The 57,671-nt window shown below is 27.0% G+C and carries 42 protein-coding genes, 1 tRNA gene and 1 pseudogene (1 of these 44 running past the window's edge); 8 read left to right on the top strand and 36 right to left on the bottom strand.

Going from position 1 to position 57,671, the window contains the following annotated elements:
- Both MBCUT_RS09595 and MBCUT_RS09590 read left to right on the top strand, forming a co-directional pair.
- On the top strand, window positions 1-739 hold the 3' portion of the coding sequence (locus MBCUT_RS09595; RefSeq protein WP_067260456.1) for an ABC transporter permease. It extends 371 nt beyond the left edge of the window; the window shows 739 of its 1,110 coding nt (coding positions 372-1,110); its start codon lies off the left edge, out of view; the stop codon is at window positions 737-739.
- A 39-nt stretch (window positions 740-778) separates the two neighbouring features.
- A complete protein-coding gene (locus MBCUT_RS09590) occupies window positions 779-1,441 on the top strand; it encodes an ABC transporter ATP-binding protein (RefSeq protein ID WP_067260455.1) in 663 nt (220 codons plus the stop codon).
- A gap of 565 nt (window positions 1,442-2,006) precedes the next feature.
- On the opposite strand, the gene nrdD is transcribed toward MBCUT_RS09590, so the two are convergent.
- From nrdD to polC, 11 genes are all read right to left on the bottom strand, one after another.
- Complete coding sequence (nrdD, locus tag MBCUT_RS09585; RefSeq protein WP_067260454.1) at window positions 2,007-4,322, bottom strand: anaerobic ribonucleoside-triphosphate reductase; 2,316 nt, start codon at window positions 4,320-4,322, stop codon at window positions 2,007-2,009.
- Window positions 4,323-5,176: 854 nt separating this feature from the next.
- A complete protein-coding gene (locus MBCUT_RS09580; RefSeq protein WP_067260453.1) occupies window positions 5,177-5,428 on the bottom strand; it encodes a hypothetical protein in 252 nt (83 codons plus the stop codon).
- Window positions 5,429-5,577: 149 nt separating this feature from the next.
- On the bottom strand, window positions 5,578-6,408 hold the full coding sequence (locus MBCUT_RS09575; RefSeq protein ID WP_067260452.1) for an ABC transporter permease: 831 nt from the start codon (window positions 6,406-6,408) through the stop codon (window positions 5,578-5,580).
- A 467-nt stretch (window positions 6,409-6,875) separates the two neighbouring features.
- Window positions 6,876-7,934, bottom strand: coding sequence for an ABC transporter substrate-binding protein (locus MBCUT_RS09570; RefSeq protein ID WP_067260451.1), 1,059 nt, complete (start codon window positions 7,932-7,934; stop codon window positions 6,876-6,878).
- 287 nt (window positions 7,935-8,221) lie between these two features.
- On the bottom strand, window positions 8,222-8,989 hold the full coding sequence (locus tag MBCUT_RS09565; protein ID WP_211263804.1) for an ABC transporter permease: 768 nt from the start codon (window positions 8,987-8,989) through the stop codon (window positions 8,222-8,224).
- A 24-nt stretch (window positions 8,990-9,013) separates the two neighbouring features.
- The gene (locus MBCUT_RS09560; RefSeq protein ID WP_211263805.1) at window positions 9,014-9,832 is read right to left on the bottom strand and encodes an ABC transporter ATP-binding protein; all 819 of its coding nucleotides are present in this window, start codon (window positions 9,830-9,832) and stop codon (window positions 9,014-9,016) included.
- Between the two features lie 235 nt (window positions 9,833-10,067).
- Entirely contained in the window at window positions 10,068-11,414 is a 1,347-nt protein-coding gene (locus MBCUT_RS09555) for a nitrogenase component 1 (RefSeq protein WP_067260448.1), read from the bottom strand.
- Between the two features lie 229 nt (window positions 11,415-11,643).
- Window positions 11,644-13,185 carry a nitrogenase component 1 gene (locus MBCUT_RS09550; RefSeq protein WP_067260447.1) on the bottom strand — a complete coding sequence of 514 codons (1,542 nt, stop codon included), beginning with the start codon at window positions 13,183-13,185 and terminating at the stop codon, window positions 11,644-11,646.
- Between the two features lie 149 nt (window positions 13,186-13,334).
- On the bottom strand, window positions 13,335-14,204 hold the full coding sequence (locus MBCUT_RS09545) for a nucleotide-binding protein (protein ID WP_067260446.1): 870 nt from the start codon (window positions 14,202-14,204) through the stop codon (window positions 13,335-13,337).
- A gap of 311 nt (window positions 14,205-14,515) precedes the next feature.
- Entirely contained in the window at window positions 14,516-14,668 is a 153-nt protein-coding gene (locus MBCUT_RS11025) for a hypothetical protein (protein ID WP_157082569.1), read from the bottom strand.
- Between the two features lie 553 nt (window positions 14,669-15,221).
- Window positions 15,222-18,584, bottom strand: coding sequence for a DNA polymerase II large subunit (gene polC, locus MBCUT_RS09540; protein WP_067260445.1), 3,363 nt, complete (start codon window positions 18,582-18,584; stop codon window positions 15,222-15,224).
- Between the two features lie 766 nt (window positions 18,585-19,350).
- On the opposite strand from polC, the gene MBCUT_RS09535 reads away from it, so the two are divergent.
- The 3 genes from MBCUT_RS09535 to MBCUT_RS10635 all read left to right on the top strand — a co-directional run bounded on the left by MBCUT_RS09535 (window position 19,351) and on the right by MBCUT_RS10635 (window position 21,288).
- Window positions 19,351-19,560 (top strand): PRC-barrel domain-containing protein, encoded by a 210-nt coding sequence (locus MBCUT_RS09535; protein ID WP_067260444.1) that lies wholly within the window; start codon window positions 19,351-19,353, stop codon window positions 19,558-19,560.
- 37 nt (window positions 19,561-19,597) lie between these two features.
- The gene (locus MBCUT_RS11020) at window positions 19,598-19,753 is read left to right on the top strand and encodes a hypothetical protein (protein ID WP_157082568.1); all 156 of its coding nucleotides are present in this window, start codon (window positions 19,598-19,600) and stop codon (window positions 19,751-19,753) included.
- 1,361 nt (window positions 19,754-21,114) lie between these two features.
- Complete coding sequence (locus tag MBCUT_RS10635) at window positions 21,115-21,288, top strand: hypothetical protein (protein WP_245634987.1); 174 nt, start codon at window positions 21,115-21,117, stop codon at window positions 21,286-21,288.
- A gap of 42 nt (window positions 21,289-21,330) precedes the next feature.
- Here MBCUT_RS10635 and MBCUT_RS09530 read toward each other — a convergent pair whose 3' ends face one another.
- The 4 genes from MBCUT_RS09530 to MBCUT_RS09515 form a co-directional block, all read right to left on the bottom strand.
- Window positions 21,331-22,359 carry an FkbM family methyltransferase gene (locus tag MBCUT_RS09530; RefSeq protein WP_067260443.1) on the bottom strand — a complete coding sequence of 343 codons (1,029 nt, stop codon included), beginning with the start codon at window positions 22,357-22,359 and terminating at the stop codon, window positions 21,331-21,333.
- 254 nt (window positions 22,360-22,613) lie between these two features.
- Window positions 22,614-23,669, bottom strand: coding sequence for a glycosyltransferase family 2 protein (locus MBCUT_RS09525; protein ID WP_067260442.1), 1,056 nt, complete (start codon window positions 23,667-23,669; stop codon window positions 22,614-22,616).
- Between the two features lie 118 nt (window positions 23,670-23,787).
- Window positions 23,788-24,801: a glycosyltransferase family 4 protein gene (locus MBCUT_RS09520; protein WP_067260441.1), complete on the bottom strand. Its 1,014-nt coding sequence runs from the start codon at window positions 24,799-24,801 to the stop codon at window positions 23,788-23,790.
- 24 nt (window positions 24,802-24,825) lie between these two features.
- Window positions 24,826-25,977, bottom strand: a complete 1,152-nt coding sequence (locus tag MBCUT_RS09515) for a sugar phosphate nucleotidyltransferase (protein WP_245634986.1) — start codon at window positions 25,975-25,977, stop codon at window positions 24,826-24,828.
- Window positions 25,978-27,261: 1,284 nt separating this feature from the next.
- Here MBCUT_RS09515 and MBCUT_RS09505 point away from each other — a divergent pair.
- Window positions 27,262-27,423, top strand: coding sequence for a preprotein translocase subunit Sec61beta (locus MBCUT_RS09505; RefSeq protein WP_067260440.1), 162 nt, complete (start codon window positions 27,262-27,264; stop codon window positions 27,421-27,423).
- 331 nt (window positions 27,424-27,754) lie between these two features.
- Here MBCUT_RS09505 and MBCUT_RS09500 read toward each other — a convergent pair whose 3' ends face one another.
- From MBCUT_RS09500 to MBCUT_RS09475, 6 genes are all read right to left on the bottom strand, one after another.
- Window positions 27,755-28,945: a potassium/proton antiporter gene (locus MBCUT_RS09500; RefSeq protein ID WP_067260439.1), complete on the bottom strand. Its 1,191-nt coding sequence runs from the start codon at window positions 28,943-28,945 to the stop codon at window positions 27,755-27,757.
- Between the two features lie 695 nt (window positions 28,946-29,640).
- A complete protein-coding gene (locus tag MBCUT_RS09495) occupies window positions 29,641-29,898 on the bottom strand; it encodes a hypothetical protein (RefSeq protein ID WP_067260438.1) in 258 nt (85 codons plus the stop codon).
- A gap of 357 nt (window positions 29,899-30,255) precedes the next feature.
- A complete protein-coding gene (locus MBCUT_RS09490; RefSeq protein WP_067260437.1) occupies window positions 30,256-31,332 on the bottom strand; it encodes a CAP domain-containing protein in 1,077 nt (358 codons plus the stop codon).
- A gap of 970 nt (window positions 31,333-32,302) precedes the next feature.
- On the bottom strand, window positions 32,303-32,497 hold the full coding sequence (locus tag MBCUT_RS09485) for a helix-turn-helix transcriptional regulator (protein ID WP_067260436.1): 195 nt from the start codon (window positions 32,495-32,497) through the stop codon (window positions 32,303-32,305).
- Window positions 32,498-32,727: 230 nt separating this feature from the next.
- The gene (locus MBCUT_RS09480; RefSeq protein ID WP_084270803.1) at window positions 32,728-33,168 is read right to left on the bottom strand and encodes a phosphatase PAP2 family protein; all 441 of its coding nucleotides are present in this window, start codon (window positions 33,166-33,168) and stop codon (window positions 32,728-32,730) included.
- Between the two features lie 170 nt (window positions 33,169-33,338).
- Window positions 33,339-34,169: a DUF368 domain-containing protein gene (locus tag MBCUT_RS09475; protein ID WP_067260472.1), complete on the bottom strand. Its 831-nt coding sequence runs from the start codon at window positions 34,167-34,169 to the stop codon at window positions 33,339-33,341.
- A gap of 1,062 nt (window positions 34,170-35,231) precedes the next feature.
- On the opposite strand from MBCUT_RS09475, the gene purB reads away from it, so the two are divergent.
- Together purB and MBCUT_RS09465 are read left to right on the top strand one after the other, a co-directional pair.
- Window positions 35,232-36,581, top strand: coding sequence for an adenylosuccinate lyase (gene purB, locus MBCUT_RS09470; RefSeq protein WP_067260435.1), 1,350 nt, complete (start codon window positions 35,232-35,234; stop codon window positions 36,579-36,581).
- A 480-nt stretch (window positions 36,582-37,061) separates the two neighbouring features.
- The gene (locus tag MBCUT_RS09465) at window positions 37,062-37,913 is read left to right on the top strand and encodes a hypothetical protein (RefSeq protein WP_067260434.1); all 852 of its coding nucleotides are present in this window, start codon (window positions 37,062-37,064) and stop codon (window positions 37,911-37,913) included.
- A 1,088-nt stretch (window positions 37,914-39,001) separates the two neighbouring features.
- Here the strand turns inward: MBCUT_RS09465 and MBCUT_RS09460 are convergent.
- The 15 genes and pseudogenes from MBCUT_RS09460 to MBCUT_RS09390 form a co-directional block, all read right to left on the bottom strand.
- Complete coding sequence (locus MBCUT_RS09460; protein WP_067260433.1) at window positions 39,002-41,626, bottom strand: heavy metal translocating P-type ATPase; 2,625 nt, start codon at window positions 41,624-41,626, stop codon at window positions 39,002-39,004.
- A gap of 344 nt (window positions 41,627-41,970) precedes the next feature.
- Window positions 41,971-43,209: a metal-dependent hydrolase family protein gene (locus MBCUT_RS09455; RefSeq protein WP_067260432.1), complete on the bottom strand. Its 1,239-nt coding sequence runs from the start codon at window positions 43,207-43,209 to the stop codon at window positions 41,971-41,973.
- A gap of 362 nt (window positions 43,210-43,571) precedes the next feature.
- Window positions 43,572-44,444, bottom strand: a complete 873-nt coding sequence (locus tag MBCUT_RS09450) for a hypothetical protein (protein ID WP_067260431.1) — start codon at window positions 44,442-44,444, stop codon at window positions 43,572-43,574.
- 165 nt (window positions 44,445-44,609) lie between these two features.
- Window positions 44,610-45,038 carry a MarR family winged helix-turn-helix transcriptional regulator gene (locus MBCUT_RS09445; RefSeq protein WP_084270802.1) on the bottom strand — a complete coding sequence of 143 codons (429 nt, stop codon included), beginning with the start codon at window positions 45,036-45,038 and terminating at the stop codon, window positions 44,610-44,612.
- Between the two features lie 404 nt (window positions 45,039-45,442).
- Window positions 45,443-47,500 carry a beta strand repeat-containing protein gene (locus tag MBCUT_RS09440; RefSeq protein WP_067260430.1) on the bottom strand — a complete coding sequence of 686 codons (2,058 nt, stop codon included), beginning with the start codon at window positions 47,498-47,500 and terminating at the stop codon, window positions 45,443-45,445.
- A 1,052-nt stretch (window positions 47,501-48,552) separates the two neighbouring features.
- Window positions 48,553-48,945, bottom strand: coding sequence for a DUF126 domain-containing protein (locus MBCUT_RS09435; protein WP_067260429.1), 393 nt, complete (start codon window positions 48,943-48,945; stop codon window positions 48,553-48,555).
- Window positions 48,946-49,020: 75 nt separating this feature from the next.
- On the bottom strand, window positions 49,021-50,289 hold the full coding sequence (gene truD, locus MBCUT_RS09430) for a tRNA pseudouridine(13) synthase TruD (protein ID WP_067260428.1): 1,269 nt from the start codon (window positions 50,287-50,289) through the stop codon (window positions 49,021-49,023).
- A 230-nt stretch (window positions 50,290-50,519) separates the two neighbouring features.
- A tRNA-Arg gene (locus MBCUT_RS09425) sits at window positions 50,520-50,592 on the bottom strand.
- Between the two features lie 328 nt (window positions 50,593-50,920).
- A complete protein-coding gene (locus MBCUT_RS09420) occupies window positions 50,921-51,376 on the bottom strand; it encodes a hypothetical protein (protein WP_067260427.1) in 456 nt (151 codons plus the stop codon).
- A 144-nt stretch (window positions 51,377-51,520) separates the two neighbouring features.
- Entirely contained in the window at window positions 51,521-52,888 is a 1,368-nt protein-coding gene (locus tag MBCUT_RS09415) for an AIR synthase-related protein (protein WP_067260426.1), read from the bottom strand.
- A gap of 603 nt (window positions 52,889-53,491) precedes the next feature.
- On the bottom strand, window positions 53,492-54,391 hold the full coding sequence (locus MBCUT_RS09410; protein WP_067260425.1) for a CPBP family intramembrane glutamic endopeptidase: 900 nt from the start codon (window positions 54,389-54,391) through the stop codon (window positions 53,492-53,494).
- Between the two features lie 2 nt (window positions 54,392-54,393).
- The gene (gene dmpI / locus MBCUT_RS09405; RefSeq protein ID WP_211263803.1) at window positions 54,394-54,708 is read right to left on the bottom strand and encodes a 4-oxalocrotonate tautomerase DmpI; all 315 of its coding nucleotides are present in this window, start codon (window positions 54,706-54,708) and stop codon (window positions 54,394-54,396) included.
- 114 nt (window positions 54,709-54,822) lie between these two features.
- Window positions 54,823-55,044 (bottom strand): hypothetical protein, encoded by a 222-nt coding sequence (locus MBCUT_RS09400; protein WP_157082567.1) that lies wholly within the window; start codon window positions 55,042-55,044, stop codon window positions 54,823-54,825.
- Window positions 55,045-55,186: 142 nt separating this feature from the next.
- A complete protein-coding gene (locus MBCUT_RS09395) occupies window positions 55,187-57,325 on the bottom strand; it encodes an Ig-like domain repeat protein (protein WP_067260422.1) in 2,139 nt (712 codons plus the stop codon).
- 118 nt (window positions 57,326-57,443) lie between these two features.
- A pseudogene (locus MBCUT_RS09390) lies at window positions 57,444-57,671 on the bottom strand (hypothetical protein); the annotation flags it as partial.

The raw sequence follows: 57,671 nt of genomic DNA, 5'->3' as shown, positions 1-57,671 counted from the left end.
TGAAGGAAAGTTTCCTTCAAATAATAATGAAGTGTTAATAGGAAGATATGTAGCAAGTGATTTAGATAAAAACACTGGTGATAGTATAACAATCCATAATAAAACATATATTGTATCTGGAATCTTTGGAGGGAATTATCAAATGGATTTCGAAGTTTTTATGTTGCCTGAAGCATTGAATAAAACAACGACTCCTATAGACTTAGAAGATATAGAACTTGTAGTTGTCCATGTGAAAAATGGTTCTAATATAGAGAATGTTAAAAATTCTGTTGAAGAACTACATAAAGGAAAAATCGTTGCAATATCTAATGTAAATGAATCAGAAGAGTATAAAATCTCATATGAATCAATCAACACCATTACTAATTATTTAAGTTTATCAGCGATGATTTTTGGTAGTTTATTGTTATTTTATGTAATGCTATCTTCTGTAAATAGTCGTGTGAGAGAATTAGGTGTTTTGAAAGCAGTAGGATGGAGCAATAATCAAATAATTACCATGATTATCGGTGAGTCAATGGTTATTTCAGGGATTACTTGGATTATTGGAGCTATTATTTCTGTGTTATTGATAGAATATATATTTCCAAACATACTGTTTTTGGATATTGTATGGGATATTTGGATATTCATAAAGGCTTTGATTATTGTGATAATAATTGGCATGATTGGCTGTTTATATCCTGCATATAAATCATCCAAAATATCCCCTACTGAAGCTTTAAGGTATGAATAAAACTAAGAATCAAATTCTATAAGATATTGGGTGGTTGTTATGGATGAAATCATTTCTATGAATGATGTTACAAAAAGTTATGAAAAAGGTAATATTAAAGCATTGAATGGAGTTAATATTAGAATTGATGAGGGAGATTTTGTTTCTATTGTTGGACCTTCTGGTTCTGGAAAATCAACATTATTAAACATGATAGGAGCATTAGATAAACCAGATCGTGGACATGTGAAAGTTGCAGGCCAAAATTTGCTTGAAAATGAGAATTTAAGTAAATTTAGAGCTGAAAAAATAGGGTTTATATTTCAGTTGCATAATTTAATTCCTACACTTTCTGTGAGAGAAAATGTCGAAATTCCAATGTATAGTCAAAAAATAGATTCTAAAGAGATGAAAAAACGATCATTTGAGCTTTTAGATTATATGGGACTAAAAAATCGTGCTAATGATAATATTACTAAACTTTCAGGTGGTGAAAGGCAAAGAGTAGCTATTGCAAGAGCTTTAGTTAATAAACCATCCATTATTCTTGCTGATGAACCAACAGGATCATTAGATTCAGAAAATGGTATAAAAGTTTTAAATATTCTAAAAAAACTCCATGATGATGAAAATGTGACTTTAATCATGATTACACATGACCAACAAATTGCAAAAATGGCTAACCATATTATAAAAATGAAAGATGGTAAAATAATTAGTTAATTATTGTTTAAATATTATCTCATATTAGTTAATTATTGTTTAAATATTATCTCATATTAGTTAATTATTGTTTAAATATTATCTCATAATTCTTACTTTAGAATATTATTTTATCATGATTAATATTTTTTAAAATAAATATTAAATAAGATTATTATAATAAATTAAACAATTATTAACTTGAATTATTTAACTTAAACAAAAATTCATATAATTCATTAATTAAAAAAAAAATTGTCAAAGACTCAATGCTGTCAACTTAAGGATTTACTATTATATTTCTTATGAAATATATTACTAATTAATGAGTTCATTTATAAAAATTTCCAATTTTTCTAATGGATTATCTAATTTGTTTCAAGGAAATTTTCTTAAGTTGACAGTATTGGACAAGGACTATAATTAAAAATAGAGAGGGTCGGCCAAAAATCCAAATCATGAAGTCAAAACCTTATTAAAATCAATGGTTTGACAATTGAAGAAAATTTTTTGATGGAAAAATTAATTTTGGCCAGCCATCATAGAATTAAAATAAAAAATTAAAATTGATAATAAACAAACCAAATTATTGTTGGAATCTTTTTCTATCAATTAATTCTTGTCTTTTACCCGCATTCCATCCGCCAGAAGCAGATTTAGCCCTGCCTACTTGTTGAACATATCCTGTTATTCTGTCGTACCATTCAACATCATCATGTTCACCACATGTAGGACATTGATCATTTAATCCTTTCATGAGAGTTTTACATTTAATACAAAAGCTTAAAGCAGAACTGTATGCCCAAAATCCAATGTCTGATTTTTTAGCTATTTTATTAGTTAGACTCATTAGTGAATTCGGATCAGAGTAAGATTCTCCCATGAATGCATGGAATATATGTCCTCCACCAGTTAAACTGTGATATTGTTCTTCTATTTTTATTTTATCAATTAAAGAAGTATTTGAATTTACTGGAACATGAGAAGAGTTGGTATAATAGTTAGCATCACTTTCTCCTTGAAGAATAGCTTTATCACCGAATTTCTCTTTATCTAGTGTTGCAAATCTATAAGCTGTTGATTCAGCAGGAGTCTGTAATACTGTCCATCTAAGTCCAGTCTCCTTTTTCAATTCTTGAGCTCTTTTATTTACATGTTCTAAAACTTTAACACCAAATTTATTTGAATTTGGATCATCAATTCCTGTACCAAACAATGATAGCAACATTTCATTAAGCCCTACAAAACCAAATGACATAGTTGAATTGTCTATTCTATAATATATATCATCTTCGACATCTTGATTAAGGAAAGGTAGTAAATTATAATTGTTTAAGCAATTTAATCCTTGTTCTCTTCTGATATTTAAAGCTTTAACAGATAGATCAATATAAGAATCGATATAATCAAATACTTCTGATTCGTCTTTGGATTGGTAAGCTATTCTTGGAAAATTTAAAGTTATGTATGCAAGGTTTCCTGTCCTTAAACAGTCTGTATCCCAGTCCCCAGTCCAATTATCTTGGAGACATGTCCTACATCCCATGTAGTTAGCCATGTTTCCTCGATATTTAGGTAACATGTTAGCAAAATAGGATGAACCATATTTAGCAGATAATTCATGGACTCTCAATAAATCATCTTCATATTCAGATGTTAGAGACTCTTTTCTCAAGGTGTAAATAGTGTTTGGGAAAAGATGTGGTTTTCCATCAGCATCCCCTTCCAATAGGGTTTCAGTGAAGGCTCTTTGAAGCATTCTAGTTTCTTCTTCAAAATCACCATAAGTTCCTACAACTTGACCTTTAGGACCATAAGCTGTTTCATCTTGGAGAAACTTAGGAACACTGAATTCTAGCCCCATGCTTGTAAATGGAACCTGTGAACCTCTTGCTGCATAAGCCATGTTAAGATTATATACTAACATTTGAACTGCTTGTTTAACTTCATCGTAAGGAAGTCCTTTTGCAAAAGGAGCAACAAATACATTCCAAAGAGACATTCCTTGACCTCCAGACATGTTCTGTTGAGCTGCAAGCATTATTTCCCCAGTATGATTCATTAATGTTTCAATATGGTTAGGAGGCCCAGCTACTGAGGTATGATCACCAGTACCATCTACTTTAAGACCATATTTAATAAATGTTCTAATATCATGTTGCATACAGTTTAAAGGTCTTCCTGCAAAGAATTCTAAATCATGTATATGTATATCCCCAGACATGTGTGCATCAGCCAAGTCTGATGGGAGCATGTGAAGAAGAGCATATTGTTTTAAAGCTTCATCAGCAACATATTTATGAACACTTTCAGGGTTGTGAATCATGTTTGCATTATCACGAGATCCATTTTCAATTAAGGAAGTAATATTGTAAACTGGAATACCTAGCCTAGTATATCTACTTCTTAGATCTTCTAATCCATATTCCACTAATTTAGTGTTTACTATTTCCCGTATCATTGGAGCAGTTAAATACTGAACATTGAGTTTTTTAAGCTCTTTCCAAACCTGAGAAGCTATTTCAAAAGCAGTTTCTTGAGATGCTCCAGTCTCTTCAATTAAAGTATTAGCTATTTTAGATAAGTCAAAAGATTCAATTTTATCTCTTGATGTTCTAACTTTCAATGTTGTGGTAGCCAAGTACTTATTAGCAGTTTCTTCATCGATCCCAGATAATTCCTCGTGAACAATCTTCTTTATTTCTTTAGTTGATATTCCATCATATACAGAAGAAATAATACTAGAGATGATTTTATCAGACTCTGATAAAGGAGTTTCAACTAATACTAATGATTTTAGAAGTTTTTCATGACTGAATCTCTCCAGTATTCCATTATTTTTTTTAACGCAGACTTTGATATTATTAGATAACAAATCTGCTATTTTAGTTTTGTTTTGCATCATTAACACCCTCGATAACAATATAAAAATGTAATAATTTAATCAGATATTAATGATAAAGAATGATAATTCTTTATCATTTTGCCATGATTTATTCAATAATATTTGAAGGAATACTAATTCGAGATTTAACATTTTTATATTGTAATAAATGATATATTCAATAAAATATTGTTAATTTTTTCATGATTCTTTATATAGACTCATATAAACATTAACAAAAAATACTAGTTTAAGAAAATAATTTATAATACCTATAAACTAATATCTATAAACTAATACCTATAAACTAATACCTATAAACTAATATCTATAATGTTTCATACCCATAGAACAAATAATAAAAATGGATATTTAAAAAAATTATATTCATATTCATTATTACTAATTTAAAATAATTGAATATTGAATAATCAACACCAATTAAGTATTCAAATATTTGTGAAATATAGTAGATAAACTTTTGGATTTTAATCAGTGATGTATAAACTAATTGAAAATTTAAGAAAGATAAAAGTAACAATAATTTATCTAATAAGCCATAAATTATTAAACAAATTAACGAAAAATGTATACTTTTTAAAACAAAAACCATCCAATTATATAATGGCAATGATAAAATGAACATTTCTAAATAATAATGAAAAATAGCTAATAATTAATAGTAAAAATAGCTAAAATTAGTAGTGAAAAATACTAATAAATAATTGTATGAATAGCTAAGAAATAGAAAAAATAAGGAGAACAAAAATCAAATCTCCTAAAAAATAAAATAAAACCTTAAACAATTAATATTGCTTACTTCTAATATTGATTCCAAATATACTTATTAATACTAGTATATTTAAATTGTTTTAACTCATATCCATATTATCAGTTTCATTATTACTTGTTGGCATGTCACAATCACATTTACTTCCTTCTCCCATTTCACACATCTCACAACAGTAATTATCACCAGTAGCATGCTCATGACAATTTAACATCTTACACTGTTCACATACGCCTTTTTCATCTCCTTGAAATACAAAAAACGATGCTGCAAAAGTAGCTGCACCTAAAAGAATTAATAGTAAAGCTATTATTGTATAGTTCCTTTTTTTCATAATTTTCTCCAATATTATTATATGTTTAATTTAAAAATATTGTAAATGATTTGAATCCCTTTTAAGAATTTAATTTAAGAAAGAAATAAATAGAAAATAAATATTCCTAATTTAAATCTTCTTAATTAGTCTTAATTATTTCAGTTCTTTTAATTTATTGATTGTTTTTCTTTAACTAAAGACTTTTCAATCTTAGTAAGTAATAAAGTGAGTGTTAATGATAATAATGTCATAGTAGCTATACCTGCCCAAATAAAAGAAACTTCCCCATTCATCTGAGATAACAGGATAAAATACCCTAATCCCTTTCCAGTAGTCATTCCCATCATTTCAACACCAAAAGCTATTAAGAATGCAAATAAAATTCCTAATCGTAGCCCTGTAAAAATATTTGGAAGTGCTGAGCGTAATTGCACTTTCCAAAATATATCAAACTTATCAAAGTTTGCAGATTTAGCTATTTTTATGTGAACAGGATTTACATTCTTCGCTCCAGAAACCGTATTATTTAATAACGGCCATTGTGCTGCCCAATAGATGACAAGAATCGTAGATAGCTCATTTATCAGTGTTACAAGTATTAGTAAATGAAAAAGTGTAAGGGGATTGAATTGCTCTAAAATTCTAAATAACGGATTAATAGAATGTTCTATTTCTTTAAAAAATCCTCCAAGTAAAAAGCCTAATGGAATAGCTATTAAAAGTGCTAGAAAAAGACCAATTAAAACTCTTAGTAATGTATATAATGTGTCTACAATAAGAGTTCCATAGAAAATTAAATGCCATATTGCAAGTATAATAGTTGAAGGTGATGATATAAAGTTAGAATCAAATATACCAACAATAGATAAAATCTCCCAAACTACTAGGAAAATAATAATTGCAATAAATTTAATGAAATATGATTTTATGTAATTAAAAACCTTAATAGAAGAAGTTTCTTTTTCTCTTTTTAAATTTTTAATAATCTTTTTATTCATTTAATTAATCCTTATTATTGAATCCTTATCATTGCTTTTTCAGTGCCACTATTATCCTTAGTACTTTAATTAGGTATATCATCAATACTGTATTAACCTTATTAATTCACTACTACTCCCCATTAATACATCCAATACTGTATTAACCTTATTAATTCACTACTACTCCCCATTAATACATCCAATACTGTATTAACCTTATTACTCTGTTAATAGCCCATTATAATTATTGTTCGTTTAATCAATTAATCACTTATTAATAATTATTAATAATTATTAACAATTTAATTAATCAATTAATAATTATTTTTTATTTATATGGAAAATAAGAATTACTGATTGAGTAAAAAATAATATATATCTAAAAAATATATACTATTAAGGATATTTGATGATTATCAAATTAGATAACCTCCAATAACCATAAAATTTACTCAATATATAATCCCTCATAGTTTTTAATTGTTTTACTGATTTGGTAAACTTAGATCCCAGGTATCTTTAAATTCTGTAGTATATAAATCTTTTGGTTCAAATTCACCTTCTTTTATTAATCCATCTGCTACCATAGCATCAATCCATTCTTGAATATAACCATCAACTTCTGCATCAAATGCTCCAGAAGGACTGTACCAATGAACATTTGCTGTATATGGCAAGTCTATATTTTTAGAGGTTATTTCTCCTGCTTCTTTTCTATTTTCATTTGACCATCTGTCAGCATCTTTAAAGGCTTTAATGAAGTCTCTAACTGTATTTGGATCTTCTTTAATGAAATCCTCATTAACAATAGCAAAGGATAATCCTGCAGCAGGACCAAATGCTTCAGAACTTGTAACTAAAATTCTTAATTTTTTATCTGAATCATCTGTTTCATTACTATTTTTTTCTGCTTTAGCGTAAAATGGAGGATGTAATGTTGCAATATCGATATCTCCCTGTAATAAAGCTTGTTCTTGTTGATTATCAGGAAGAACAACATATTCTACATTATCAGTACTTACATTGTTTTTTCTTAACCATGCATTAGTTTCTAAATCAGCACATACACCAGTAGATAAGACCCCTACTTTAATCTTACGATTGTTTTCTTTAACAAAAGTTTCAATATCCTTAGCGTCTTGTAATGGATTATCTTCCTTTACAAGCCAGTGCATATGTTCTTCATCAGAAGACCCATTTATAGGTTCTGCACCAGTTACTACAACAGCTTTCACTGGAACTCCACTTTTAATTAAATTAATTAAAGCATTTGGATGTCCATCATATACATTAAGTTCTCCACTTGTAAGTGCTGCTGGTTGTTGAGCATAAGGAATATCTCCTTTATCAACTACAGTAACATTATGTTTATCAAAAAACCCTTTTTCATAACCCACAAACCATGGGGTTCCAGAACAATCTTTTGTCACTGCCCCACTTATTGATCCTGCTTCTGCAGATTGTGGTAAAAATGCTATTACTCCCCCTACTACAATAACAACCACAACTAAAATAGCTATTAATGCTAATTTTTTATTCACCATTATTTTTTCTCCCTAAATTTATTGTTTTCTTCAATAAATAAATAAATAATATTTAAATAATAGATTAATTTTAGATAATAGATTAATTTTAAATAATAGATTAATCTTACATATATTAGTATATTCGAATTATAGAAATTCAATATACGAACGAAAAGAATAGGCAGGGCATTGCCCCTGTCTATTTATTTTTAATTTACACATTAATACATGTACTAATTCTCAACACATCATATCACTCACCCCATATCTTTGTTTAAATAATAAACTTGAATTTGTAATAATATTCATACTTCAACATCTTGCTTCCAAGTGGAAACCCTTCTTTCTAAATATAGAATCACATAATTTACAAGGTAACCAAGTAATGCAACAGTCACGATTCCAGCCCACATTTTAGGGATTTGCATTACCATTTGAGCTTGCATAATCATATGTCCCAGACCAGAAGTTGAACCTAACATTTCAGCACCAATAAGCATGAAAAATGCGAATACCGCACCCATACGAATTCCCGTGAATACAGTAGGTAATGAAGCTGGGATTAACACTTTAGTAAATATTGCTGCTTTTGATAAACCTGAAGATTTCGCCATCTTCACCAAAACAGGATCAACATTAGAAATACCTGTAATTGTATTGAGTAATATTGGCCATTGAGTGACCCAATAGATAATTGATATCTTAGAAAGTTCACCTATACCTAAAAATACTATAAAAATTGGGAACAGTGTGAAGGGGTTTGCCTGAGATAATAGTTGTAAAAGGGGATTAACTGCTTTTTCAAAGTTTTTAAAGAAACCACCTAATAAGAATCCCAGAGGTAATGCAACTAAAAGTGCAATTCCAAAACCTGCAAATACTCTCCACAAACTTATTATAGCATTAAACTGTAAAGTCCCATCAGCAGACAATCTCCACATTTCAGCTAGTATCGCTGTTGGAGTCGGAACAAAAATCTGATTTACAAGACCTAAAGTTGGAAGAATCTGCCAAGCTATTAAAAATATTATGATTGCAATATATTTGTGTAATGCAGACTTAAAGAAAGACACGATTGAAAATTTATTAGAGCTAATCTAAATCCCTCCACCTTTATCAATTACTTCATTTAGTTCAACTTCATGCTCAATTTCTTGGGATTTAATGACTTCTTCTTTTAAAAGCTCCCAAACTTTATGTCTTAGTCTTGCAAAATCTGAAGTACTTTTAAAATCCGTAGTAAAACGATATGATCGTGAAAATGGTATTTTTACTATTTCTTTAATAGTACCAGGTCTTGCAGTCATAATAGCTACTTTATCTGCTAAAAATATAGCTTCATCAATACTATGAGTAATGAAAACAACTGTTTTCTTTGTATTTTCTGTAATTTTAAGTAAATCTTCCTGTAGAATAGCTCTTGTTTGAGCATCTACAGCTGCAAATGGTTCATCCATTAATAATATTTCAGGATCAATAGCTAAAGCTCTTGCAATAGCTACTCTTTGCTTCATTCCCCCACTTAACTCGTGAGGATATCTATCTTCAAAACCAGATAATCCAACAAGAGAAAGATATTTCTTAGCAATTTCTTCACGTTCATTTTTTTCTTTTTCTGCTTCAAGTGGGAAAGTAACATTTTTAAGAGCACTTCTCCAAGGTAAAAGAGCATATTGTTGAAATACAATTCCTCTATCTAATCCTGGCCCATCAATTATTTTATTATCTATTTTAATTTCACCATCAGATGGTGTTGATAATCCTCCAATAATATCTAACAGAGTTGATTTTCCACATCCACTTGGACCTAAAATAACTAAAAACTCTCCATTATCTATATCTAAATTTACATCATCTAATGCTGTGAGATATTCTTCTTTAGAATCTTTGTTTTTAGTTTGAAAAGTTTTTTTAATCTTTGAAATACTAATTTTGAGGGCGTTATTTGACTGGTCATTATTAATAGCTTCTTTATCATATATTTCTTTAGTTTCGCTTATTTTATCACTTCTCCTTAATTTTTTTACAATTCATTAAGCAAGAAATCCATTAGATATTATTATACTAATTCATGAACCCTTTAGGACAAATAAAAAAATATAAAGTGATTATTTAATTAATAATACTCACTTATTATTAAAAAAATATCCACTATAATGGACCTGCTTTATCATAAAAGAGATCTTGTATTAAATTAAGTCCACCATCATATCCAACATAATTATCTCCTAAAACCAGCCTATTATATGAAGGGAAAGAAACAGTTACATGAGTAGTTTCTAATTCATCTTTAATAACAGATTCAAGAGAACTTGCATAAAGGTTTAAAAACGGTCTGTCTTTCAATAGCTGACTTATTTTAAAAGAATCTATTTCAAATATAATGTCTGGAGTAAATTCGATCTCTTCAGTACTTGTTATTGCATTAATAATATTCTCCCTATACTCTTTTGGAGGATTATCAGTGATGATAACAATGTCTGGAAGTTGACCAACTTCATCAGTCAAATACCGTGTGATGCTTACTGCAGTGTTTGAATCAGCTACAACTGCAAAATAAACATTAGGAATGTCAAACTGAAGAATATCTCCAGCATACTCTACTCCACGATAAACTCTACGTTCTTCTGTTTCAATTAAATCTTCAAGTTTTCTTTTATTGATAGGAAGTACTTCAGCCAACTTTCGTAAAAAGTTAGTGGTTTGAATAGGGCCTGTAGGTACTCCTGGAAAACTTACATAAGGTGTTCCAAACTTTTTTTCAAGTTTATTAGCAGCCCTATGTCCAACCCATGGAGATAAAACAATATTATATGCTGCAGCAGGAATTTTTTGAATTTTTTCAACAGTATCAAACTCTCCAAAAAGGACATTTGCTTCTATGCCAACTTTTGCAAGTAATTCTTTAGTAGCTCGAAGTTCTCCTTTCCAGAAGATATGCTGAAATGGAACAATACCTAATATATTGACTAATGTCTTTCTTTTTCTTCTTGCAGGTGTTAAAAATTGATCTGCAAGAGCTTCAAAGAAGAGTTCATAGCCTTCAAATGAATTCCCTTTAAATCCAGGAGCATTCACATGAATAATAGGTGCCTTATCTCTAAATTCATTAACTACTGCATCAACATCATCACCAATAAGTGATGGAACACACCCAGAAATCACTGTAAAGAATTCGCCTGTTGATATTTTTATTGTAGAATCAATAAGTTTCCTTAATTTATCTTCCCCTCCAAAAATAACATGTTCCTCAACAAGACAAGAACATGGTGTAGACGAACCTCCATAATCACCAGGTGCATTTTGAGCCCCTCCATAGTTAGCGCCAAATAGCTGACTCATACCACAACCTGAACCTGAATGAAGAATAGGTACACCTTCATTTAGCCCAACAGCTGCTTCATAAGCTCCAGATAATGTACACCCATATCGTGGAGCTTCCACTATTCTGGGAGAACTTGATTCATCTATATAATTTTCTGATTTATTATCACTCAATTTTTAATCTCCTAACTAAATATGAAAATAGATATATCATATTTTTTAAAATATTATCCATTTTAAATCAATTTTTAAGTTTATTTTCCTTTGAAAAATTAATTTTTAACTTAATTTCCATTTTTCAATTAATTTTTAACTTTATTTTCCTTTTTCAATTAATTTTCAAGTTTATTTCCCTTTTTCATTAATTTTTAACTTTATTTTCATTTTTCATTAATTTTTAAGTTTATTTCCCTTTTTCAGCAAAGTATAAAGGATCTGGCTGATCTAAGTACCATTTTTTTACACTAACTCCAGTATTCTCCTTAGAAAGCCTTTGTAGTGATTCATTTTTAAGTGCTTGTAGCAAGAAATTTCCATATGCAATTGCACCAGCATACCCTGCTTGAGTACTCCATTTTCTCGGATCCCCTCTTAAAGAGTGTAACCTTGAAACAGAACCTTCACGTTTCCAAGCTCCACCTTGGAAAGGACAAGTCAAAGCCATATCTGGCTTGGTTTGTTCGGTGATATGGAGTTGTTCTGCAGCTTGGAATGTATTTACCATGACATTAAAATCGCCAACTCTGTTAATAACATCTTCTAATTCATCAATCAATATATTATCAAAATCCTGAGCCATTGCAGAACTTGATGTAACACCTAACTCTTCAAAGTAAGGTAGCTGGGTAACAAGCCTTCCTTGTCCAAGAGAACCAAGAACATCAACTTTTTTACCCCCTCTTTCTTCTTCGATAGCTTTGAATTTTTTATTGATTTCTTCCATCTTAGGAACCCATTGTTTATGTTCTTCTTTGATAAGTTCTTCGACTTCTTTTTCTTTTCCAGTATACTTAGCTATTTCTCTAAGCCATTGATCAGTATTGACTATACCAATTGGAGAAGGATACATGAAAAACGGTACATCGAAATGTTGATGAAGTCCTCTTGAAAGATAATCTGTGTAAGTTGGACAAATTGGTGCAGTTACTGCTGCTTCTCCTAATTGTTCAAAATCCTCAACACTTGCAAACTCTGGAATGAAATTGGCTCTAAGACCTAATTTACCAAGAAGTCTTTCAATCTCTACTCTATCTTGCCATGCATAAGATAACATACTAGCTATATTAACTAAGTCTTTTTGTTTCTTTTTAGGTTTTTTAACGAGATATTTCAAAACACCGTGCCAAAATGCATCATATCCAGTCTGCATAATTTTAGATCTTACTCCTTCACAGTGAACTGGAACAATTGTTGCTTTTGTATCTGGCTGTATTTCATTTACAGCAGCTTCAATATCTTCACCGATGATTCCTGTAACACAAGTAGTTAGAATGAAAATAGCTTTTGGAGAATATCTTTTTTCTGCTTCTTTAACAGCTTCAATAAGTTTTTCTTTAGCACCAAAAACCACATCATCTTCACCAAGATTGGTGGTGAGCCAGTTAAGATTATAATTAGTAGGTTTTCCTAAAGCTTCTGGAATAGCTCCATACAATTCTTTATAACCTAATGCGGAATGAGAACATCCTACAGGACCATTAAATATTATTGCAGCATCTCTTATAGTTGAAACCCTAACAGCAAGATAAAAGTTAAGAATACAACCTCCAGATTGTTGAAATCCTCGTTCAGTACATTTTAAATTCCCATCCTTAGCATCCTGTAAAAGCTCAGTTGCTTTTCCAAAATACACATTTGTACCATTAGCACGTTGTTCACGTGTTGGGCATGTAACTTTATCAAGCTCTACAATGTAATCTTCTGAATCAAGTTCATTTTTAGCCATTTTATACCTCTTTTCTTCTATTCTATATATCACATTTTTATGTTCTATTTTTTTAAAATCGTGCCTTTATTATCCGATTTTTACTATTTTTTTATACATTTAAAAGGTTTTTTCATTGTTAATGATTTTTTCATTGTTTGATTATTTATTTAAATTTTAAAATCACCCTCTTCTTGTTTTTTTAGTTCAATAAGTTTGTCAGACCAGGATTCAGCCCAATCTTTAAGTTGATCACTTTCTAGTGGTGAAGGTACATATTCATTTTTATTTTTATAAATATCATTAGCTAATTTCTTGTAAACTTTTGCTTGGTCAGAGTCTGGATTTGCTTCTATTGTTGTTTTACCAGACAATTCTGCTTGAGTAACTGCAAGTGATCTTGGAACAAAGCCTGCTATTGTACTCTCAGTTTTTTTAACAAAATCTTCCAAAATATCTTTTTGTGCTGAAAATGTGATAGAATTTGCAATAAGACCACTGAAAAGAGCTCCTCCTCCAGTTGAATATTTTTTAATACCTTTGAAAAGATTATTAGCTGCATATATTGCCATGAAGTCTGCTGATGAAACTGTATAAACTTGATCTGCTACTCCTTCTCTTATAGGCATAGCAAAACCACCACAAACAACATCCCCAAGTACATCATATAAAACAACATCTGGAGAATATTCTTCAAAAACATTCTGTTGCTTTAAAAACTCAACAGCTGTAATTATGCCCCTTCCAGCACATCCTACACCTGGTTCAGGTCCTCCAGCCTCAATACAGTGAATACCATTGAAACCTTCAAATATCACATCTTCTATCTTAAGAGCCCCTCTCCCTTTACGCAAGGATTCAAGCACTGTTGGTATAGATTTTCCACCAGTTAATGTATTAGTAGAGTCACTTTTTGGATCACAACCGATTTGCATTACATTGTATCCCGCATCAGATAGTGCTGCACTAATATTTGATGTAGTAGTAGATTTTCCTATCCCACCTTTTCCATATATAGCAATTTCTTTTATTTTTTTCAATTTTTATACCTCGTTTTAAATATTAAGTCGAACAATAATTATAACAATTGTTATTTTTTAATAGTATTTATTATGTTCTTATAATCTAAAATAACATTGAAAATTATATTAAAAATAAGATTTAATAAATAACAGATAATAGCAGATAATAACTCGAAGTATTAACTTAACAATATGCCATTGAAATAAATTATAATAATATTAGAATAATACTAAAATAATGTTAAATTATAATCAAATTATTGTAATTACAAGTAATTACAACAAAATCAACAACAAAACTCAGAGTTATTAGATGCCAATATCTGCGATCAACACATAAAATCAATGATAGAACAAGACATGTGCCTTAAAAATAGTTTATAAGATGTGAAAAACCTATTGCATATATAGGTGAACCTACTGGTACTTAAATCATTAGCAGCATACTCTACTGATTCTTTTGTATTATAAAGTAAATTCATTTTTTGATCTCCATATATTTTGTTAAAGTCACACACAACACTAATTAAATAGATTTTTTATATCATTAATTATAACAATTGTTATTCTATAATTATCACACATCATATATAAAGTTACTGCTTAAATTATTTAATTTATAAATAATTTTAAATTTATTGAGCATTAATATAACAATTGTTATTATAATTAGTATTTTTCATATATAAAGGTTACTGTTCTAATCATATAATTAGAAATAAATAAGAAAAATGGTGGTAGTAAATTCTTTATAATATGAATATTTTAATATTTAATAACTAAATAAATAAGAATTATAAAATAAAGAATAATAAATAAAATAACAAACTAAATAAGAATTATAAAATAAAGAATAATAAATAAAATAACAAACTAAATAAGAATTATAAAATAAAGAATAATAAATAAAATAACTAAATAAATAAGAATTATAAAATAAAGAATAATAAATAAAATAACTAAATAAATAAGAATTATAAAATAAAGAATAATGATGAATGATAAAAAATTAAAAAATGGAACAATCTTTATTAATTATAAGAATACATCTAAAGAACTTTGTTTAGATTTATCACTTTCAAAGAGTGAATCGATTCCAAATTCTTGAATTTCTAATCTTTGGGTTAAATAATGTGTAATTGGGTATCTAGCTACTAAATCTCTGGAAATTTCTAGATATTTGACTACAGATCCTTTAGGAACACTTAAAATAAGGTTTGCTCCACATTTACATTTACCTGAAAGTGGCATTCTTCTATATTTTGAATTACAGGTAGTACATCTAACCTTTTGTTTAGAAAATGCTCTTGCATTACCCATTATATCAGGTAAGAAATGAGAGCTTAAAACTCCTTCAACAACTCCCCGTTGATCAACAGCTCTTATTTTTTCAGCTAATTCTATCTGAGATTCCACTTTTTCTTTCATAGAAGGTAGAGTTTTATAGAGACATATATTTGGACCTGCGTGAATATTTGAAGTATGATGAGAAAACATCAAATTTTCATATTGCGCTTGAGTTCCAAGATGCATAGAAACATTATCAACTAAATCTAAAGCATCAGATGGTTTTATAAACTCTTGAGTTTTATTAAAGAAATCCAATGATAATTTTTCCATAACATCTATATTATGTGACTCATCATCAATTTCTTCAGGATCAATTCTTGAAGATAAAACTAATGGAGCATCCATGCTTCCCCCACGTGTTCGGGGCAAATATGATTTAGAGAAATTGATTAATGCATCGAGAAGAAGCATTATAGAATCTTCATCACTATCACAATTTCTTCTTTTAGCTGAATGGAAATAAGGGTGAGCATAACAAGCTAATGCGTTTGTAAAACCTACAATACGACCAAGAACCCCTGCTGATGTATGAGGAGCAAGTCCTACTATTAAATGACCAATTAAATCCTCTTTTAAATTTACATTATAAAATTTATCCATCGAATAAAACTTATTTAGTAAATCATCCATGAAATTAGCTACATTGACTAGATATTCTCCACATTTATTAGATATTACAACATCTTGAACCTTTAACTCAACTATTTGTTTTTCATTTTCTATTTCATTTCCATAAGCATCATTTTCATATCCCATTTCTTTTAGTTTCTCAACTGTGACTCCAATTTCTTTAGGGATGAAATGAGTTAGTGGTAAATCAGTAGAATCATGTCTAATAGTAGCATCTTTAAAGGTGAAAACTTCATTCTTAGCTCTTAAAATTCCTTTTTCTAAAGGCTCTGGAAGTTTAGACTCAGAAATCATTCCTATAACACCTTTGATTTCATCTACTCTTCGAACATTAACATTTTCAGAAGCCTTTCTTAGCATCCCTGAGAGATTGATATTTTTTCTACTAGGAGTTCCAACTTCAGTTGGTGATCCACAATGAGGACATAAAGATTGAAAAGAGCTAATTTGACAGTTAGTACACCGCATTCTAGAAATTTCAATATTTATCTTTCCTTTTTTGGAAGCTTCAGCCACTAATCTTCGACTACCTCCAGCATTGCCTATTGGGAATAGAACATGGGGAGCTGGTTTCATTAATCTTTCTTTTGATTTCTCAGGTCTTCCAACACGAGTTCCTATGTAAATTGGTGCTTTAATTTTTATTTCAATAGCTGAAATCTTATTCACTGCATTAAGAGTGGAATCATTTTTAAGATTATCCTCAATAGCTAATTCTTCAGTTAAAGTATGAATCAAACTATAAGCATCATCTGAATTTAAAACAACTTGAGGATTTTCTTTTCCTTCTAATGTATGTGGAACTCCAATTATTTCTAAAATACGTTTTGAATAAGATAAATCTAGCTTAAGCTCTTCATCTTCAATAAAGCTATTTTTAAACTTAGATATCCATTTTATTAAAGAATTTAAATCTTCAATAGAAACATCATTATAGGAATAAGTGTAGTTTGGATGTAAAGGAACATCATACTTTTTAGAGATTTCAAATGCATCCTTAGCTGAGATATAACTATTTTCTTTGTTTTTAAAATCACCTAATTTTTCTAAATCTAAATCTCCTTCATTATATTTAGGAGAATTTTTAATAATTTCAATCCACCACTCTTCACACCAAGCTGAAGGAAGCAATGTTTGATTATTTCTTAAAAATTCGCCAAATGCAACTAACATATCACCTAAAAATAATATTTCAGCTATTTGTCCCTTAATTGCCTTAGCTTCTTTTACTGTAGATATTCTAACTACATTCCCATTTTTAAGCTTTACAAGAGGACCTTCAATTGAATCAACTGGAACAACACAGTTTCCTTTTCCAGGTCTCTCAATCTTAAGTTGAGTTCCAACAGCTAAAAATTCCAATAGCTGCATTGTAGCAGGATTTACCCCCATAGCTGCCAGACCTGTGTTTCTTGATCTACCATAACGTAACCTAAATCCTCCTTTTTCAGAAGGATAACCTAAAACTGGCCTTCCGCCAATAATATCCTGAATATACTTAGCATCATCCTTACCTGACTTTATTTTTTCTTCATCTGATATTTCTTCCTGATTAGAACTATTTTCATTTCCTTCTTTTTCTTTAGAATATTCTTCTAACCAAGTCCACCCATCAAGTTTAAGAGTGTGAGTATATTTTAAGACCTTTGCAGACTTTTGAATTACTCCTTCAACCATAGCAAGTAAAGCACCTCCTCTGATATTATTAGTTTCAACTCTTTCTAAATCCCTATGAGAAACTTCAACATTGTCTGTAGGCTCACCTGTAACTTCAACGGGGATGTTTTTTGCAGCTAACCTAACTTCATCAGGTTTTGGAGAGTATTGAAGATTTGTTACTTCAGATTCATAGAGTTCCACCTCTTCAACATAACGCTCAATTTCAGAATCAGTAGGTAGATAATTGCTTAAATTAGTAGCTACTTTAATACAATCCCCAATAAGAACGGCTAATGCAGCAGCAGTTCCTCCTGCACTTCTTATAGGTCCTGCAAAATAAACAGCCAGATATTCAGAGTTATCAGAGTTCTTTTTTATTTTAACCTTAGCTATTCCTTCAAGTGGTGCAGCTACAACTCCTTCTGTTAAAATAGCTAAAGCTGTCCTAACTGCCTGATCTGCAAGCCTTTCTCGTTCTGTATCGATTTCTCGCTGCTTTTTTCCTACCTCATCAAACTCTTGAGAAGATATTTCAGCAGCTATTTTAAAAGCCACTTCTTCCCTAGACATATCATCTTCAAGATCTTTAATCCTTTTAGCTATTCCTTCAGGGCCAACTAACCCCTCTACACGTTCAGCTAAATCCTTAGCTAGAGGAATTTCTGTTTCAGTTTGAGCATCTAATCCTTTCGACCTTGCCATGTTAGCTATTTCATATAATTCTTTAGTTTCCTTCTCTAATCCTTCAAAATAATCCATTTTATCACTTAATATCTATTTCAAAATGAAATCAAAATGTAATTGCAAAAAATAATAATTTTAATATCTTTATATACTATCTTTATAAATTATATACGATATTTATAAATTGTATACTATCTTTATGAATTATATATTATATTTATAAATTGTATATTATATTTATAAATTATGTGTGGTATTTATAAATTTAAGTATAATTATCATAAAAAATCTGAATTATGTATTATATTTATAAATTGTATATGATATTTATAAATTATGTGTGGTATTTATAAATTTAAGTATAATTATCATAAAAAATCTGATTATCATATAAAATTATAATTTGAAATAAAATATTTAACATTAATACAATTAATGATTTAAAATATAATTATAATATTTATTATGGAAAATTGTTTATAAAATTAATATGTAAAAATTAGTATTTAATTTTAATGTAAGGATATAAATTAATGAATAATATTTTACTAACTATGGAATATTGAAATTTTTGATAATTTTGACATATTGAGATAGTCATCTTAGAAATAGCTATTTAGTTAGTGTAGTTAGTGAATAATGGTATATTTTAGTACAATTATTATATTACCTGAAAAAATTATCTTAAAAGAAGTATAAATGAATTCTATCTTTAAAATTAGTTCTTAGCATGTTTTTTTGTTAGTTTCTTATTAATAGTTTGCATGTTCACTTAAAATTTAAATATCTTAAAAAAGTAATGTAACACTTACATTTTTTCTAATTAAAAAGAGGAATTAAAATGGAAGCAACTAAATTATTAGGATTGAAAGTTATTAATAGTAGAGGACATGTGATAGGTAAAGTTAATAACTTTGAAATCAATCAAAACACTGGTTTTATTGAAAGAATTGCAGTAAAAACACATTTATTATCAACAGAAGATAAAATATTTACTTTTAATGAAATTGACAATATAGTAGATGTTGTACTAGTGACAAATGAAAAATAATAATAATAATAATTAAAATGAATGAGGAGGAAGTAAAATGAAAACTTTTTACAGTGGAGATCAGCCAGGAGAAGGTCTTTATCAATGCAATGGCTGTGGTGGAGTAGTTGATGTGAATGATTCTACTTTTAGTCTTTTACCATGTAGTGAATGCGGTTGTACTGTTTGGATAGATCGATGTATTAAAGAATGAAAATATTATACTCCTTATTTTTCTTTCATGTCATCTGTTAATGGTTTTAGTATCCTTTGAGGTCTGCGAGATTTGTTGCTAATTCACCACCAATCAATCATTATCAATCAGTTCAACATATTATTCTTTAAAATCTTCAACTAGATACTCAGCAAATAACTATAATTGCTGTTAATAACTTTTGTTAGTCTATCATTTGCTTTAGACTTTTCATTAAAAGATCTCCAAAAAAATAATAAAAAAAAATAATCAATTCTGTCAAGTTAAGAAATTTCTTCTATTTTTTCTTTATTTTCATTTTTTTCTTTATTAAATTCTTTTTTTAATATTTTTTTGGTTAAAATAGTTTTATTTATTTTTTTATTATTTATTTATCTTTTGTTATTAATATAAATTTTAAATATTATTAATTAGATATTTATTAAGAATATAATTTTAAATATTATTAATTAGATATTTATTAAGAATATAAATTTGTTTTAGTTTGTATTTTTATTTTTTAAATAGTTTTATTTTGATTTTTCTAAAATCATTTAAATTTATCTGGATTTTAGAGATTTAAAGATGTTTAAACCACAACATCTGCTCTTTCAGATGTTAAAAATGACTTCATGATAGATTCCATTATCCCTCCAATGACTACCTGAGAACATGCACTCGCATACGAAAATATAGAAAAATCAAGCAACGATAGACTTAAAAAAAATCAATAATAACATTTAACAAACTTTATCCCTCAACCGAATCATATTCACAATTAATAGGAAAAAAAGCAAATCCATATTCAGATTAAAAAAAAACAAACTACATAAAACGAAATGAAACATATAAAAACCAATGATGAATATGTAGACATCAAATTAAACACTGAAAGAACACATTCAATGAAAAAATAAAGAAATAAAATCACTAAACTTAAGAAATGTTAATGTCAAACTAGAAACTGGAAAAAGTAAAAGCTTAATCACAAATTTTCACAAGAAATAGCATCAGCAGAAGAATTAAAAGAACTAATATTACACAACTAATAAAAATCAGAGAGCTTCCAAGGTTATAATGGAAAAAAAATTTTCAAAAAAATAGAGGAGAAAAAATAAATAAGTCCTCTCCAAAAAAATGTTTAATTATGTTTTCTTCTAATACCTATTCCAACTATAGTTAATAAGATTAATATAATAAGAAAAGCACAAAGAGGAGAATATTAATTTGCTTTTCATCGATACAACTTTTATACTTGGACTAATATTAAAAAAGGGTCAATGGCATGATGAATCACTTAAACTAGCTTCAAAAGTGAAAAGTCAGAATGTTGTATTTCTAATGTAATACTACTTGAAACATTAAATGGATTAGCTGGTAGTATGAATGGGAAAGAAATAGAAAATATGTACTATTTACTGAAAGATAATTATAATGTTTATGTGATAGATGATGAAATACAAGACAAAGCAATTGATATATGTAAAAAATACAATGGGTCTTTAGGTTATGCTGATTGTACTTCTATAGCTATAATGGAAAAATTAGGCATGTGAGAGATAGTATCTTTTGATGAACATTTCGACAATAAAGAAAGATTAACTAGAATATATTAAATATTTGAAAAATGTTCTGGACTTTTTTGTCAGTAAATCACTTTTCAAATCATTGATTTTTTTTTTAGCTCTAATAAGTCCTTTTCTTAAATATGGATATTTAAATTCACCACAAAATACAGCCATATAACCCTTAGAAAATTCACAAGAATATCCTTTCTCAATTAAAAAATTTTCAAATATTTCAGCATCTTCTTGCTCATGATAAGTACAAATAGCTAATTTTAAGTTTTTAGAGTTTTTTAAAAGTTTTTTTGCTCCTTTAAGTAGGTCAAACTCTGCTCCTTCAATATCTACTTTAATAAAGTTAATTTCCTCTTTATCAATTTGATTATAAAAATCATCAAGAGTTATAGTTTTATCAGAGGTAGTATCACTAACATATCGGTTAACAATTTCAACTTTTTCTTTGTAAGGTTTAAATGTTAACTTTAAGGGTTCAATCCAATCTTCATCACATTCGAATAAATATGCTTTTTTTATTAAATCAATGTTAGAAAGAGTAAATATCCCTTCAGCAGCACCCACATCTAATATAATATCATTCTCCTCCTTAAATTCACCTTTTTGCAATGTAAAATCAGGAGTTAAATATAAATGAGGAGAATTTTCATCTTGTTCAATTAGCAAAGAGTTATATAATATCTTTATTTCTTGATTACTCATATTTAAAGGAAAGTAAAGTGGTTTATTCTGATGCATAACAAAGTTATACTTAGATTTAGAGTCATGTTGAATTTTGATATTTTCTTTTTTATATTTGTTTGTCCAATAATAAGGAATACCAACACCATCAAATTTATTTTTAAGAACATTTAATATTTCTTGTTTTTCTTTATTAGGATTAATTTTAAGTTTATTTTCTAAACATCTCATTAAGATAACTTTTTTATCTAAATATTCTTTTAAAACATTAGATTTTTCAAAATTAATATATTTATACATTTTTAAAATTAAATATTTAATTTTTAAAGGTGCACGATTGAAAATTTTTTCTAAATAATTTTTCATATATATTCACCAAATATTAATTAATTCTATAAGATAATATTTATTAAAATTTTTTAATCTTCATTCTCTAATATAAATTTGTAAAAAAGCAAAATAGTAATATTTTAGAATTTATTACCTTATAAAATTGATATTGATTCTTATTTTTTAAACTAAAATAATATAAATTAGTTATTTAATATTTAAACAGTTTTATAAAATTAAATTTTCAGATAAAGTAATTGTAAACAAGATTACATTATTATTCTTCATGTTTATTCTCCAAAATTGTATCCTCCTCCAGCTAAACTTCTAATATAATTATATATCTTTTTATTATAGAATATGCTGTCTAATTTTAGGTATTTATATATGTATGACATTATAATAGCTATTTTTTTATCAAATGTGAAAAGTTTCATATAAACTTTCATAGGATAGCTTAAAGATAAACAATCATAATTTTTATAGTTTTTAAATAGATGCCAATACTTATTTAAGAGTTCATTTTTCTCACTATAATCTAAATTAGCTCTTAAAAATCCTAAAGCTATATTCGGAATGGCTTCTAATGGTGAATTTAATAATTTACTATTATTTTTCTTTAATATGTTAATAGTTAAATCTAAACCTTTTAAAGAACCAAATATAATTTTTTTATTACTTGCACGGGATAAAGATAAAAAATCAAGGTCATCAATATGTAAATATCCTATATATTTTACTTCTATCCATCTATCCACATTATCATAACACAACAAAGAAAAGAATACATCTTCAGCATTAATATTTGGGGGAAAACGGATATTATTTAAATCTAAAAAACTTTTTTTATATAACTTATTCCAAACTCCACTTAACTTAGGCAAATCTTTTTCTTCACGATTATGAATGACACAGGATGTTGAAGCTATATTCTCCTCAATATTTCTCTCTCTCTCTCGTTTATAGTTAGATATGTCTCGACACCAACATTCAACAAAATCGGTTTTATATTTTTTTATTGCATTATAAAGTTTTTCACAGATTTCTGGAGTATATTCATCATCATTATCTAAAAACATTATATATTCACTTTTAGCATTATCAATACCATCGTTACGAGGAATATTTGGGCTTCCACTATTGGTTTCTCGAAATATCGGATGAATGTTATCATATTTTTCTGCATAATCCTTAATAACATTTTTAGTCTCGTCTGTTGAATTATCATCGACTAATATAAGTTCAATATTTTCAAAACCAAAACTTTGATTAATCACAGAATCAACAGCTCTTTTTACTAACTTTTCACGATTATAAACAGGCATAATAACACTAATTTTGTACATATAACCCCTCAAAATTCATCGTATATTCTATCTGATTTATTATAATTTTTATTTTCATTCCATTTTTGTGATATCATATTTTATCTCCTAAATAAGTTCATCAAATACCATAAACACTTCAAATCATAGAATCATAAATTTTTTTAAGTTTTTGACCAGTTTTATCAAGAGAATGTTCATTTGCAAATTTTAAGTTAGATTTTAGATTACATTTAAAATTTCTATTTTTTAAATCATTTGCTAGATTTGATTTTGAAGAAATAAAAGTTTTATCTTTAATATCTGATGGAATACTTCCATCTTCAAGAGTTATAACAGGTTTTTCACATGCCATAGCTTCAACAATAGGTAAGCCATATCCTTCCATGATTGTTGGGAATACAAAAACATCTAAAGAATTATAAAAATCATTCATATCATGATCAGGAACAAAACCTAAGAATTTGATTCTTAAATCATTATTAGCTATTTTTTTAAGATTTTCTAGTTCAGGACCTTTTCCTCCAATTAATAGCAATGAATTTTTGATATCTGCCTTTAAAAAGGCATTAATCAGAATATCTATTCGTTTCCTATTTTCTAAATAAGATATAGTTCCTATGGTAAAAATCTCATTATTTTTGTTTGTTGGGAAGAAATTTTCACTGATAGCTGGAGGAATAACATTAATAGTTTCATAATCTACATTGTAATATTCTTCTAAATCTCTAGCTGTCTCTTCAGAAATTGCAATAATTTCACACTTAATAGATTTTTTCAAAGCTTGATTGAATAAAATTTTAAATAGCTTGTTTTTTAAGGATTTAGCTCTTTTTATTGGTATTAAATCATGTATTGTTACAATAGTTTTATTAGGATTTAAAAATAAAGCTTCCATTGGGGATAATGCATGATAAACATCTGATTTTTTAATTTTTATAGGAAGTTCAATTAAACAATAAAATAAATAACCCAAAGGATTATTTTTGAGTAAATAGCTATTATCTTGGGAAGTTAAATTAATTTGAATTTTTTTATTTTGTTTAATAATTTCATATACCATTTTAGAATAAGTTCCAATTCCTTGGATACGTGATTGAAAAGACCTTGAAACAAGTGAAACTTTTACTTTTTGTTTGCTTGTAGATTTCATAATATTTCTCCAATTTTTCTACAATTATCTTGTATAAAAATCATTTACTCTAATTGTATCATCTAAATAAGGTGTTGAAACTTCGTGAAGCACTGTATTTTCAGTAGCTACAATTGAATGTTCGATATTAGGTTCTATTCTTATAGTATCATTTTTACTAAAATACTCTGTTTTATCATTGAACTCTATATAACCTGCACCAGAGATTATATACATTGTTTCGTCCTTTTTTTCATGGTAATGGAAGCTTGTTTGATAATCTTCTTTTATAAATAGCTCCTTAGTCAGATATTTTTCTGTGTAGATTAAAACTTTCTCATAACCCCATGGTTTGTCAGTTCTGTTTTTATATTCTTGTCTAACATTTTCTAATTCTTTAGATGTGTCAACAGCCATCCAAAACAATCCATCTTCTCTATAATATCCAATCTTATTTTCCTTAGCCATTAGTGGAAATAGAGTTTTTTCAATGTCTCCTGTTTTAAAATCTCCAAAATCGAGTTTACTTTTTGAAAAGTAAACTCCTCCATTAATATAATAATCCAATAGAGGTTTTTCTTTAAAAGAAGCTAATTTCTCCCCATTTGTTTCTACAATACCATAAGGAGATTGCATTTGAGTTATGAAAATATTAAATGGATAATTTGATTTTTCACCTTGTTCAATCATCTTTTTAAGGTTTAAATCAGCTACAACATCACCATTACGAATAATAAACTGATCATGGTCATCAATTGCTTCCATACCTAGACGAATAAGATTTAATGTTTCAAGAGGTTCTTCTTCAATATTTGATTTTTCACCTTCTTTAATCATCTTTTTAAGGTTTGAATCAGCTATAACATCACCATTACGAATAATAAACTGATCATGGTCATCAATTGCTTCCATACCTAGACGAATAGCATTTAATGTTCCAAGAGGTTCTTCTTCAATGATGTAGTGAATATTAACTCCTTTATATTCATTACCAAAACGTTCTTTTATTTTTTCATTTAAAAATCCTGTTAGGAGATAAACATCCTCGATACCAGCATTTTTAAAGTCAAATAGTTGTTTATCTAAAATTGTGTAATCATCTTTAATTTCGACTAAAGGTTTTGGAATTTTTTCAGTTATTGGTCTAAGTCTTTTTCCAAATCCTCCACAAAGAATCATTCCTATAGTTTTTTCCATTATTATTCTCCATTTTATTGTAAAATAATTATTTTTCCATTGTATTAGTTTTTTAAGGTATTGATTTTCATTGTATTTTTATAATTTTTAATCTCCATATTAATTGTTTTAGGAAAATACTTGGGATAAATCCTATTTTCATTGTAATTTACTCCTAATTAACCAAATTATTATTTAATAGCCCCCTATACCAATATTCAATTATTTTAAAAGATTAATCTTCTAATATATAATGAACATTTTCTTTGATTAAATAATAATGAACACTCACCCATAACAAATTAAACTATAACATTATTATTCCTTTTAAACACCTCCAAAGAAAAAAATTATAAGATTATTAATTTTATCACATTAATAAAAAATCATATTAAATAATATAAAAAACAATCACTACTAATTAACTTAATTAATTATCTTATAATATAATATATAAACTTTATTGAAAAAGAATTGATATATATATATATATATATATATCATAAATAAGTAAATAAAAACTATTGTTAAAAGAAGAAGAAGAATAACTCAAAAAATGTATAATGAATTTAACAAAGATTTTCCATGTTTTTTATCACATTTATTTTTATAAAAATATTATATTTAATGAAATTTATTAGCTAAATTATACATCAAATTCCATTAAAACCCCCCCCTAATATCCAATGCTGTCAACTTAAAGAATTATTACTTTAATATTCTAATGAATGCAACATTCCATTTAAATATAAATTATAAAAAATTAATTAAAAATATTGAAATTTTAAAGAAAATTTTCTTAAATTGACAGCATTCGACCTAATATCATTATTTTTAATTTTTCGTCTCTCTAAAATTTAATTATCTTATTTGATAATATCAGTTTATATTTATTATATTAAATTTTAAAAACTAGTTTAACAATTTTTTTATAACCCAATATCAATTAAGAGATAATTTTACTAATAAAAGATTTTAATATGTATTTTTTATAAATATATTTTACTATTAAAATGGTTTCTAGAAAGCCTAATTTTTTATAATTTTTATTTAAAAGAAATGTCATATTCATTAAAAATTAATTAATATATTCCTTAAATTAACAGCATTGAAAAATAATAATAAATTATAAAGTATTAAAAATAAAAATATATTATTGATAATAATAAAAAAGAAAATTATAAGAAAACTTATTAAGGATAAATAATATAATTAAAATGATTAAAAATTATCATACACAGAACATTATTAATTAATCACAAACAAAATTCAAACTATATAAATTCAAGATTATCAGGTGATAAAATGGCAAAGAAAAGTAAAGAAATGCTACCTCCAACAGGAGCTGGACTTGTTAGATACTTCGAAGATGAAGAAACTGGAGGACCTAAACTCACTCCTGAACAAGTTGTAGTTATGACAATAATATTAGCTGTCTTTTGTATTATTTTAAGATTTTCAGCATAAGAAATAAATAAGATATTCTAATCAAATTACATTTCAATTAATTCAAATCTAATTTTAATTTTTACTTAAGATTTTATATAACTAAACTAACTTTTTATATAACTAGACTAACTTAAAAATATTATTCTATTTTAAATTAAATTAAAATAAGGTTAAATATCTTCAAATAGCCTTAAAAAGTATTTTCTAAGATTATTTTGATTTTTCATTGACATATGGACTATTTTTTAATAAAAATTATTTATTTAAATCACTTACTCAACTAAGTTTTTAATAAATAACTTCTTATTAACCCATAGTTTCAATATATTTTTAATAGAAATTAATTAGTTTAATCCATAGATTCCACTAATTTAAGTTTTTTAGCTAAGAACTTGATAGTTGATCCTTGTAAAAGAACAGATATGATGGTAACAAAGAAAACTATATTAAAAATTATCCCTGCCTGAGGAATATCTGCAACTAGAGGATATGTTGCAAATACAATAGGTACTGCTCCTTTAATACCTGTCCAAGAAACGAAAAACTTCTCTTTTAGATTAAATTTAGATGGAATCAAGCATAAGAAAACAGATAATGGTCTTGCAATTAAAATTAGTCCAAAAGATACTAACAAGCTAATTCCTGCTGTAGGAAGTAGTTGTTTTGGAAAAACTACAAGTCCTAGAATTATAAACATTATTATCTGCATTAACCATGCCAAACCATCGAAAAAGTTTATTTGGGCCCTCTTACTTACTAATGCACTATTTCCAATAAGTAATGATCCAATATATACCGCTAAGAAACCATTACCTCCAATCAATTCTGCAGATGCAAAAGTTAAAACTGCTACTCCTATAAGTAAAACAGGGTATAATCCTTTTGTGGTTAAATTGATAGAGTTAACCAATTTTACAGATAGTTTCCCTGATAAGTATCCAACAATAGTACCTATTACCATTGATTGAATCAATAAGAAAATTATTCCCCAAATTGAAGTGGTAGGATGAATTACCAAGTAAATAAAACTTACTGTTAAAACATAAGCCATTGGATCGTTAGTTGCACTTTCAAATTCAAGCAAATTATCCAAATTATTTTTTAATTTTAGATTAAATGGGCGAAATATTGAGAATACAGCTGCAACATCAGTAGATGATATAATAGAACCTATAAGAAGAGAAACAATCAAATCAATTCCTATAATAAAATGAATAAATAAACCTGTGACTACTGCAGTTAATAAAACACCAAATGTTGAAAGTGAAACACCAATTTTCGCTATTGGCTTAATTCTTTTAAATTCAGTGTCTAAACCACCTGAAAACATTATTATAATTAGAGCAAATATACTAATATACTGAACAAATAAATAATTATCAAAATAAATTCCTATAATGCCATCTGAACCCAATAACATTCCAATAATTAAAAACACTATTAGAGTAGGAATTCCAATAACAGTAGATAATTTGCTTAATAGAATACTTGCAATAAGTAAAAGTCCCAATCCAAATAACAAAACTTCTATAGGTATCATTGTTGAATCCTTGATGAATCTTGTTCACATTGATTAATCGCTGTCATGGATTTTTTGATCTTCATTTGTATCCTACTTTACCTATAACTCTTAAATATATCACAATTCTTGATTTTATTTATACTTTTTAACTTTTTTTTAAAATATTAAAATTATTTACAACTCTTAAAAAATATTTTTTACTTATTTTTTACTTATTTATAAAAATTCTTATACTTATTTTTTTTACTTATTTATAAAAATTCTTATACTTATTTTTTACTTATTTATAAAAATTCTTATACTTATTTTTTTACTTATTTATAAAAATTCTTATAAATTAATTTTTATTTACAATTTAATATAAAGGTATCCCTTAACAATAAAATCATGAAATAAAAATAATCTTATAAAATGGGTTATATAATAGATTTAATGCTATTACACACCTTTTTTATTATATAATATAGACCAAACAATTAAAATTGGAAATATTAAAAATATATATTTTAGATAATTTATTTATATAGTTATTATCTATTAAATATATTCTAGGTATCTATACTAAATTATTATTTTCAAAGTCAATATCCATCACTATATTATAGATTAATGAAAATAATTAATAAAACTAGATAGAACTCAATTATAGGATTATAAAAATTAAACTAATGGAATAAAATAATTAATAAGAAATTCAAAAGAAACTATTTTTTCTAATTAGCTATTATATCAACATTATCAATAGCTATTGCACTAACAGCAAGATCATCAATATAAAATCTAACATTATCTTCATCTATTATTAGCTTATTAAAAGATAATGTTACATTATTAATAAATATAAAATGCATTTCTTTAAAAGAATAAGATATACATCCATCTTCTTTTACAATTTCGGGAATAATCCCATTTTCCATCTCTTGCTCTGCTATATTAAGAAAAATAGCTATTAATTCTTCTTTTTCTATCATAATAATCTTCATTTCAATTAGATTAATTGATCAATAACTCATTATAAACCTATATTTGATATTAGTCTGACCAATAGAATATATAAAGAGTTTAGTAATTAATGAGTGATAAATGTATCATTTCTAATTCATCAAAAGCTTCAGCTAGTATTTTTAAAATATTCAATATAAACAGGAAAATAATGTAAAAAATTAAATATTTTTAAAATATTCAATATAAACGGAAAAATAATTTAAATAAAAATCTAGAGAAAAATAAATATCTAGAGAAAAATAAAGATTAAAAATAATACTTCTGATTAAAGATTTAATGAATTAACAACAGTAGGCAACCAAATAATATAATTATAATTATATTTAACGTGGTTTATTATATTTAATTACACTAAAGTCACTATAAATCTTCTTATCATCAACTATTTTATATGATCTAACTTTATAGAAGTACTTTTTATTTTTGATTAAATTGGTATTTGTATATTTTACTATAGATGCTTTTTTGATATTCTTTAAAAGCTTGTATTTACCATTTTTACTAGTATGCCTATAAATTTGATATCCAGAAACTCTAGGAATCTTTTTCCACCTAAGTAAGATTTTTTTCTTGGAAGGTGACAAAGATAAAGAAGTTTTCAATGGCTTTGTAGTCACTTTTAAAATCTGACTGGAATTACTATTGTAAACTTTATTGTTGAGTGTCTTATAAGCTATAATTTTATATTTATAAGAAGTTGCACTAGATAATTTCTTATCAGTAAAAGAAAGGATAGTATTTTTAGTAATTGTTTTTAAAAGATTATATCCACGAATTTTCTCATCATACCGATATATCTTATAACCAGTTATATAATCTGAAGATTTTTGCCATTTTAAAACAATTGAATTTGAACTAATAGAAGATCCTTTAAAAGTGAATATAGGTTCAGGCATATATATTTTATCACTTGCACTAACACCAAATAACTGCACCCAATAAAAAACCTGAGTTGATTGGGATCCATTCTCACTTAGAACATTAGTACAAGAAACAGCGATACTATTAAACTCAGGATCTAAAATATTCTTCCTATGACCTGGTGAAGCCATCCAATCATCCACAACTTCCTTAGGAGTAGTTTGACCTCGTGCTAAGTTTTCTCCATAAACTTCTGGAGAAACTGTTTCCCATGAACTTCCATCAGGTCTAGTATGACTAAAGTTTCTTATTATTTCACTTACTCTAATGTCTGCAGGACCTTGAAGATTAACATTTAATTCTAAAGGATCCAATCCTAATTTTGCCCGTTCTATATTAACCAATCTTATAACTTCATTTGAAAAATCGCTATTTGATGTCGCATAACTGAAATCTGAAGAGATTACTGAAATAGAACCAATAATTAATAGCAATGACATTAAAATAGCTATTCCCAAAAATTTATTCTTTATTCCCATGTGAAAACTCCAAATAATAAATCAAATTTCCAAATAATAAATCAAATTATTATGATTATTATAGTCATAATTTTATCATAATTATTATCATGATTATAATTATCAATTAGACCATGTAAAATTAGTATAGGAGTATAATAATTAGTAACACTAGTATAATGATTATAAATCGTAGTTAGATTATGGCAAATACCTTCTAAGATTAAGGATATTTACTAGAATTATACCTAATACTAACTCTATAATAAATGTAAAATATAATTAAAATTTTAATTACTTACTATATAAATATTATGGTTGATTTCATGACCATGCTGACCATTATTCTGATTTTTAATAATATCTTTCATTCCCAATAAAGCTTATTTGGTTACTATTCTTAAAAAGTTTAGATAAGTAATCTATAAAATTAATGTAGGAATTTATTGAAAAATAGCTATTCTATAGAAAAATAATTTATGATCCTTCCCTAAAACTATCGTTTTTAACTACTTTATTTGAAACTTTTAGTACTTTAAATAGCAGATTTTTTAATAATATTGAGGGTGGTCAAAATTCTAAATTTATAAATAATAGATTCATTAAAATGCTCCAATTAAGAAATAAAGAAGTTTTTTCTTAAAAAATATATTTTTGGGTGGTCTTATATTATAAAAAAATTATTGATAGAATACACATGTTGAAAAAAAATAATAGTAAATATGTATGATAATTTTATCAAAAATATAGGACATGAGATAGCTTTCATCTTTAATAAGTTTATTAAGATTATCATACAAAGATTATCATATAGAAAAATAGCTATTAATTTTTAATAGCTATTAATTTTTAAATCAAGGTTTTCTTGGAGTATGTGTGATATGTTTTTAGATAGTAAAAAAAACAAGATTGATTATAGAGATGATTAATACTACCTACTTTAAATATTCGCTATAATAGTTTTTATTATCTATTTTCAATAAATTTATATTTATTCTAATATGAAAACATCTTCAATGTTTTGACACTCTAATATCTTAGTAATTTTGTGTGCTAAAGCTAATGAAGGATTATATTTGCCATTCTCGAGAGCACTGATTGTTTGTCTACTAACATTCGATTTTTTAGCCAAATCTTCCTGAGTCATTTCTAATTCAAATCGAAGGTATTTTATTCTGGTTTTCATTCAATTAAACAGCCTAAATATGTTTAGATTATTATAGTAATGATGGTAATGTTTGTAAATTATTAATATTTTTATTTCTCTTAAAAATTGTTTAAATTGAATTTAAAGATAAGAAATTGAATATTATAATTTTATAAAATGATAAATTTTTCAATAATGACTATAAATATTACTTATTAGTATAATATATTATTTTTTATTTAAAGGAGGATAGCAATCATTTATTAATTTTAACTAATTACGTAATCTTTTAAATAGCTATTTCCTAGTATTGTAGCTATTAGTCCTCCAGTTATTCCAATTCTTGCTCCTACAATAACATCTGAAGGATAGTGAACTCCTATATAAACTCTTGAAAATCCGATTATACAAGCAATTAGAATTAAAACCCAAATTAATATTGTTGAATGATCTTTAATTTTAATTTCCCAATTTAGACCCATGCCAATAGCTAGTGCAAAAGGATTAGAGGTGTGTCCTGAAGGAAATGAATTAAGATCACTTTCACTTACCAAAAGATGGACATTTGTCAATGACATAAGGGTCTTAGATCCTTCACCCCAATTTTTAAGAAATAAGCTACAATGACTGAAAATAATAAAGCTGCTAGGTCCTAAAATAGCTAATTTCTTTAATTTTCTATCTTTTGTAAATAAATCATTGCCAGGCATAACAAAACATACCCCCTAGTAAAAAAGGTAAACTTTCTAATTCAGTGAATATAGATAGTAAAAAATTAAAAAAGTATTTTGAAGTTGTATATTAATGAAATAAAACAAATCAATGTTAAGTTCCACTAATAAAGTACAAAAAGACATCTCTATTTGACTACTCCATTTATTCAATCTTTAACAAATTTAAATTTTTTCTCTAAAATCACTATTAAAATAAATCCCAGCAATACAAACAATATGCAAATAATCTCAAAAGGAATTCCAAATGACCCAACCCTTAAATTATTTACAATATTATCATAAGGAAGCCTCAATGTTCCAAGCATCACTCCAATTAAGAAAGTTATAGTTATTTGTTCATGTTTTTGTAAGAAATAATCTAATATTTTAGAAAAACCTAAGATACCTATCACAGCACCCAATATAAAAACAATGATTTCAGTGAAATTCATGGTATTTAAAGCATTTAACATATATTTATATTGGCCTAAGAGTAGTAATACAAAGGCTCCTGAAATTCCAGGTAATATCATCGCACAAATAGCTATCATACCTGAGAAAAAAAGAATAGGTAATGTATGAGTTGCAGATATTGGATTTAATCCAACAAAAATAAAAGCTAGAATAAATCCAACTATAGAAACTATGATTAATTTAATTGAAAATTTCTCTAAATGAGCATACAATACATATGCAGAAGCTAATATAAGACCTAAAAAGAATGCAAAAGTGTATGCAGGATAGTAATTCATTGCATATTCAATCAAACGAGCAAAACTTATCATAGCTATACCTATTCCTAAAAATAGAGGAATGAACAATCCAAAATCTATTTCTTCTAATAGCTTCATTTTAAACTCTGAAAAATTCCCTTTTAGCAATGGTTTAATAAAAGTAAAATTAATTTTTCCAATGCTGTGTACCAATCTTTCATAAATTCCCGTGATTAAAGCTATTGTTCCACCTGAGACACCGGGTATTATATCTGCAGATCCCATAAATAGGCCTCGAATAAAAATTAAAAATGATTCCATAAAATTGATTTTCATATCATGATCTCCATTATTTTATAATTTTATAAAATTTTTTCATCTATTAATTATTTGAAATTTTTTCCTAAAATAATCTACGATTTTCAAAATTCCATTTTTTTAGCATTTTTCTTGTGATGTAAAAAATATATGAATTTTGTAATCTATTTATTACATAGGTAGAAAATGTACTGCATGATATATAAATGTTTTGAGAAATTCAAATGGAAATTCAAAAAATGGCCAAATATAGTTAATACCAAACAAATTAAATAGTTAAATAAGTAAATATTTAATTATTAAGCCTATTTTTAGAAATAAAAGATAAAATATAATTCTAAAGAATAATCACAAAATATGATGAATATTATGAAGAATAAAAACTAAAACTACAACATAATAATAAATCCTATTTTCATATAATCTTATTCAATATACAAAAAATACTTTTATAAATAAAAATAAACCTATCAATGATATCTGGTATGAAATCATTTCTTAAAGTTATTTTAATTTATTAATTAAAGCTATTGATTATTGATTAAAGCTATTTAATTTATTAATTAAAACTATTTGATTATTGATTAAAATTATTTTTAATTAAATTTATTTTAGATTCCTTGATATAATTCTATTTATATAAAAACAAAATAATAATTATAATATTCAATAAAATAATTAAGTAATATAATTGAATATTGAAGAAGATAAATAAACTTAATTAATAATTAGATAACTGAATAATTGAATACTGAAGAAGATAAATAAACTTAATTAATAATTAGATAACTGAATAATTGAATACTGAAGAAGATAAATAAACTTAATTAATAATTAGATAACTGAATAAATGAATACTGAAGAAGATAAATAAACTTAATTAATAATTAGATAACTGAATAATTGAATACTGAAGAAGATAAATAAACTTAATTAATAATTAGATAACTGAATAAATGAATATTGAATAATTAATAAAATTAGTAACAATCACTTAAAATTTATCAAAAAAATAAAGGAGCATTAAAAATGGCTATTCACCCAATTGAATTTAGATATGGAACTCCAGAAATGAAAAATATATGGGAATCAGAGAACAAATTACAGAAAATGTTAGATGTTGAATCTGCATTGTCTCAAGCAGAAGCTTTTTTCGGAATTATTCCACAGAAAGATGCTGATGAAATAGCAAAAAAAGCTAATACTAAGTATGTAACATTGGATCGAGTGAATGAAATAGAAAGGCAAACTAACCATGATATAGCAGCTGTTCTTAAAGGACTAGCTGAACAATGTGAAGGAGATTCAGGGGAATATGTTCATTTCGGAGCTACTTCTAATGACATAGTAGATTCTTCCCAGTCACTATTGTTTACAGAATCTATAGATGTTCTTAAAGAAAAAACAAAAAGTCTTAGTGAATTAATTTTAAAATTAGCAGCTGAAAATAAAGAAAAAGTTTGCATTGGGCGTACACATGGACAGCATGCTCTGCCAACCACTTATGGAATGAAATTTGCACTATGGGCAGATGAACTCCATAGACAATTTGATAGATTAGAATCAGCTCAAAAAAATTTATGTGTAGCTATGATGGATGGTGCTGTTGGAACAACTGCAGCTCTTGGAGAAATTGGATGGGATGTTCATAAAAAAGTAGGAGAAATACTAAATCTTCCTCCAGCTACAATAACTAATCAAGTCCTTCAAAGAGATAATCATGCTGAATTCATGATGGTAATGGCGAATATAGCTACCACGCTTGATAAAATAGCTCTTGAAATTAGAAATCTCCAAAGAACTGAAATAATGGAGGTTGGGGAATACTTTGATCCTGAAAAACAAGTGGGAAGTAGTACAATGCCTCATAAAATGAATCCCATCACTGCAGAAAGAATTTGTGGTGTTGCAAGAGTAGTTAGGTCATATGTTGTTGCGGCCATGGAAAATAATCCTCTTTGGCATGAAAGAGATCTTACAAATTCTTCTTGTGAAAGAATTATATTCCCAGAAGCTTGTATCTTAACTGATTACATACTCAATCTAACAATAAAATTAATGAGTAACCTTGTTTTCTATGATGAAAACATTGAGAGAAATCTTAACATGACCAATGGATTAATAATGGCTGAAAGATTGATGGCTGAACTTACTAGAAAAGGTATGGGTCGTCAAACTGCTTATGCATTAGTTAGAGAATGTGCAATAAAAGCTAATAAAAATCAAGAATTACTTTCTGATATAATATTAACTAGGGATGAAATAGCACCATATCTATCTCCTGCTGATGTAGAAGAAATAATGGATCCACATACTTATATTGGTTCTTCCAAAGAAATAATCAATGAAATTCTAGAATCATCCAAAACCTGGTTTTAATGGATTAATAAAATAATATCACTTGAAATTATAGCTATCTATCTTTAATAACAAATTTATCTTCTAATAGTATCATTTAGGAAGTGAAAAATTATTTATCCATTTCCCATGTAGTATTTCTGGAAAAATTCTTAAATTTTGAAATAAATTAAACTCTTAATATTATTTATTTTTAAGTATAACCTCTTAAAGATCATTAATAATAATTATTTTCATGATTTTACAAAACTTTTAAAAATGCTTTAATTCAAATTTAAAGAATGATGATAAATAGTTAAATTTTATTCAAAAATAAATCATCTGTAGCAAACCTTTGGTAATATACTATGATTAAAATTCATATAAACTAAGAAACAATACTATAAAAAAAATCCTAGCTATTCTTAAACTTATATGAAATGAAAAGCAATACATAAAGAAAAAATGTATTAATGAGAACAAACTTATTGATGAATACTTAAAATAAGTAGGTGAAATTATATGACAGATATGAAAAAATTGAAATCTATTGATTTATCTTCAATAACAATCATAGGCACTTCTATAAATTTTATTTGGGCCATTATTATAGCTATAATTTTTTTAGCGAGCATGAGCATTTTTGGAGGATTTAATCCTAGTTTAATTATGATAGCACTTGGAATTATTTTCGGTGTATTGGTCATTAGTATTCCAAAATACTTTGGTATTTCATGCTTGTATAATTATTTTATAACTAAACTAAGAGATGTGGAATTTGAAATCATAGAGATGAAAAAAGTTACAAAAATTTCCATAGTCCCATTTTCTTTTATTGCTGCAGTAATAGCACTAATTCTAGCAATAATTGTATACCCTATAATTGTAATAGGAACTCCTGCCATAGTAATTCAACTGATACAATTATTGATTTCTCAAGCTTCAACTCAAGCTATTGGATTCATATTATATCAGCTATTGTTAACCATATATAATCCTTTAATGATTGTTTATGTGGTTTTAGGGGCATTTGTATTTACTTTAGTTGGTAGCGCCGTATTTAATGTTGTTATTCCACGAATTGGTGGTTTAAAAGTTGATTTATCCTCAAATGGAGAAATGACTACAATAAACTCATTTACACCATTGAATGCTGGTATCATAGCAGGAATCATGTCATTAATATTTGGCCTAATTACTGGTTTAATAATTAGCGTATTATCTGGTAGTCTTCCTGCAGCATTATCTCTAATTGCAATATTGGTTGTTGGAGGATTTATTATTGGACTTATATGGGGAGCTGTAAGTTCTGCATTATATAACTTCTTCGCTAAAAAAACAGGTGGAATCAAGGTAAAGTTGCCAGAAGCGTGAAAATAAGTATTATATACACTTATATAAAAAAAAGAAGATATAAAATAATATTTAATATTAATAATAGATACTCCTATAGTGTATTTGGAAGCTTTCTAATATCTTAGTTTCCAATTTCATTATTACTTAACTATTTTTTCTTATATTTAAAAATAACTTAAAAAAGACCTATAAAATTTATTTTCGCTTTCTAAAAATCTAAAGATATTCTAATAAAAAAAATATTTAATAATCTAGGAATATAAAAATATCCTAATAAAAAAATATTTAATAATCTAGAAATATAAAAATATCCTAATAAAAAAAATATTTAATAATCTATAAATCTAAAAATATTCTATTGAGTGGGAAATAATTCCAAAATTAAAATTTTAAGAATCCGTGAAATCACATTATTATTTTAAAGCATACAAAAATATTAGTATTTTAAAATAATTGATTATATAAATTTAAATCATGAATTAAGCAGTATAATAATATCAATATTCAAATAAATGAATTATATCATGGAAAAATTTAATTAAATGGCGTTAATATCAATATTAAGGTTTATTAGAATTTTATTTAAAATATTAGAATTTTATTTAAAATTTAACTACTTAAAATATTTAATTTTACTAAATTAAGAATTAATATAGATTTATATTAGATTTAAACTCATAATGTTAAGAATAAACTTTTATAAAAAATAATTATTTTCCACTCACTAAGATTTTAAAAAAATTTAATAAAAATATTTTGCATTTAAAATCTTTAAATATCATATAAATATCTATATTATTTTATTTTTTAAAAATAATATTTATAAAATCTATAATTTCAATTATATTATAGTAATAGTGGTAATGTTTGTAAATTATTAATATTTTTATTTTTCTTAAAAATTGTTTAAATTGAATTTAAAGATAAAAAATTGAATATTATAATTTTATAAAATGATAAACTTTTCAATAATGACTATAATAAAAATTCTATTTAATCATGATACAAAATTAAAAAATAATTTCATTAATAATAATGATATTAACATCATTTTAAATAAAAAGAATGTTAATAAGCATTATTATTATGAAGACTAACTGAAAATATTATGATAGACTTAATTTTTCTCTTAGTTTTTTTATAGGTGGTGTATATCGTTTCAGTGTTAATGATAATGTAATCACTGTAACTGAACTTAACGCCATAGCTAATCCTGCAAATTCGGGTCTAAATATTATACCAAAGAAAGGATAAAGTAAACCAGCAGCTATTGGAATCAATATGATATTGTATGCGAATGCCCAGAAGATATTTTCCTTAATACGAGTCATTACCTTATTAGAAAATTGAATAGAAGCAACCACATTCTCTAAGTTTCCTTCCATTAGAACAACATCTCCACTTTCCATAGCTATATCTGTTCCACTTCCTAAAGCTATTCCAATGTCAGCTTGAGAGAGAGCTGGAGCATCATTAATTCCATCTCCAACAAATAGAACTTTTCCTTTTTTGTCAGTATTTTGAATTTCTACAACCTTTTCAAGTTTTTCATTGGGTAAAACTTCAGCAATATAATCATCTATACCTACAGAGTTAGCTACATTCTTAGCTGTTTTCTCATTATCCCCTGTTAACATGAGTGTAAATATTCCCATTCTTTTCAGCTGTTCAATAGTAGCTTTTGAATTAGGCCTCACTTTATCCATTAAAGTTATTATTCCTTTAATAGATTCATTATAAACTAAAAATATTGCAGTTTTACTTTGTTTAGTCAATTCATCATATTTTTCCAGGGCATTGAATGAAATATTAGTATCTTCACTCTCAAAAATTCCTTCTTCTTCTAAAAGAGCTTTATTTCCAACCAAAATATTTTTATTATTTATAGTCCCTTTTAATCCTTTTCCTGTGACATTTTCAAAATCACTAATTTTAATCAAATCTATGCTTAATTCCTCTGCCTTTCTAACAATAGCATTAGCTAATGGATGAGTAGAATTATTTTCTAAACTAGCTATCATCTGAATGAAATCATTTTCAGTCATACCAAATTGACTTTCTTCACTTATATCAGAGTCAGCATCTTCATCACTTTTAGTTTCTGTGTTATTTTTAATATCATCAAAAATAATCACATCTACCACTTCAGGATTACCCTCAGTTATTGTTCCTGTTTTATCAAAAATAGCTACATCTACATGTCCAGAAGTTTCTAAAGTCTCCCCATTTTTAATTAATATCCCATATTCGGCAGCTCGACCTATTCCAACTGTTACTGCTGTTGGAGTAGCCAATCCTAAAGCACATGGGCATGCTACAACCAAAACTGAAATCAATGTTGTAAGGGCAAATAGAAGTGTAGTTTTTTCAACAAAATACCAAAGCAAGAATGAAGCAATAGCTATTACTAATATTGTTGGAATGAAATATTTCACAACTGTATCTGCTAATTTTTGAACTGGAGGTCTAGATGATTGAGCTTTTTCAACCAAATCAATGATTTGAGATAATATTGTTTCCTTTCCAATGTGTATAGCTTTTATAACTAAGATCCCATCTTGATTTATAGTTCCAGCAAAAACTGATTTTCCTTTAAATTTTAGTTCAGCTATTGGCTCTCCTGTAATCATAGCTTCTTCAACATAGCTATTTCCATCAATCACTTCTCCATCTACAGGTATCTTATCCCCTGGCCTAACTAATAACAAATCATCAATAGCTATATCTTCAATTAAAATCTTTTTTTCCAAATAATTTTCATTATTTATATTTATAATCTTCTCTTTATTTTTATCAGTAGAATTATTAGTTTCATTATTTTTGTTGTTTTCAATAAGTAAAGTAGCTGACTTAGGTTGTAATCCAATTAATTGTTTTATAGAAGTTGATGTTTGGTTTTTTGCTCTTGTTTCTAAATATCTACCTAACATCAAAAATGATGCTAGCATAATAGCTGTCTCATAGAACATGAAGCTTGAATTTAGAATTATATTAAATGTTCCAAGTAAGCTTGATACAAAAGCTACTAATATTCCCATTGTATACATAACATCCATGTCTAAATGTTTGTGAACTATTGAATTGAATCCTGCTTTTATAATTGGATATGATACGTAAATAAATGGAATGATTGCTATTAGAAGAGAAATCTCAGACATTGAAAGATAAAAAAAGTGAAAATCATAATACATCACAAACATTAAAATCCCTGAAAAAACAAACCCCACAATTATTCTGTTTAGTTTATCTTTTAAATCCTTTTCATATCTCTTATCATCAGAATCTGAATCAGTTTGAGAATCGACTCCTAAATATTCAAATCCTGTATCTTCAATTGCTTTACCCATTTCATCATGACTTATTAACTTTTTATCATATGATACAAGAGCTTTTTGAGAAGTTAAATTAACAGTAGCTTCATCCACACCATTCAATTTATTTAATGCTTTTTCAATACTTGAAACACAATTAGCACAGTGCATGCCAGCTATTTTAAGAGTTATTTCATCTTTTGGAATAGAAAAACCTAAATCTTCAACAGTTTTATCAATATCTTTGATAGAAACAGAATCAGGATTATATTCAATTCTTGCTTTATTCGAATTTAGATCAACTTGTACTTTTGAAACTCCATCTAGTTTATTTAGAGAGTTTTCTATATTAATTGCACAAGAAGCACAGTGCATTCCATCGATAGGAACTTCAATTTCTTTTTTTTTATAATTAGACATTGTTAATCACATCTGAAGTGTCAACTAAATAGCTATTTTCTGGTCAAATATAAATCAAAGCTGCTGATTAGCCAATTAAACCATTTTTATATTAAAAATTCATGATATTTCTTTAAATAAAATAATACTACTTTAAATAAAATACTATTTCTTTAAATAAAATAATACTACTTCAAATTAAATACTATTTCTTTAAATAAAATAATACTACTTCAAATTAAATACTATTTCTTTAAATAAAATAATACTACTTCAAATTAAATACTATTTCTTTAAATAAAATAATACTACTTCAAATTAAATACTATTTCTTTAAATAAAATATCATACTAACTATTTTAATATTAACTATCCATGTTATTTTTAACCACTTTACCATTTTGCATTATAAATGAAATATTATCTGCAGAACCTAGTTTAGATATATCTTCAAGGGGATTTTTATCAGTTATCAACAAATCAGCCAATTTTCCAACTTCAATTGAACCCGTTTCCTTTTCGATTCCTAAACATTTAGCTGCATTACTTGTTCCTGCTCTTATCGCTTCAAGAGGAGTCATTCCCATATTAGTTAAATATGCAAGTTCTCCTAAATTTTCTCCATGAGGTACAACGCCACCATCAGTCCCCATGACCATATTTACTCCTTCTTCATATGCCATTTCTATGTTCTCTTTATGAACTTTAGCTACTTCTAAAGCCTTTGGTATTTTATCTTCAGGCAATTTATTTTCATTGGCTTGTTTTTTCTGAAAATTAATAACAGAGAAGGTTGGAACTAAAAAAGTCCCTTTTTTAGCCATTATTTTAGCTGTTGGTTTGTCCATGAAAGTTCCATGCTCAATAGAATGAACTCCAGCCTTTAATGAAGTTTTTATTCCACCTAAACCATGACAATGAGTAGCCACTTTTTTATTTCCAATACGTTTAGCTTCTGCAACTACTGTCTTTAATTCTTTAACATTAAATTGAGTATCTTCAGGAGCATCATTAGCGCTTATAACTCCACCAGTTGCCATTACTTTAACAAAATCTGCTTTAGCTCTTATGACCTCTCTTGTTTTAGACAATACTCCTTCAACACCATCACATACTGGATGAGGAAATCCAGGATATTGAACAACCATGTCATAACCAGAATTTAAATATAGATCAAAATGTCCACCTGTTATTGAAAGAGGAATTACACAAATTTGCAGTTTTGGGGCAGGGAATAATCCCCTTTCAACAGCCATTTTAACCCCAATATCAACTAGCCCGCAATCACGAGCTGTAGTTACACCTGCATTTAATGTATCTTTCATGTTCTTTGCAGCATTATAAAAGTAATAAGAAAGTGGATCATTCATTGTAGATTCATTTAAAAATCCATTAGTCATTAAATGAACATGTGTATCAATGAAACCTGGCAATAAAAAACCATCATTTCCATCAATTATTTTATCATAATTTGATTCATCCTTGGATAAATCACCTCCAATAGCTAAAATTTTTTTATTTCCAATAGATATTGATGTATTTTCAACTGGTTCATTAGCATTTCCATCTATTAAATTAATATTGGTGATTAAAATAGGTTTCATAATAACAACTCATTTTTTTAAAATCTCTTTTTTAAAATATTTCTTTATTATTAATCTTTAGATACTTAATATTTAGATAACTAATCTTCAAATACTTAATCTTCAGATAACTAATCTTCAAATACTTAATCTTCAGATAACTAATCTTCAAATACTTAATCTTCAGATAATTAATCTTCAGATACTTAATAGTTAGATAACTAATCTTCAAATACTTAATCTTCAGATATGACTTTAAAATAATTTAAATTAATAGGTAAATCTAATTTTTAAGAAAATTAAATTCAGGGTAAGGAAAGCTATATAACAATTGTTTATTTTCATATTTATAGTTACATACTTTCATTAATTTAGATTTCCAATTACAATGTAGCAATGAATTCCTTATTTATCATAGATTTTAATTTAGCTGTTGGATTTTTTCTCTCACAAGGAACACGAGTTTGACATAATCCACATCCTGAGCCTGATGATAAAATAGCTCCTCGTTTTTTAGCTATTTCTTGCCCTTTTTCCCCATATAATTTATCAAAACAAGGATATTTATCTATACCATTATCTGATAAAGCATTTATAGGGCATCGTCTAACACAAGCCCTACATTTTCCATTTATGAAATGTAAACAATTAGCTAAATGATGCTCAGCTGTTCTATCATCATTTTCTAGAACCAAATCTGTTACCACCGAAATCAGTCTATTACTAATACCTTTTTCAGTGATAAATGCCTGATTTAAGCTAAATGTACCTAAACCCACTGCATAAGCTATATGACGTTCAGACCAATTAGAACTTATTCCATTTTGAGAAGAGATAGTATTAAACCATTCAGAATAAGCTGGGGCTAATGCTTTATATCCTTCTTGATTTAACAGCTCAATTAAGTAATTTGCAACAGCCCGCTCATTTCCATAACTTCGAAGAAGAGTCCATTCTTTAGAGGGAATAGTTTTTTCTTTTCGATTAGTTTTAATTATATTTTCACCTATTGGTAGAGAAATACTTATTACAGAACCATTAATCAAGCTATTCTCACCAAATTCTTTTTCAAATACCTCTTTTGGAGTAAAATGAAAGTCTCCTATTATTGATTTGTAATCTTCAAAAATAGAATCATTAATTGAAGCTATTTTAACTAATGGGTCTTCAAATCCAGGCCCATCTGAAAAATCATGCTTGTTAAATTTATCCTCTAAAACAAATTCCTTTATTTTTTCTATCAAAAATTTTTTCATTTTTAAAATCCCTTAATATTTAATACTTAAATAACTTCTTAAAGAATTATTTTTAATAAATAATTATAATTACTTTGATTCCACTTTTCTAATGAAACTAACCACAAGATAAAATTCCTAAATAGACTCAACCTTACAAACTAAAATAACCAGAAGATAAAATTCCTAAATAGACTCAACTTTATTAAGTAATGTAGACAAAATTTCCAGATTTTCTTTTCCTAAATGAGTTTCTATATATTTTTGGGCATCAATCCAAGATCTAGTTCCTTTTTTATGAATTTTAATCCCTAATTCTGTTAATTTTAACTTTCTATTTCTTGCATTTTTTTTAGAGATATCCTCAACGAAACATTTATCTTCAAGTGGTTTTAGGTTTCTAACTACTGTGGTTCTATCCAATCTCATTTTTTTAGCTAAATCACTTACACTTATTGGTTCAAATAATTTTAAATGATTTAAAATGCTATATTGACTTACTGACAATCCAGTATCTTTAAGATAATTTCCATAAATTTCAGTTAAATTCTGTGATGCTCTCCTAATGTTTAAACAATGACAGGGTGAAGAATTGTTCATTTTTTTATATTTCATATTTAATTCCCCATTTTAAAGATAAAACTAAAATATACTCTTATAAGTAAATAAAATAATATCATAGATACAATAAAATATCATTTATTAAATAATAATTCGTGTATATACACGATTATATTTATTATAATTTTCATTATTTTTAAATGTTGTTATTATATTAAAAAATTATGATTATTATTAATATGAAAAAATAAAATAAACCTATTAATATATAGTAAATAATAAAACAACTTATTAAAATGTATAAATATTGTTTTTAATTATAAAGAGTTTTTTATTCTTATCTAAAATTAAAACTATTTAAAAAATAAAAAATAAGGAGAATAATAATCAAATCTCCTAAAAAATAATTATTTTCAAACAAATGAAATTATTATTATTATTATTATTTAGTTTCTTTTTTAGGTTTTTCTGTAGGCTTTGAATTTGATGGTTGCTAGTTTTTTGTATGCTAAGTTGGTTATGGTTACTTTTAGTGTGTTTGTTTTTTTGTTGAATGTGTATTTGATGTATTTACTTGCTTTTATTGCAATGAATTTGAATTTTTTGCTGAATGTTTTTATGTAGGTTTTTGAGCCTGTTTTTTTACCCAAATTTTTGTATTGTACTGTTCTGATGTAAACAATCTTCTTCTTTGTTGTTGTTTTACTTATCTCATTTTTATAAACCACTATATCACTAGTTTCAGGAACAGGAGTTGGTGTAGGAGTTGGAGTTGGAGTAGGTGTTGTTTCATTAACAGTTGCATTTGCAGTATTGTTAGATCCTTCGATTGTGAAGTTTCCAGTGTCATTAGTAATGTTGTATTGTTCTAAATCAGCACGTATGTTGTATGTTCCTTTATTTGGTGCAGTATAAGTAAATATTGCAATACCGTTTTCATCAGTAACAGCAGAACCAATTAGCTCATCATTAGCATAGAAATTGATTGTTACATCACTAAGTCCTTTACCAGTATGTCTGTTTGTAGCTACTACAATGATAGTTACTTTATCTTTAGAAACACTAATAGATAACACAAGATCAGATTGATAATAAATCCTACCACCAATAGTAGTATTACCATTATCAACGAGATTATCAACAATATTATTACTACCTAAATCAGCATTACCATTATTAACCAAATCACCAATAGAATTATTTTCACCACTAGTAGACAAATCACCATTATTAGTAACATTACCTAATACATTGTTATCGCCAACAGTAGTATTACCATCATTAATAAGATTATCAACAGCATTATTACTGCCCAAATCAGCATTACCATTATTAACCAAATCACCAATAATATTATTCTCACCACCAGTAGACAAATCACCATTATTAGTAACATTACCTAATACATTGTTATCGCCAACAGTAGTATTACCATCATTAATAAGATTATCAACAGCATTATTACTGCCCAAATCAGCATTACCATTATTAACCAAATCACCAATAATATTATTCTCACCACCAGTAGACAAATCACCATTATTAGTGGCATTATCTATTACATTGTTATTGCCGATAGTAGCGTTACCATTGTTGTAAATTCCTCCACCATTAGATGCATTATTACCAGTAATATTAGTATTATTAATAGTAGAAGTACTGTTACCTATAGTATCGATACCACCGCCTCTACCAGATGCACTATTATTAATAAATGTACAATTATCTATATTGGAGTCAGAGTTAGACATATGAATTCCTCCACCACTTCCTCCTGCACTATTATTAATAAATATAGAACCAGTTATATTTGAAGGAGTAGGAGCACTATTAATATTGACTGCTCCAGAATCTCTTAAAGCAGTATTATCAATAAATGTACAATTAGCAATATTAAAATTACCATGACGTATAGTAGTAATTGCCCCACCATATGTTGCGTTATTACCAATGAAAGTACAGTTGATAATACTAGAATTTTCATTATCTATAATGTATATTGCTCCACCATCACGAGTTGCATTATTGCCTAGAAAAGTAGAATTAAATACATAACAATTACCATTATTTACATTTATTGCTCCACCATCATATCCTATATTATCTTTGAAAGTACAATTGATGACTGTAATACTACTATCAGTTGCCATTATTGCTCTACTAATTGAATCTGTAAATGTAATATTTATAAAAGTAGCATTAATGCCATTTACTGCGAATATTCTAAATTGTTTTTGTGCACTGATAATTACACTATCTGTTGAACCGTTTCCTCGTATTGTGATGTTTTTGCTTATTGTTAGATTAATGTCTTGATTGGTTTTGTTATAGGTTCCAGGTTGTAAGAATAAAGTGTCTCCAACACCAGTATTAGTTATACCTTGTGCAATTCCACCTGTACTAGTGTCATTAATGTTTTGATCAGCTGCGAAACTAGCTTGTAAACTAACTATTACAAATAATGCAAGTGTTACTAGTAAGAGCATCTGAACAGATGTTTTTTTAAATTTGTTCATAATATTTTTCACCTCTTTTTTTGAACATTAAATTATTACTTTTTTTATGTTGAGTCGTGTTTTTTCTTAATTAATGTTCATATGATTGCCAGCTATTAATTAAAAGACTAAAAATATTTAATAATTATGCTAAAGTTATTGTTTCGATACATGAAAAAACTTGTTAGTTCATAAAAGAACAGTTAGTATATTATTAAACTATTAATCTTTAATCACTGGACAATTATAGTTATAGTAATTACCCATATATAAAGATATCAATTCTACAAACTCCATTACCCATTTACGAACAAATAAGAACTTAGATACAATTCCATAAACTGCCCCCCCCCCCCCTTAAAGTTTTAAGAACTTAAAACCATTATAACAAAAATTAAACACAAAAAATTATCATACTCATAAAAATAAGCTATTTAAACCATCCCATAATTTTCCACACATTTTCTCATTTAAGGAATATCATGAAAAAAATTGAAAAAAATGAATTATAATCCTATGATTTATCTTATTTTTCTCCTTGTTTTATCCAAAACTTACTAGATAACATCCCAAGTAGAATAATAACATCTACACAATTTTTCAAGAAAGATTTCTAAGAAAACTTCATAACCTTTAATGAAAATGATCAAAAAGCATTAATAATCACATACAGAAAAATTAATAACAGAACGAAGCTAAAAAAAGAGAATATTGCCAAAAAACAAGAAAAAGATATGGGAAAAATTCACAAACTCCAAAAAGATCATTAAAGCTAATTCCAGACCTAAACATTGAAAAAAATACGAACAAAGGCACTTATCTAAATACATGTGAAAATAAGTATTTTTTATTCGAATATTCCTTAAGAATCACGATAGAATCTTTTAAAAAAATTAAGCGATTATTTCGTAGTAAAAAAAGTTCTATAATCAATTAGTAAGAGAATACACCAGTTAAAACAATTAAAACTACACTAAAGAACAGACCCATTTCAAGTGCATAAACAAATAGAATAATGGATAATAGCATTCAATTCATGGAATAGCTAAGGAAAGGAAAACTAGAGTAATTTATTAAAGAATAGCTATTTGTCCATTATCTGCATCTACTTTTACTTCAATTCCATTGATTAATTTATCATAAGATGATGGAGAGTCAACCATAGGGATGTCAGACATAATAGCTCCAGTAGCTATTATTGGTTCTGCATTTAAGCAGATAATAGCTTTTGGTGCAACATTATTCTTTTTCATTTGAAAAATAACATAGGAACCAACAGTGGATCCTTTTCCACCTGGTATGAACAATATCTTATCATTGATGAATTTACCTTTAAGTTCATGATTTGGATCAATTATTTCTCCTGTTTTTGGATTTACTCCACCTAAAAAACTGATTGACTCTTTAGATGTGATTAATTCCCCAATAGCTATTCCTTTTGAAATTGTTCTACATTCAATACACATAATATCCCTTTTAATACACAGACAGATTAATATATAATTAGTTTTACTGGATTTATTAAAATAATTTTAAATTCTTTAAACAACATCATTTTTCATTATTTCTCGAAGAACAGCTGTTGCATAAGAGCCTTTAGTAATTGAAAATTCTGTTAATATTCCTTTATCTGTAGCTATTGCACTAGCATCCCAAATTTTAAATCTTGTAGCTCTTCTAAGCCCATGACTACCTAAATTAGGTGACTTAGGGCATTCAAATTTCTCTAATTTTAATCCTTCATCTTTTAAAATTTCTTCTTCCATTTTTCCAACTTGGGCTGTGGCCAAAGGAACTTTTGTACCATATAATGGAGAAGTTGGATTGGCTTCAAATTGAGTTATCATATTTTGTAGCTCTTCTGGAGATTTATTATGGAGAAGATGCTCTTCTTTATCAATTACAATATCTCCATCTACATATTTATCTATACCCATAGCTATTCTGTTACTAACAGCCTTATTAAATAGATAAGATTGATAAGCATGTACAAACATTCTTTGCAGTGGTTTTGGAAGAGAATAAATAGCTTTTAAATAAGATCTATCATCCAGCTCTCTTTTTTTTCCCTCTTTAACCAACTCTTTAAGCATCATTCTTTCATAACGCATCCCTGTTGGCATAAATTCCAAAGATTTTTCAATTTCTCCACTATCATATAAAGATCTAGCTATTTTAACCTCTTCTGGCTCATTTGGATAAGGATTTCCAATGTATAATCTTACAGCTTCTTTTAAATCATTTGCAACTAATGCTTTTCCAACGAGATGAGTGTTGGTTCTTGGTTTTCCAAATCTTTGCCATCCAAAGTAATTAGGAACTCCTGTTTTTTCTAAAGTTTCAAAGGCTCTATTAGCTATTTCTGTAGCTGATTGGATATTTTCACTATCAATGTCTGTTATCAGAATTTTAAACTTATTTCCAATAAGTTGACCCATTCTTAGCTTTTTTTGACCTCTAATTATCTTCAAAAACTTTGTGTTATAAATTTTACCATTTAAATCCTCAATCTCTTTTAATTGTTCTTCTGAATCTATATTACTAATACAAATCCATTGTTGAGTGATTGCTTTTTTATCTTTCATTCCAGCAAAGCCCATACGCTTTCTACTGATATGAAGATCTCTTGAAATATCTAGAAGAACATCGAGTGTTGTTCTACCAAGTTTTTCAATCCAAATCCAGACATTTGGCCCTTCACCAGATGGAGTTACCTCAGGAATTTCCTCTACATAGAAATCTTCATAACGATTCCTTATAGATCCTCCAATTCCATCTTCATTTGTAATATATGTTTCTGCATTAAGCATGATAAAACTTTTATCCTTATTTATTATTCTTATTTAGAATATCTACAACTAATATTCTGTTATTCAAAGCAATATATTTTTAAATTTTATCCTTATTTATTATTCTTATTTAGAATATCTACAACTAATATTCTGTTATTCAAAGCAATATATTTTTAAAAATAAATTATGCACAATATAATAACTATAATCGTGCCAAATATTAATATAGAATCTTAAAAGGTAAACAATGCCCTGACCGGGACTTGAACCCGGGGAATAGGATCCGCAATCCTACGTGTTATCCAACTACACTATCAGGGCAAATATACAATTCATAAAAATTTGATTGCTTATAAATATCAAATCAAAATAATAGATTAAAATATGATTTTGAATTATCTTATTTAAAAAAGTTTCTATGATAGTTCTACAAAAAAGTATTATATCTTATTACTATCTTTATATTAGAATTTTTTAGTATTTAATCTTATATAACGAAATTGAAATGAATTATTTTATTATGAAGAATAAGTATGAGTGAAAAAAATAGGAATAAGATTTGAATAAAATATGAATAAGATATGAATAAATAAAAAATAGGAATAAATAAGATAATAAAAAATTATTAACAATATAAGAGTAAAAATACTTAAAAAATAAAAAGTGTGAAGCTATAATTTCCAATAGTACGCTTTGCTGAGGTAATATTTGAAGCTGTGTTTATATCACCTTTTAATGCAATAACTGAATCGTTTAAAATGTTAGTTTCAGTGAGTAAATAGTTATCATTAGGTAGCGTTTCATTTAAAAATTTTTCTGAAACAATATTTATTTTATCATTAACCTCAAAAGAGTTATTATTATTTTCAATGATATAAATTATATTATCTAAAATAGAATAGCTATTTTCATCCATTTTCAAAGCCATTATTTCCAAAACATCATTGCTTGTTTTAAAATCACTCATTTCATAAGATACACTGGGATAATAAAAATTTATAACTGAGTTAAATGACAACAAAGCTATAAAAACTATAAAAATAGCTAATATTCCATCAAAAATAGAAAAAAATCCCTGTTTATCCTTAAAAACATTATTATTCATATAACAACCCTACAAACTATCCAAATTAAAAACATCATTATTCATATAACAACCCTACAAACTATCAAATTAAAAACATTATTATTCATATAACCATCTTATAAATTATTAAAATTTAAATCACGTGTATTAAAATTAAATAGATTAATTATCCTTAATATATTTTACAACCTTATCTTTTTTAGCTATTGAATTAATAGCTGCTTTTTGAACTTTTTCTTTCATAATATCAAAGTCTTCGGGGGTTGTATCACCTACAAGCTTTTTAATTTTAGTATAAGCAGCTTCTCTAAATAATGGTTCAAGTATTTCTTCTTCACCATTTGATTTAATCATTCTTGGGATTCCTGTATCATCAACTGTCCCAATTTCAGCTATTTTAACACCTACTGATTCAATTGAATTTATTATTTTTTTAGCTACATCTTTAGGAGCTATTAACATCAAAGAATCTATTGAAACACCAAGTGGATCAATATCAAGAGTTTCTAACATGTTCAAAACTTTCGGACTTACCATTTCTTTGATTTTTTCATGATAGAATTTTAAACCTAAACCTGTTGTAGTTGAAATTTCATGAGCATCACCACGAAGCCCTCCATTGGTAACATCAGTCATTGCATGGATATCTTTAACTAAATCATCTTTAATCAATGCATTGGAGGCTTTTATGAAATTAATATCCATAGTTTCCCAAACAACATCAAAAAAACCATTATAAATAGCTGTTGTTGTAATTGTTCCTCCTCCAGAACCTTCTGTTAAGAGAATTACATCACCACTTTCAGCACGTTTTCTAGCAGTAGGGGGGTATTGAGATACACCAATAGACCCTACAGCACTAACTAATCTATCTCCAAGTACCATATCTCCACCAACTCTCAAAGTACTTCCTGCTACAATAGGAACATCAATAAGTTCTGAAACTGCAGCCACTCCTGCAGTGAAGTCAAATAGCTTTCCAACATCACCATCATCGGCTAAATGAAGATCACTTATAATAGCTACTGGATCTGCACCCATGACACAGACATCTCTAAGAGAAGCTCTTGCTACATGAAAACCGCCTAAAAAAGGATATTCACTTAGACGAGAATGTATCCCATCAACAGCAGTAGTTATATAAATATCTTCAGTATTAGATCTAGCTTTAACAACCCCTCCATCATCTTGAGCAGTGGGATTTATAAGTGAATCTGCTTTTGCACTAGCTACTATTTCAGCTATTTTTCTATGAACAAAAAAGTCTCCAGCACCACGAGAACCAACTCCCATTTCACCCATAGCTATATCTGCTTTTGGAATATCGATAATGTCTTTTAAAAACTCATCATTTCCTTCATTGATTTTTAATGTATTATTGACTTCTTCAGTCACACTTTGAGCCATTGCAGATGCTGATTCATAGCTAATATCCTTATATTCCATTATTCTCTTAGCTAAAATTTCCTCAAGAACTTTTTGATTACTTCCATTAGCTATTTTGTTTCTTGTAAACCCTTCAATATCCATTTTTACACCTAATGATAAATAATTGTGATTTAATAATCATATGATGAAAATGTTAAACTTGAGAATACTTATATTTTGCGTTTATAAACTTATAATAAAAATATAAAAAAGAAAAATTGTTCTTTCTATGAAATAAATAAAGCAATTATTATAAGAAGAGCCTTTAGCTATTTCTAAATAATATATCTAAAAATTAAAAAGACTATAGTACAAAACTGATTTTTTGACAAACATTCAATTTTTTAAATTTTAATTAAAATGAATATTTTTTAAAATTTAATTAAAAGGAATATTTTCTAAAATAAAAAGTTAAAATTTATTAAATTTTATAATATTCTATAAATATATAATTATATTGATAAATAATTATAATAATTTAAAAGATAAATGAAAAGAATATTGTATCTAAAAAATTATGATAAAATTTTGCCAAAAATTTGGTACTCTACTATAAAACTATAGTCAAGCACGAAATTTTTGGCAATAAATTATATTTTTTTATTTATCCTACTATGGCTTTATTTTCAGCAAAAAAAAATAGAATAATCTTATTGGATATTTATTTATTATTAGTTATTGTATTGTTTTAGGCCTTTATTTTTTTTATCTAAAATTCATTATTTCTTCTTTTTTATAAATAAAAAGTAGAACAACGAAGATGGTGAGGGCTATTACAGGTAGTAATACATCAGTTAAAAAATCATATCCAACGAATTTAAATATTCCGGGAATAGCTGAAAAAGGACCACTAGATGAACCTAGTATCCCTATAGAGAGATTGTTAATAAAGTGAATTCCCATGGAAAATTCAAGACCATTATATAAAAATGTAAATATACTGAAAATTAAACCCATTAAAAAAGTTCCACTGACATTTAAAATAATCAAAACTATATCTGAGCCACCATTTTGAAAATGTGGAAGTGCAAATAAAAGAGAACCAATCAAAATCGCGACCAGAGGGTTTTTAAAGATTAATTTTAAGCCTTGATTCAAGTAACCTCTAAAAAAATATTCTTCAAAGCTTGATTGGATAAATAATGATATAGCAAGAATTGGTAAGATACTAAACACAGCATAAATATTATAATTAGGATTAAAAACATAATTATCTGGAGAAATCGCCATTGAAACTCCAATTAAAACTATCATGTAAATCAACCAAATAAAGCAGCCTTTCAAAAATATTTTCCAACGTATTTTCTTTAAAAATGAGAATTTGGAATTTTCATTTGTTTTTACAGTATTTATCAGTGATATGAAACTTTTTTTATGAATAAACTTAATAGATAAAGCTAAAAAAATTGTTTGTATTGAAAAAATTATTAATATATTAATTATGCCACTAAGTCCTGGTTGTTTATTTAATTCAAAAATTATATCCAAAATCATTGAAATACCAACACCTACAGCTGATCCAACCAAATAAGATAGTATAATTGTTACAATGTATCTCCAAAGATTATTTTTTCCATATTTTCCATTTTCTAAGTAATTGCTCATAATCACCAAATCCCCCATAATTTTAATATTTTAGAAAAATTCTTGTATTTTTGTATATAAAATACTAATTTATTTTTTACTTCTCCCATTCTAGCCATGTATTCTTCCTTAATAATAGCTATACTTTTCCCACCAATACCTATGTTTTTATTTGGCAACTCCTTTATAGCAACCATGAAAGAGTCTTGGGGAATATTCATTATTTTAGATGATATATCAGTAAGCTTTGATATGAGTTCTTCTTTTTGAGCGATTGTTAATTGACCACTTTCTACTGTAATATAAGGCATTTCATTTTCTCCTTTCAATTGTTTCATCCCATCTTTTAACAAATTTCAATTTTATTCGCTAAAAAATTGGATTTCTTCATCAAATTCATTTTTCCCAATACTAAAAATATTTTCAATTCTTGTATTTTTGTATATAAAATACTAATTTTTTACTTCTATTTTATGTTCTTCTATTTCTTCTTTTGTTAGTTCCCTAATTAGATGATTTTCATTATTGAATCCATTTTTCTCAATACTAAAAATATTTTCAATAGTACTGAAGTCGACACTGTGGATGTATAATGATTCTTTAATAATTTTATTGCTTTCATCTCTTTTTAGTTTGAAAATCCCATAAACTTTATCTCCCATTTTTATGAACATCTCCTTTTATTATATAATTATATACAACTATCAAAATAATAATTAAAATAAATAATATGAGAGAATTGAAAAAATTAAGTTATTCTCCCCTATTTTAAATTTTTTTGGGTTTTTTTAGCTTTTATATTAGCTAAATGTTTTTTTATGTGATTCTTTTGTAGAATTTTATTTTGATTTTGGCTATTTTTGCATGTGCGAGGTTTTTTACACTGGTTTTTAGGATTTTTTTGGTTTTGTTGTAGTTTGTTTTTATGTTGCTTGTTTTGCTGATTTTGCTTAGTGTGAAACCTTTTAAAGATTTCTGGAATAGTTTAGAACCTGTTAAAATACCGTAATTTTTAATATAATAGGTTTTATAATAGACTCTGTATCTTTTTCCATGATATTTTACAGTTTTAGCACTTACTTTGATGAGGTAGATTTTTATACTTGTTTTTGTGATTGATATGGTGTTGGATTTTGCACTGGAAGAGTCATAGATGATATTTTCGGTGTTTAGTCCGTTGTATGTTGCGTTTGCGTAGTATTTTCCTGCTTTAGTTGCTGTGTATGTGTACTGTGCAATTCCTTGACTATTTGTTCTAAGATTTACAGTTTTACCTGCGATAGTTAAACTGAGATTCTGGTTAGCTAGTATGTTTCCTTGGTTGTCTTTGAGTGTGATTTTGTAAGTTATTTTATTGCCGTTTCTTGTTGAGGTTATTGTTATTGTTGTGTTTTTGTTAGCTGGTTTGATTAGGTAAGTTCCATTTGTGGTGGTTTTGTTGTAGTTGTTGTTTTCAAAGATAGCTTCTACAGTTACATTTCCTGCATTATTGTTGGGTAATGTTAAGTTCCATAGGCCATTAACGACGTTTACATCGTAAGAAGTGCCATTAACAATGATTGTGATGGTATAGTTGCCATTTACCAAGTTACCATTAGCATCAGTAATAGTTCCACTGATTGTGGAGTTTCCTCCGTAAGTAGCATTATTTGGTAAGTTAATGTTTATAGTTGCATTAGCTTTTGTAACATTAAAATCAATGTTTAAATCAGAATTTTCATAGTTACTATCTCCTGAATAAGTGACTGTTATAGTATTTAAGCCAACAATAGTATTAGGTATTGTTAAACTCCATAAACCATCAATAACAGTTACATTGTAATCTACACCATTAACTGTTACTGTGATGTTGTATGTTCCGTTTATTAGGTTACCATTAGCATCAGCGATATTACCAGCAATAGTGGAGTTTTCACCATAAACAGCATCACTAGGTAAATCAACATTAACTATAGTTCCTGATTTACTGACAATAAAATTCACATTATCATCAGATTCTGTGTAATTGCTGCTTTCTTTAAATAATATAGTATATGTGTATTCATCTACATCTAAACCAGGGATATTCACTCTACCTATGCCATTAGTGAATGTTACATTGTAAGTTATGTTGTTTATTATTACTTCATAAATTCCATCTAAGATAGCTGTGCCATTAGGTGTAGTAGCATTAATCACCACAGTAACATCATCACCATAGGTAACATCATCAGCTGTAACATCTAAGTTTACATTATCTTTAAAACTAGTACTAAGATTAGTACTTGCAGGATTATAATCATCTGTACTTGCAAAGCTTATTGATAAGTTTTGATTTCCAAGCAGACCATAATCATAGTCATTAAATATTCCAGTTCCATTAACAAATGTAACATTCTTCTTTTGACCATTAATAGTAACTTCGAATGTGATAGGTGATAAACCACCAATATTCGGATTAATATGTAAAGTTATATCAGCTACACTATTATTCACAATAGTTAATTGATCAACAGTAATATTAGTAATATTACCTTTACTAATACTTCCAGTTAGTGTGAAGATACCACTACCAATGATAGTGCCGTTTAAATTTTTAAAGACAACATTCGGATCAGCAATAGTTTGAATTGGTACTTCAATTATACCATTATTGCTTAAACCAAACTCTTTGAAAAAGGTACCATTCCAATAAACACCATTCAAAGAAGGTAACAAATCAGAACCAGAACTATCACTAGTACCATTTAAATACACTGTGTAGTTGAATCTTAATAAATCACCAACAGCATAATTACCACTTAAATCAGTCGTATTAGTAATATTAAGCACATAGTAGTTATTCACAACAACATTACCCAAACTTGGAAGGCCATTAAAACCCCAATAATTATAATCAGCATCAACAACAGCAGAAGAAGCACTGGCCTTATGAATAGTACTCGTGGACTGATTTAAAAATGCATTATAATTCACAACAACACTAACATTACCATTAGTACCATTAGTTACAAAAATTCCTCCACCACTAGTTGCAGTATTATTTACAAAACTAGAACTAGCAATATCGACAATAACAGAACCATTATCACCACTATTTACAAAAATTCCTCCAACCAGTAGGTGCAGTGTTATTTACAAAACTAGAGCTAGCAATATCGACAATAACAGCACCATTGATACCAGTAGTTACATAAATTCCTCCACCACTAGTTGCAGTATTATTTACAAAACTAGAACTAACAATATCGACAATAACAGCACCATTAATACCAGTAGTTACAAAAATTCCTCCACCACTAGTTGCAGTATTATTTACAAA

Origin of the sequence: Methanobrevibacter cuticularis (genome assembly GCF_001639285.1) — an archaeon.
Lineage (GTDB): Archaea > Methanobacteriota > Methanobacteria > Methanobacteriales > Methanobacteriaceae > Methanobaculum > Methanobaculum cuticulare.
This window is presented reverse-complemented; position numbering and strand designations above follow the sequence as displayed.

Bases quoted from the DNA above. Each gene is read 5' to 3' on its own strand.
- MBCUT_RS09435 (WP_067260429.1), bottom strand. From the start codon at position 48,945: ATGTGTATTGAATGTAGAACAATTTCAAAAGGAATAGCTATTGGGGAA.
- MBCUT_RS09400 (WP_157082567.1), bottom strand. From the start codon at position 55,044: ATGTTCATAAAAATGGGAGATAAAGTTTATGGGATTTTCAAACTAAAA.
- MBCUT_RS11020 (WP_157082568.1), top strand. From the start codon at position 19,598: ATGAAAACTTTTTACAGTGGAGATCAGCCAGGAGAAGGTCTTTATCAA.
- MBCUT_RS09460 (WP_067260433.1), bottom strand. From the start codon at position 41,626: ATGTCTAATTATAAAAAAAAAGAAATTGAAGTTCCTATCGATGGAATG.
- MBCUT_RS09550 (WP_067260447.1), bottom strand. From the start codon at position 13,185: ATGGCTAAAAATGAACTTGATTCAGAAGATTACATTGTAGAGCTTGAT.
- MBCUT_RS09580 (WP_067260453.1), bottom strand. From the start codon at position 5,428: ATGAAAAAAAGGAACTATACAATAATAGCTTTACTATTAATTCTTTTA.
- MBCUT_RS09515 (WP_245634986.1), bottom strand. From the start codon at position 25,977: ATGGAAAAAACTATAGGAATGATTCTTTGTGGAGGATTTGGAAAAAGA.
- MBCUT_RS09500 (WP_067260439.1), bottom strand. From the start codon at position 28,945: ATGATACCTATAGAAGTTTTGTTATTTGGATTGGGACTTTTACTTATT.
- MBCUT_RS09590 (WP_067260455.1), top strand. From the start codon at position 779: ATGGATGAAATCATTTCTATGAATGATGTTACAAAAAGTTATGAAAAA.
- MBCUT_RS09575 (WP_067260452.1), bottom strand. From the start codon at position 6,408: ATGAATAAAAAGATTATTAAAAATTTAAAAAGAGAAAAAGAAACTTCT.
- polC (WP_067260445.1), bottom strand. From the start codon at position 18,584: ATGGATTATTTTGAAGGATTAGAGAAGGAAACTAAAGAATTATATGAA.
- MBCUT_RS09525 (WP_067260442.1), bottom strand. From the start codon at position 23,669: ATGTACAAAATTAGTGTTATTATGCCTGTTTATAATCGTGAAAAGTTA.
- purB (WP_067260435.1), top strand. From the start codon at position 35,232: ATGGCTATTCACCCAATTGAATTTAGATATGGAACTCCAGAAATGAAA.
- MBCUT_RS09450 (WP_067260431.1), bottom strand. From the start codon at position 44,444: ATGAAAAAATTTTTGATAGAAAAAATAAAGGAATTTGTTTTAGAGGAT.
- MBCUT_RS09530 (WP_067260443.1), bottom strand. From the start codon at position 22,359: ATGAAAAATTATTTAGAAAAAATTTTCAATCGTGCACCTTTAAAAATT.
- MBCUT_RS09465 (WP_067260434.1), top strand. From the start codon at position 37,062: ATGACAGATATGAAAAAATTGAAATCTATTGATTTATCTTCAATAACA.
- MBCUT_RS10635 (WP_245634987.1), top strand. From the start codon at position 21,115: ATGAATGGGAAAGAAATAGAAAATATGTACTATTTACTGAAAGATAAT.
- MBCUT_RS09505 (WP_067260440.1), top strand. From the start codon at position 27,262: ATGGCAAAGAAAAGTAAAGAAATGCTACCTCCAACAGGAGCTGGACTT.
- MBCUT_RS09415 (WP_067260426.1), bottom strand. From the start codon at position 52,888: ATGGATATTGAAGGGTTTACAAGAAACAAAATAGCTAATGGAAGTAAT.
- MBCUT_RS09570 (WP_067260451.1), bottom strand. From the start codon at position 7,934: ATGGTGAATAAAAAATTAGCATTAATAGCTATTTTAGTTGTGGTTGTT.
- MBCUT_RS09455 (WP_067260432.1), bottom strand. From the start codon at position 43,209: ATGAAACCTATTTTAATCACCAATATTAATTTAATAGATGGAAATGCT.
- MBCUT_RS09420 (WP_067260427.1), bottom strand. From the start codon at position 51,376: ATGAATAATAATGTTTTTAAGGATAAACAGGGATTTTTTTCTATTTTT.
- dmpI (WP_211263803.1), bottom strand. From the start codon at position 54,708: ATGAAACAATTGAAAGGAGAAAATGAAATGCCTTATATTACAGTAGAA.
- MBCUT_RS09490 (WP_067260437.1), bottom strand. From the start codon at position 31,332: ATGGGAATAAAGAATAAATTTTTGGGAATAGCTATTTTAATGTCATTG.
- MBCUT_RS09485 (WP_067260436.1), bottom strand. From the start codon at position 32,497: ATGAAAACCAGAATAAAATACCTTCGATTTGAATTAGAAATGACTCAG.
- MBCUT_RS09495 (WP_067260438.1), bottom strand. From the start codon at position 29,898: ATGATAGAAAAAGAAGAATTAATAGCTATTTTTCTTAATATAGCAGAG.
- MBCUT_RS09475 (WP_067260472.1), bottom strand. From the start codon at position 34,169: ATGGGATCTGCAGATATAATACCCGGTGTCTCAGGTGGAACAATAGCT.
- MBCUT_RS11025 (WP_157082569.1), bottom strand. From the start codon at position 14,668: ATGAATTTACTTTATAATACAAAAGAATCAGTAGAGTATGCTGCTAAT.
- truD (WP_067260428.1), bottom strand. From the start codon at position 50,289: ATGCTTAATGCAGAAACATATATTACAAATGAAGATGGAATTGGAGGA.
- nrdD (WP_067260454.1), bottom strand. From the start codon at position 4,322: ATGCAAAACAAAACTAAAATAGCAGATTTGTTATCTAATAATATCAAA.
- MBCUT_RS09445 (WP_084270802.1), bottom strand. From the start codon at position 45,038: ATGAAATATAAAAAAATGAACAATTCTTCACCCTGTCATTGTTTAAAC.
- MBCUT_RS09410 (WP_067260425.1), bottom strand. From the start codon at position 54,391: ATGAGCAATTACTTAGAAAATGGAAAATATGGAAAAAATAATCTTTGG.
- MBCUT_RS09440 (WP_067260430.1), bottom strand. From the start codon at position 47,500: ATGAACAAATTTAAAAAAACATCTGTTCAGATGCTCTTACTAGTAACA.
- MBCUT_RS09535 (WP_067260444.1), top strand. From the start codon at position 19,351: ATGGAAGCAACTAAATTATTAGGATTGAAAGTTATTAATAGTAGAGGA.
- MBCUT_RS09480 (WP_084270803.1), bottom strand. From the start codon at position 33,168: ATGCCTGGCAATGATTTATTTACAAAAGATAGAAAATTAAAGAAATTA.
- MBCUT_RS09520 (WP_067260441.1), bottom strand. From the start codon at position 24,801: ATGAAATCTACAAGCAAACAAAAAGTAAAAGTTTCACTTGTTTCAAGG.